This window comes from Plantactinospora sp. B6F1, from assembly GCF_040120695.1.
In the GTDB taxonomy this organism is placed as follows: Bacteria; Actinomycetota; Actinomycetes; order Mycobacteriales; family Micromonosporaceae; genus Plantactinospora.
Map to the genome: position 1 here is coordinate 114,801 of NZ_JBEEAC010000004.1, position 56,327 is coordinate 171,127.

At 71.2% G+C, this 56,327-nt stretch carries 53 protein-coding genes and 2 pseudogenes (2 of these 55 cut by a window edge); 26 read left to right on the plus strand and 29 right to left on the minus strand.

What is annotated here, in order from left to right; genetic code table 11:
- A protein-coding gene (locus ABNF97_RS07960) for a MarR family transcriptional regulator (protein WP_130462208.1) crosses the window boundary here: on the minus strand, nt 1-250 show its 5' portion. 245 nt of this gene lie to the left of the window's left edge; the window shows 250 of its 495 coding nt (coding positions 1-250); its start codon is at nt 248-250; its stop codon lies off the left edge, out of view.
- A 103-nt stretch (nt 251-353) separates the two neighbouring features.
- On the opposite strand from ABNF97_RS07960, the gene ABNF97_RS07965 reads away from it, so the two are divergent.
- The 5 genes from ABNF97_RS07965 to ABNF97_RS07985 all read left to right on the plus strand — a co-directional run bounded on the left by ABNF97_RS07965 (nt 354) and on the right by ABNF97_RS07985 (nt 4,345).
- Nucleotides 354-914, plus strand: a complete 561-nt coding sequence (locus ABNF97_RS07965; protein ID WP_130462209.1) for an NAD(P)H-dependent oxidoreductase — start codon at nt 354-356, stop codon at nt 912-914.
- A 123-nt stretch (nt 915-1,037) separates the two neighbouring features.
- Complete coding sequence (locus tag ABNF97_RS07970) at nt 1,038-1,886, plus strand: 3-hydroxyacyl-CoA dehydrogenase family protein (protein ID WP_349338105.1); 849 nt, start codon at nt 1,038-1,040, stop codon at nt 1,884-1,886.
- A 124-nt stretch (nt 1,887-2,010) separates the two neighbouring features.
- Complete coding sequence (locus ABNF97_RS07975) at nt 2,011-2,775, plus strand: SRPBCC family protein (RefSeq protein WP_349338106.1); 765 nt, start codon at nt 2,011-2,013, stop codon at nt 2,773-2,775.
- Nucleotides 2,775-3,125 (plus strand): YciI family protein, encoded by a 351-nt coding sequence (locus ABNF97_RS07980; protein ID WP_130462211.1) that lies wholly within the window; start codon nt 2,775-2,777, stop codon nt 3,123-3,125. The genes ABNF97_RS07975 and ABNF97_RS07980 overlap by 1 nt, the downstream gene beginning before the upstream one ends.
- 50 nt (nt 3,126-3,175) lie before the next feature.
- Nucleotides 3,176-4,345 carry an RNA polymerase sigma factor gene (locus ABNF97_RS07985; protein ID WP_349338107.1) on the plus strand — a complete coding sequence of 390 codons (1,170 nt, stop codon included), beginning with the start codon at nt 3,176-3,178 and terminating at the stop codon, nt 4,343-4,345.
- A gap of 779 nt (nt 4,346-5,124) precedes the next feature.
- On the opposite strand, the gene ABNF97_RS07990 is transcribed toward ABNF97_RS07985, so the two are convergent.
- Genes ABNF97_RS07990 through ABNF97_RS08005 form a run of 4 tightly spaced genes read right to left on the minus strand, consistent with a single transcriptional unit; the run spans nt 5,125 to nt 8,536 of the window.
- Nucleotides 5,125-5,982 carry an ABC transporter permease gene (locus ABNF97_RS07990; protein ID WP_349338108.1) on the minus strand — a complete coding sequence of 286 codons (858 nt, stop codon included), beginning with the start codon at nt 5,980-5,982 and terminating at the stop codon, nt 5,125-5,127.
- Entirely contained in the window at nt 5,979-6,827 is an 849-nt protein-coding gene (locus ABNF97_RS07995; RefSeq protein WP_130462215.1) for an ATP-binding cassette domain-containing protein, read from the minus strand. Before ABNF97_RS07995 ends, ABNF97_RS07990 begins: the two co-directional genes overlap by 4 nt.
- Nucleotides 6,828-6,877: 50 nt before the next feature.
- Nucleotides 6,878-7,858, minus strand: a complete 981-nt coding sequence (locus ABNF97_RS08000) for a polysaccharide deacetylase family protein (RefSeq protein ID WP_349338109.1) — start codon at nt 7,856-7,858, stop codon at nt 6,878-6,880.
- A gap of 45 nt (nt 7,859-7,903) precedes the next feature.
- Nucleotides 7,904-8,536, minus strand: coding sequence for a DUF4126 family protein (locus tag ABNF97_RS08005; RefSeq protein WP_130462216.1), 633 nt, complete (start codon nt 8,534-8,536; stop codon nt 7,904-7,906).
- 73 nt (nt 8,537-8,609) lie between these two features.
- On the opposite strand from ABNF97_RS08005, the gene nucS reads away from it, so the two are divergent.
- From nucS to ABNF97_RS08025, 4 genes are all read left to right on the plus strand, one after another.
- The gene (gene nucS, locus ABNF97_RS08010; RefSeq protein ID WP_349338110.1) at nt 8,610-9,269 is read left to right on the plus strand and encodes an endonuclease NucS; all 660 of its coding nucleotides are present in this window, start codon (nt 8,610-8,612) and stop codon (nt 9,267-9,269) included.
- Nucleotides 9,270-9,515: 246 nt separating this feature from the next.
- Nucleotides 9,516-9,926: an RlpA-like double-psi beta-barrel domain-containing protein gene (locus tag ABNF97_RS08015; RefSeq protein WP_130462217.1), complete on the plus strand. Its 411-nt coding sequence runs from the start codon at nt 9,516-9,518 to the stop codon at nt 9,924-9,926.
- Between the two features lie 12 nt (nt 9,927-9,938).
- Entirely contained in the window at nt 9,939-10,541 is a 603-nt protein-coding gene (locus ABNF97_RS08020) for a cell wall protein (protein WP_349338111.1), read from the plus strand.
- A 78-nt stretch (nt 10,542-10,619) separates the two neighbouring features.
- Nucleotides 10,620-11,462, plus strand: coding sequence for a MauE/DoxX family redox-associated membrane protein (locus ABNF97_RS08025; RefSeq protein ID WP_349338112.1), 843 nt, complete (start codon nt 10,620-10,622; stop codon nt 11,460-11,462).
- 39 nt (nt 11,463-11,501) lie between these two features.
- On the opposite strand, the gene ABNF97_RS08030 is transcribed toward ABNF97_RS08025, so the two are convergent.
- A complete protein-coding gene (locus tag ABNF97_RS08030) occupies nt 11,502-12,161 on the minus strand; it encodes a methyltransferase domain-containing protein (RefSeq protein WP_130462220.1) in 660 nt (219 codons plus the stop codon).
- A gap of 79 nt (nt 12,162-12,240) precedes the next feature.
- The gene (locus tag ABNF97_RS08035; protein ID WP_349338113.1) at nt 12,241-13,737 is read right to left on the minus strand and encodes an aldehyde dehydrogenase family protein; all 1,497 of its coding nucleotides are present in this window, start codon (nt 13,735-13,737) and stop codon (nt 12,241-12,243) included.
- 212 nt (nt 13,738-13,949) lie between these two features.
- Between ABNF97_RS08035 and ABNF97_RS08040 the strand changes: the two genes are divergently transcribed.
- Nucleotides 13,950-14,465 carry an FHA domain-containing protein gene (locus ABNF97_RS08040; protein ID WP_165436668.1) on the plus strand — a complete coding sequence of 172 codons (516 nt, stop codon included), beginning with the start codon at nt 13,950-13,952 and terminating at the stop codon, nt 14,463-14,465.
- 142 nt (nt 14,466-14,607) lie between these two features.
- Nucleotides 14,608-16,299, plus strand: a complete 1,692-nt coding sequence (locus ABNF97_RS08045) for a 3-hydroxyacyl-CoA dehydrogenase family protein (RefSeq protein ID WP_349338114.1) — start codon at nt 14,608-14,610, stop codon at nt 16,297-16,299.
- 36 nt (nt 16,300-16,335) lie between these two features.
- On the opposite strand, the gene ABNF97_RS08050 is transcribed toward ABNF97_RS08045, so the two are convergent.
- The 4 genes from ABNF97_RS08050 to ABNF97_RS08065 form a co-directional block, all read right to left on the minus strand.
- Nucleotides 16,336-17,430 (minus strand): FG-GAP-like repeat-containing protein, encoded by a 1,095-nt coding sequence (locus tag ABNF97_RS08050; RefSeq protein WP_349338115.1) that lies wholly within the window; start codon nt 17,428-17,430, stop codon nt 16,336-16,338.
- A 217-nt stretch (nt 17,431-17,647) separates the two neighbouring features.
- Nucleotides 17,648-18,763 carry an FG-GAP-like repeat-containing protein gene (locus ABNF97_RS08055; protein ID WP_349338116.1) on the minus strand — a complete coding sequence of 372 codons (1,116 nt, stop codon included), beginning with the start codon at nt 18,761-18,763 and terminating at the stop codon, nt 17,648-17,650.
- Between the two features lie 40 nt (nt 18,764-18,803).
- Nucleotides 18,804-19,910, minus strand: a complete 1,107-nt coding sequence (locus tag ABNF97_RS08060; RefSeq protein ID WP_349338117.1) for an Ig-like domain-containing protein — start codon at nt 19,908-19,910, stop codon at nt 18,804-18,806.
- Between the two features lie 447 nt (nt 19,911-20,357).
- Nucleotides 20,358-21,536 carry an Ig-like domain-containing protein gene (locus tag ABNF97_RS08065; RefSeq protein WP_349338118.1) on the minus strand — a complete coding sequence of 393 codons (1,179 nt, stop codon included), beginning with the start codon at nt 21,534-21,536 and terminating at the stop codon, nt 20,358-20,360.
- A 122-nt stretch (nt 21,537-21,658) separates the two neighbouring features.
- Between ABNF97_RS08065 and ABNF97_RS08070 the strand changes: the two genes are divergently transcribed.
- Both ABNF97_RS08070 and ABNF97_RS08075 read left to right on the plus strand, forming a co-directional pair.
- Nucleotides 21,659-21,985, plus strand: coding sequence for an Rv1322 family protein (locus ABNF97_RS08070; protein WP_130462228.1), 327 nt, complete (start codon nt 21,659-21,661; stop codon nt 21,983-21,985).
- Nucleotides 21,986-22,067: 82 nt separating this feature from the next.
- Complete coding sequence (locus ABNF97_RS08075; protein ID WP_349338119.1) at nt 22,068-22,868, plus strand: alpha/beta hydrolase; 801 nt, start codon at nt 22,068-22,070, stop codon at nt 22,866-22,868.
- Between the two features lie 51 nt (nt 22,869-22,919).
- On the opposite strand, the gene ABNF97_RS08080 is transcribed toward ABNF97_RS08075, so the two are convergent.
- Genes ABNF97_RS08080 through ABNF97_RS08105 form a run of 6 tightly spaced genes read right to left on the minus strand, consistent with a single transcriptional unit; the run spans nt 22,920 to nt 29,345 of the window.
- The gene (locus tag ABNF97_RS08080; RefSeq protein WP_349338120.1) at nt 22,920-23,894 is read right to left on the minus strand and encodes a glycosyltransferase family 2 protein; all 975 of its coding nucleotides are present in this window, start codon (nt 23,892-23,894) and stop codon (nt 22,920-22,922) included.
- An 8-nt stretch (nt 23,895-23,902) separates the two neighbouring features.
- Complete coding sequence (locus ABNF97_RS08085; RefSeq protein WP_349338121.1) at nt 23,903-24,760, minus strand: glycosyltransferase; 858 nt, start codon at nt 24,758-24,760, stop codon at nt 23,903-23,905.
- Nucleotides 24,757-25,608, minus strand: a complete 852-nt coding sequence (locus ABNF97_RS08090) for a glycosyltransferase family 2 protein (protein ID WP_349338122.1) — start codon at nt 25,606-25,608, stop codon at nt 24,757-24,759. The genes ABNF97_RS08085 and ABNF97_RS08090 overlap by 4 nt, the downstream gene beginning before the upstream one ends.
- 58 nt (nt 25,609-25,666) lie before the next feature.
- Entirely contained in the window at nt 25,667-27,073 is a 1,407-nt protein-coding gene (locus ABNF97_RS08095) for an O-antigen ligase family protein (RefSeq protein WP_349338123.1), read from the minus strand.
- Nucleotides 27,074-27,126: 53 nt separating this feature from the next.
- Nucleotides 27,127-28,050 carry a hypothetical protein gene (locus ABNF97_RS08100; RefSeq protein ID WP_349338124.1) on the minus strand — a complete coding sequence of 308 codons (924 nt, stop codon included), beginning with the start codon at nt 28,048-28,050 and terminating at the stop codon, nt 27,127-27,129.
- 41 nt (nt 28,051-28,091) lie between these two features.
- A complete protein-coding gene (locus ABNF97_RS08105) occupies nt 28,092-29,345 on the minus strand; it encodes a glycosyltransferase family 4 protein (protein WP_349338125.1) in 1,254 nt (417 codons plus the stop codon).
- 460 nt (nt 29,346-29,805) lie between these two features.
- Here ABNF97_RS08105 and ABNF97_RS08110 point away from each other — a divergent pair, with 460 nt between their 5' ends.
- Nucleotides 29,806-32,703 carry an NIDO-like domain-containing protein gene (locus tag ABNF97_RS08110; RefSeq protein ID WP_349338126.1) on the plus strand — a complete coding sequence of 966 codons (2,898 nt, stop codon included), beginning with the start codon at nt 29,806-29,808 and terminating at the stop codon, nt 32,701-32,703.
- A 163-nt stretch (nt 32,704-32,866) separates the two neighbouring features.
- Nucleotides 32,867-35,773, plus strand: a complete 2,907-nt coding sequence (locus ABNF97_RS08115) for an NIDO-like domain-containing protein (RefSeq protein ID WP_349338127.1) — start codon at nt 32,867-32,869, stop codon at nt 35,771-35,773.
- An 84-nt stretch (nt 35,774-35,857) separates the two neighbouring features.
- Here ABNF97_RS08115 and ABNF97_RS08120 read toward each other — a convergent pair whose 3' ends face one another.
- Both ABNF97_RS08120 and ABNF97_RS08125 read right to left on the minus strand, forming a co-directional pair.
- Nucleotides 35,858-36,061, minus strand: coding sequence for a DUF397 domain-containing protein (locus ABNF97_RS08120; protein WP_130462238.1), 204 nt, complete (start codon nt 36,059-36,061; stop codon nt 35,858-35,860).
- Nucleotides 36,054-36,935: a helix-turn-helix domain-containing protein gene (locus tag ABNF97_RS08125; RefSeq protein ID WP_349338128.1), complete on the minus strand. Its 882-nt coding sequence runs from the start codon at nt 36,933-36,935 to the stop codon at nt 36,054-36,056. Before ABNF97_RS08125 ends, ABNF97_RS08120 begins: the two co-directional genes overlap by 8 nt.
- Nucleotides 36,936-37,088: 153 nt before the next feature.
- On the opposite strand from ABNF97_RS08125, the gene ABNF97_RS08130 reads away from it, so the two are divergent.
- Nucleotides 37,089-37,676, plus strand: a complete 588-nt coding sequence (locus tag ABNF97_RS08130; protein ID WP_349338129.1) for a hypothetical protein — start codon at nt 37,089-37,091, stop codon at nt 37,674-37,676.
- Here the strand turns inward: ABNF97_RS08130 and ABNF97_RS08135 are convergent.
- Genes ABNF97_RS08135 through ABNF97_RS08150 form a run of 4 tightly spaced genes read right to left on the minus strand, consistent with a single transcriptional unit; the run spans nt 37,596 to nt 42,365 of the window.
- On the minus strand, nt 37,596-39,173 hold the full coding sequence (locus ABNF97_RS08135) for a lipopolysaccharide biosynthesis protein (RefSeq protein WP_349338130.1): 1,578 nt from the start codon (nt 39,171-39,173) through the stop codon (nt 37,596-37,598). The genes ABNF97_RS08130 and ABNF97_RS08135 overlap by 81 nt on opposite strands.
- Nucleotide 39,174: 1 nt before the next feature.
- The gene (locus tag ABNF97_RS08140; protein WP_349338131.1) at nt 39,175-40,107 is read right to left on the minus strand and encodes a glycosyltransferase family 2 protein; all 933 of its coding nucleotides are present in this window, start codon (nt 40,105-40,107) and stop codon (nt 39,175-39,177) included.
- Nucleotides 40,108-40,119: 12 nt separating this feature from the next.
- A complete protein-coding gene (locus tag ABNF97_RS08145) occupies nt 40,120-41,337 on the minus strand; it encodes a methyltransferase domain-containing protein (protein WP_130462240.1) in 1,218 nt (405 codons plus the stop codon).
- Nucleotides 41,334-42,365, minus strand: coding sequence for an NAD-dependent epimerase/dehydratase family protein (locus ABNF97_RS08150; protein WP_349338132.1), 1,032 nt, complete (start codon nt 42,363-42,365; stop codon nt 41,334-41,336). The genes ABNF97_RS08145 and ABNF97_RS08150 overlap by 4 nt, the downstream gene beginning before the upstream one ends.
- 179 nt (nt 42,366-42,544) lie before the next feature.
- Between ABNF97_RS08150 and ABNF97_RS08155 the strand changes: the two genes are divergently transcribed.
- Genes ABNF97_RS08155 through ABNF97_RS08175 form a run of 5 tightly spaced genes read left to right on the plus strand, consistent with a single transcriptional unit; the run spans nt 42,545 to nt 47,873 of the window.
- Nucleotides 42,545-43,774, plus strand: a complete 1,230-nt coding sequence (locus ABNF97_RS08155; RefSeq protein ID WP_349338133.1) for a methyltransferase domain-containing protein — start codon at nt 42,545-42,547, stop codon at nt 43,772-43,774.
- Nucleotides 43,774-44,628, plus strand: coding sequence for a glycosyltransferase family protein (locus ABNF97_RS08160; RefSeq protein ID WP_130462243.1), 855 nt, complete (start codon nt 43,774-43,776; stop codon nt 44,626-44,628). The genes ABNF97_RS08155 and ABNF97_RS08160 overlap by 1 nt, the downstream gene beginning before the upstream one ends.
- A gap of 7 nt (nt 44,629-44,635) precedes the next feature.
- Nucleotides 44,636-45,271 carry a PIG-L deacetylase family protein gene (locus tag ABNF97_RS08165; protein WP_349338134.1) on the plus strand — a complete coding sequence of 212 codons (636 nt, stop codon included), beginning with the start codon at nt 44,636-44,638 and terminating at the stop codon, nt 45,269-45,271.
- Complete coding sequence (locus ABNF97_RS08170; RefSeq protein WP_130462245.1) at nt 45,268-46,602, plus strand: polysaccharide pyruvyl transferase family protein; 1,335 nt, start codon at nt 45,268-45,270, stop codon at nt 46,600-46,602. The genes ABNF97_RS08165 and ABNF97_RS08170 overlap by 4 nt, the downstream gene beginning before the upstream one ends.
- A complete protein-coding gene (locus ABNF97_RS08175) occupies nt 46,602-47,873 on the plus strand; it encodes a Coenzyme F420 hydrogenase/dehydrogenase, beta subunit C-terminal domain (RefSeq protein WP_349338135.1) in 1,272 nt (423 codons plus the stop codon). Before ABNF97_RS08170 ends, ABNF97_RS08175 begins: the two co-directional genes overlap by 1 nt.
- A gap of 53 nt (nt 47,874-47,926) precedes the next feature.
- Here the strand turns inward: ABNF97_RS08175 and ABNF97_RS08180 are convergent, their stop codons facing one another.
- Entirely contained in the window at nt 47,927-49,270 is a 1,344-nt protein-coding gene (locus tag ABNF97_RS08180) for a glycoside hydrolase family protein (protein WP_130462247.1), read from the minus strand.
- A 416-nt stretch (nt 49,271-49,686) separates the two neighbouring features.
- Here ABNF97_RS08180 and ABNF97_RS08185 point away from each other — a divergent pair, with 416 nt between their 5' ends.
- From ABNF97_RS08185 to ABNF97_RS08200, 4 genes are all read left to right on the plus strand, one after another.
- Nucleotides 49,687-49,866, plus strand: a complete 180-nt coding sequence (locus ABNF97_RS08185) for a hypothetical protein (protein WP_130462248.1) — start codon at nt 49,687-49,689, stop codon at nt 49,864-49,866.
- A 256-nt stretch (nt 49,867-50,122) separates the two neighbouring features.
- Nucleotides 50,123-50,920: a transposase family protein gene (locus ABNF97_RS08190; RefSeq protein ID WP_130462249.1), complete on the plus strand. Its 798-nt coding sequence runs from the start codon at nt 50,123-50,125 to the stop codon at nt 50,918-50,920.
- 114 nt (nt 50,921-51,034) lie between these two features.
- The gene (locus ABNF97_RS08195; protein ID WP_349338136.1) at nt 51,035-51,616 is read left to right on the plus strand and encodes a hypothetical protein; all 582 of its coding nucleotides are present in this window, start codon (nt 51,035-51,037) and stop codon (nt 51,614-51,616) included.
- Nucleotides 51,617-51,763: 147 nt separating this feature from the next.
- Nucleotides 51,764-52,345, plus strand: a complete 582-nt coding sequence (locus ABNF97_RS08200) for a hypothetical protein (RefSeq protein WP_207230470.1) — start codon at nt 51,764-51,766, stop codon at nt 52,343-52,345.
- Between the two features lie 9 nt (nt 52,346-52,354).
- Here the strand turns inward: ABNF97_RS08200 and ABNF97_RS08205 are convergent.
- From ABNF97_RS08205 to ABNF97_RS08225, 5 genes and pseudogenes are all read right to left on the minus strand, one after another.
- Nucleotides 52,355-53,138 (minus strand): annotated as a pseudogene (locus ABNF97_RS08205) (transposase family protein).
- Nucleotides 53,139-53,243: 105 nt separating this feature from the next.
- Nucleotides 53,244-53,651 (minus strand): hypothetical protein, encoded by a 408-nt coding sequence (locus ABNF97_RS08210; RefSeq protein WP_130462250.1) that lies wholly within the window; start codon nt 53,649-53,651, stop codon nt 53,244-53,246.
- Between the two features lie 105 nt (nt 53,652-53,756).
- Nucleotides 53,757-54,391, minus strand: a pseudogene (locus ABNF97_RS08215) (hypothetical protein).
- Nucleotides 54,392-54,413: 22 nt separating this feature from the next.
- Entirely contained in the window at nt 54,414-54,674 is a 261-nt protein-coding gene (locus ABNF97_RS08220; protein ID WP_130462251.1) for a hypothetical protein, read from the minus strand.
- Nucleotides 54,675-54,829: 155 nt separating this feature from the next.
- Nucleotides 54,830-55,036 carry a hypothetical protein gene (locus ABNF97_RS08225; RefSeq protein ID WP_207230471.1) on the minus strand — a complete coding sequence of 69 codons (207 nt, stop codon included), beginning with the start codon at nt 55,034-55,036 and terminating at the stop codon, nt 54,830-54,832.
- Between the two features lie 228 nt (nt 55,037-55,264).
- On the opposite strand from ABNF97_RS08225, the gene ABNF97_RS08230 reads away from it, so the two are divergent.
- Nucleotides 55,265-56,327, plus strand: the 5' portion of a protein-coding gene (locus ABNF97_RS08230) for a hypothetical protein (RefSeq protein WP_130462252.1). 200 nt of this gene lie beyond the right edge of the window; the window shows 1,063 of its 1,263 coding nt (coding positions 1-1,063); its start codon is at nt 55,265-55,267; its stop codon lies off the right edge, out of view.

Below are 56,327 nucleotides of genomic sequence, written 5' to 3' on the forward strand. Positions count from 1 at the left end.
GCTCCAGTCGGGTGACGATCCGGGTCATCCCGCTGAGCGAGAGGTCGCAGGCGGTGGCGAGTTCGTTCATCCGCATCCGGCGGTCGGGCGCCTCGGAGAGGTGCATCAGTGCGGCGTACTCGTTGATCGACAGCCGTTGCTCGCGGGTCAGGTCGGCGTCCAGGGCCCGCGGCACGACGATGATCGCCCGGCCCAGCGCCCGGACGACGGCCTCCTCCGCGTTGTTCAACGGGGGCAACCCGGCTGTCATGGAGGAAACACTAGCACTACAGTTGCTTGACAAAGCAACTAGCAGGAGATCTGCCTGACGCGGTAAGCAGGTGCTTGCGCGGTTTCAGAGGGGAACGACAGCAATGACCAGAATCGGCATCATCCTCGGCAGCACCCGGCCCGGCCGCAACGGCGAGGCCGTGGCCCGCTGGGTGTACGACATCGCCAGCCAGCGCGGCGACGCCGAGTACGAGCTGGTGGACCTGCTCGACTACAAGCTGCCGCACCTGGACGAGGCGCTCCCGGCGAGCATGGGCCAGTACGCCAACCCGCACACCCTGGAGTGGGCTGCCAAGATCGCCTCGTTCGACGGTTTCGTCATCGTGACCCCGGAGTACAACCACTCCACCTCCGGGGCGCTGAAGAACGCGATCGACTTCCTCTTCGCCGAGTGGAACAACAAGGCGGTCGGGTTCGTCAGCTACGGCTCCGTCGGCGGCGCCCGCGCCGTCGAGCACCTGCGCCTGGTCGCCGGTGAACTGATGATGGCCGACGTACGGGCCCAGGTGGCGCTCTCGCTGCACACCGACTTCGAGAACTTCAGCGCCTTCAAGCCCGGCCCGCAGCAGGCGAACGCCCTCGGCGTCGTACTGGACCAGACCGTCGCCTGGAGCACCGCGCTCGCGCCGCTGCGCGCCGGCTGACCCGCCGGCTGACCCCCGGCGGAGACGTGCCGCCGGCCGGAATCGGTTACCGGCGGGTAGCGGCGGCCCGGCCGCCCGTTAGGGTGCTCTGCGAGGACACAATCCAGCCGAAGGAGTACGCACATGGCGGGTCGACTCGCGGTCATCGGGGCCGGTCTGATGGGTTCGGGCATCGCCCAGGTCGCGGCGCGTGCGGGGTGGCAGGTGACCCTGCGCGATCTCGACGACGCCGCCACCCGTCGGGGGCTCTCCGGCATCCGTACGTCGCTGGAGAAGTTCGCGGCCAAGGGGACCATCGGGGCCGACGAGGTCGAGGCGACCCTGGACCGGATCACCCCGACCACCGAGCTGGAGGCGGCGGCCGACGCCGACATCGTGGTCGAGGCGGTCTTCGAGCGGCTGGAGGTCAAGCAGGAGGTGTTCCGGGCGCTCGACCGGATCTGCGCGCCCGGCGCGGTCCTCGCCACCAACACCTCGGCGATCCCGGTCACCCAGATCGCCGCGGCCACCGACCGGCCGGAGTCGGTCGTCGGAACCCACTTCTTCTCCCCGGTGCCGATGATGAAGCTCTGCGAGCTGGTTCGGGGCTACAAGACCAGCGACGAGGCGCTGGCCAGCGCCCGGGCGTTCGCCGAGGAGATCGGCAAGACCTGCGTGGTGGTCAACCGGGACATCGCCGGCTTCGTCACCACCCGACTCATCACGGCCCTGGTGATGGAGGCGGTCAAGCTCGTCGAGTCCGGGGTGATCTCGCCGGAGGACCTGGACACCGCCTGCAAGCTCGGCTTCGGGCACGCGATGGGGCCGTTGGCCACCACCGACCTGACCGGCGCCGACGTGCTGCTGCACGCCACGCGGAACATCTACGCCGACACCGCCGACGAGAAGTTCTTCCCGCCGGAGCTGTTGCAGCGGATGGTCACCGCCGGTGACCTGGGACGGAAGACCGGGAAGGGCTTCTACTCCTACTGACCGGGCGGCGGCCCGGAAAAATCCCGGGAGATTTCGGGCCGCTGTCGATTCCGCCGTACCCCGGTTGTCGGTGAGATGGAGGGAGCCGCGAGGCTCGACGTACCGACAGCTACGGAGGGTCGGAATGACCAGGAAGTTCGAGGTCCGCTGGGAGGGCGGGCTCGCCGCGAGCCCGTCGCAGGCGTGGGACGCGATCACCGCGCGCACCGCCGGGTGGCTGTGGAAGATCGAGTACGAGCCACGGCTCGGCGGCACCGAGCGAGGGCTGAGCGATTCCGGCGGCACCGTGACGGCCTGGGAGCCACACCGCCGGTTCGGCACCCGGGCCGGGACCGACGACGAGGTCAACGAACTCGACTACCGGATCGAGCCGGGCCTCGTCGGCTGCCACCTGCGGTTCGTCCACCGTGGGGTCTTCGCCGAGGACTACGCGCGGAACCTCGACGCCTGCCGGCAGCACACCGCGTTCTACTACCACTCGCTCGGCGAGTACCTGCGGCACTTCGCCGGCCGGGACGCGGCGTACGTCTCGGCGGACGGTCCGGAGCCTTCCGGGCGGGACGGCTTCGCCACCGTACGCCGGGCGCTGGGCCTGCCATCGGAGGTCTCGGCCGGCGACCGGGTGACCCTGACCCCGGCCGGACTGCCACCGGTCGAGGGGGTGGTCGACTACGCCACCCCGGTCTTCCTCGGGGTACGCGGCGCCGACGCGCTCTATCGGTTCTACGGCCGGGACGCCTGGGGGTGGCCGGTCGGGGTGGCCCACCACCTGTTCGCCGACGGCGTGGACGAGGCGGCGGAGTCGGCTGCCTGGCAGGGGTGGCTGACCGCCGCCCTGTCCACGCCGGCCCCGTCCAGCCCGGCGGTGCCGACCGGGGCGGTGGCCTGATGCCCCAGTACGCGGTCCTCATCTACGAGCGCGAGACCCCGGGCGGGGTCGCCGACATCCCGCCGGAGGTGATGCGGGCGCACGAGGAGTTGCCCGATCGGATCGCCGAGCTGGGCGGCCGGATCGTCGCCGGGCTGGCGCTGGAGCCCAGCACCACGGCTACCGCGATCCGGGCCGACCTGCTGACCGACGGCCCGTTCATCGAGACCAAGGAGGTGCTGGCCGGGGTGTTCGTGATCGAGGCGCGCGACCTGGACCACGCCCTGGCGATGGCGCGACTGACCCCGGTCGTCGCCGGTGGGGTGGAGGTCCGACCGCTGGTCGGCTTCGACATCCCGGGTGTGACCTGAGCGCGGTAGCGGAAGCCGTCGCCGAGGCGCACCGTCGCGAGTGGGCCTGGGTGCTCGCCGCGACGGTGCGGGTGACCCGGGATCTCGACCTCGCCGAGGAGATGGTGCAGGACGCGTACGTCCAGGCACTGCGGACCTGGCCGCGCGACGGCGTACCCGACCGGCCCGCCGCCTGGTTGACCACGACGGCCCGGCGGGGCGCGCTGAACGCGCTGCGCCGGCGCCGGACGCTCGACGCCAAACTGCCGTTGCTGCTCGAACCGGAGGTGGCCGAGGTGGCAGAGCCGCAGACCATCCCCGACGACCGGCTCCGGCTGATCTTCACCTGCTGTCACCCGGCACTCGCGCTGGAGGCGCGGATCGCGCTCACCCTGCGGCTGGTCTGCGGGCTGCCCACCCCGGACATCGCGCACGCGTTCCTGGTCAGCGAAGCGACCATGGCCGCCCGGCTGACCCGGGCGAAGAAGAAGATCGCGGTCGCCCGCATCCCGTACGCGGTTCCGGCCGCCGCCGAGCTGCCCGGCCGGGTCGACGCGGTGCTCACCGTGCTCCACCTGCTCTTCAGCACCGGGCACACCGCGCGGGCCGGCGCGGAGCTGGTTCGGGACGAACTCACCGGCCGGGCGGTCGACCTGGCCCGGATGCTCCGGCTGCTGCTGCCGGCCGACCGGGAGGTCGCGGGGCTGCTGGCCCTGCTGCTGGTGCACCAGGCCCGCCGGGCCACCCGGACCGACCCGGCCGGCCGGCTGCTGCGGATCGAGGAGCAGGACCGGACCGCCTGGCACCGGGAGCTGATCGCCGAGGCGGATCGCCTGGTGGTGACCGCGCTCCGGGCCGGTCCGCCCGGCCGGTTCACCCTGCAGGCGGCGATCGCCGCGCTGCACGCCCAGGCACCGAGCTATCCGGAGACGGACTGGCCGCAGATCCGCACCCTCTACGACGAGCTGCTGCGGATCTGGCCGTCCCCGGTCGTCGCGTTGAACCGCGCGGTGGCGGTCTCGATGGTGGACGGCCCGGCGGCGGCGCTGGTCGAGGTCGAGGCGATCGAGCGGGACGGGCGGCTGGCCGGGTACCGCTATCTGCCGGCCACCAGGGCGGACCTGCTGCGCCGACTCGACCGGCACGCCGAGGCGGCCGAGGCGTACCGGGCGGCACTGGCGCTGGCCGACAACGCCGCCGAGCGGGAGTTCCTGGCCGATCGGCTGCGTGAGCTGCGGTGATCCGACAGACGCAGGCGGCGAAGGTGACCGCCGTGGCCGGTGAGGCTGTCCGTCCGGTGTGGGCCGAGCCGGGCTGTTACCCGTACCGACAGCGCGGTCCCGTGCCGGCTGCGGATCGGTTGGGACCACGGAGGTGACCTGGACGGCGAGATCCAGTACATCTTCTTCGACCATGCCGAACGCCATGGGCCGGAGCGGATGCTCTTCCCCGACGGCTCGTACCTGGAGCTGGTGGCGGAGGAGCGCCGGACCGCCGTCCGGGCCGTACTGCCGGGGTCGCTCGACGGGACGGACTGGGCCGAGGTCTACGACGGCATGGAGGAGGGCTGGCGGACCTTCCTCGAACAACTCCGCTTCCTGCTGGAGTGCCGGCCGCAGGGCCGTCGCCGGACCATCTACCTGACCGGTACGGCTACCGCTGCCGAAGCGCTGGCGATCGCCGACGCCGCCGGCGGCGCGGGGCGGCCGTGGCACGAGAGCCGTTACCAGCGGATGACCGTGTCGCCGTCCGGGCACCTGCTGGTGGTCGCGGGTCAGGCGCCGCTGGCAAGCACCGAGCCGGCGCCGAGCTCGCTCACCGTCGTCACCTACGGCCTCGACGACGAGGCGTTCGCCGGGCTGCTCGCCGAGTGGACGGCCCGCTGGGACGGCGTGGCCGGGGCCAGGGTGACCACGGTCGCCGGGGAGTCGACGCTTCCCGCGTCGGCCGGAGCCGACCTACACGCCGGCCAGGTACCGGCCTCACGAAGATTGCCGGTGTCGGCCGACCGGCCCCGGGGTCAGCCGTCGCGGCGGGCGGTCCAGCGGAAGGTGGTCAGGCAGAGCACCAGGCCGACCACGCACCAGAGGGCGAGGACCAGGGCGACCCGGCCGAGTTCGAAGGAGCCGGCCGGCTCCTGGGCGCCGAACGACTCGGGCAGGAAGACCGAGCGCAGCCCCTGGCACATCCACTTCAGCGGGAGGATCGCCGCGACCTGCTGCATCCAGCTCGGCAGCTCGGTGAAGACGAAGAAGACCCCGGAGATGAACTGGAGTACCAGGGCCACCGGGGTGACCGTGGCGGAGGCGCCCCGCCCGGTGCGGGGCAGCGAGGAGAAGGCGATGCCGCAGAGGGTGCAGGCGGTGATGCCGAGGACGGAGATCCAGAACAGGTCGAACCAGCTCCCGGCGGTCTGCGGCAGGGTGAGGTCGAAGAGCAGCACGGCGACGGTGAGCAGCAGTACGGTCTCGGCGACGCCGATCACCGCGACCATTATGATCTTGCCGACGAAGTACACCCACTTCGGCATCGGGGTGCCGCGCAGCCGCTTCAGCACGCCCCGGTCCCGCTCGATCGGGATCTGGATGGCCAGGCTCTGGAAGCCGACCGTCATCAGGCCGGTGGCGATCATGCCGGTCACAAAGTACTGCGTGAACCGGACCCCGCCGCCGATCTCGCCGGTGAAGATCGAGGCGAAGATCAGGATCATCACCACCGGGAAGAGCATGGTGAAGACCACGGACTCGCGGCTGCGCAGGAACTGACGTACCTCCAGCCGGCCCTGTCGCAGGCCGAGCGCGACGGGCCCGACCCGCCGGGCCGGTGCGGACGTCGCCGGCCTGCCGGCGGTCTGCGGTGCGGTGGTCGAGGTGCTCATCGGTGCCCGATCATCTCCAGGTAGACGTCCTCCAGGGTGGGCCGGGTCACGGTCAGCCCCGGCACCTCACCACCGAACCGCGCGGCCAGCTCCGTGACCAGCGCCGTCGGCGTCGCGCTCTCGACGCGCTGCAGCACACCCTCGGGGGTACGCCAGGAGACCGTGGCCAGCGCCTCCGCCCGGTTGCCGAGCCGGGCCGGGGCGGCCACCTCGACCAGCCGTCCACCGCTGATCACCGCGACCCGGTCGGCGAGCGCCTCGGCCTCGTCCAGGTAGTGCGTGGTCAGCACGATGGTGGTGCCGGCGGCGGCCAGGTCCCGGATCAGCTCCCAGAACCCGCGGCGGGCCTCCGGGTCGAAACCGGTGGTCGGCTCGTCCAGGAAGAGCAGTTCGGGCCGGCCGATGATGCCGAGCGCCACGTCCAACCGGCGCTTCTGTCCACCGGAGAGAGTGTGGGTGCGGGACCTCGCCTTGCCGGCCAGCCCGACCCGCTCGATCACCTTGTCTGGATCGTCCGGATCCGGATAGAAGCCGGCGAAGTGCCGCACCACTTCGGCCACCGTGAGGTCGTCGAACTCGCCGGTGCCCTGGAGCACGATGCCGACCCGGGACCGCCACCGCCCGTCCGCCGCGTCCGGATCGACGCCGAGCACGCTGACCTCGCCCGCGTCCCGGCGCCGGTAGCCCTCCAGGATCTCCACCGTCGTGGTCTTGCCCGCACCGTTCGGGCCGAGCAGGGCGAAGACCTCGCCCCGGGCCACCGCCAGGTCGACGCCGTCGACGGCGACCGTCCCGCCGTACGCCTTGCGCAACCCCCGTACGGAGATCGCGAGCTGCTCTGCCATGCGTCAACTATGCGTGACGGACCGTTCGTTCCGGCGACCGGGTCGGCGGCTCACCCGTCGGCCAGCACCTCCGACAGTGGCGCCGGGCGCAGCCCCCGGTCCCGCAGGCCGGCCAGGATGTGCGGCAGCGCCTCGTCGGTCATCGCCGCGTTCTCCTCGGTGACGTGCAGCACGACGATCGAGCCGGGCCGGACCTTCGACAGCACCGCGCGCACGATCGGCCGCCAGGCGGTGGCGAACGGATCCCCGCTGACCACGTCCCCGTCGACCACGGTCAGGCCGAGCGGGGCGAGCGCGGCCAGCGCGGCGGGGTCGTGGCAGAGCCCCGGAAACCGGAAGTACCGGGTCTGCCGGCCACCGTACGGCTCGATCAGCCGGAAGGTCCGGTCCACGTCCTCGGTCATCCGGGCGGCCGGCAGCCGGGGCAACCCGTAGCAGTCCCGGGTGAAGGCCAGGTGCCCGTACGTGTGGTTGGCCAGCTCGAACCGCGGGTTGCCGGCGAGCCGCCGGGTCAGCTCCGGATAGCGCTCGACCCACTTGCCGGTCAGGAAGAACGTCGCCGGGACCCGTTCCCGCTCCAGCAGGTCGACGACGCGCAGGTTGGCGTACGACCGGGCCCGGCCGGCGCGCAGGTTGCCGAGCATCGCGTCGGTCATGTCGGCGTCGAAGGTCAACGCCACCAGGTTGCCGGTACGTGGCCCGTGCGCCACCACCGGGGGCCGGGTGCCCGGCCGGGTGGTGCCGGGCCGGTCCGTGCCCATCGGCCGGGAGATGTCGCCGGAACGGGTCGGGGTGCTCGGCACGGTGCCCGGCCGCTGGCCGCCGGGTGTGCCGCCGGTCGCCGCAGTGGTGGCCGGACCCGGATCGGTCCGCGGCCGTGTCGCCGGAGCCGTGCCGTTGCCGACCGCCGCCGTGTCCTCGCGGACCGACGTGGTGCCGTTGCGGACCACGGTCAGCACGAGGACGAGTGCGCCGACCAGCGCGGCGGCGGTGACGGCGACCAGGGACACCCGAAAGATCTTCGCGAGCACCTGGCCGAGGATGCCAGCCGCGACGTGCCCGCGTGGCCCCGGGCGTCAGTACTTTGTCAGGGACCCCTCCCGGGCAGCGGCTCGGGCCGCTCGCCGCTCCGCCCGGCGGCGCCGGCGCCGCCGGACCACCCAGAGCACGACGAGGGGCACGAACAGCAGGAAGAGCAGGACCAGCACCGGCAGTAGGATCGCCGACAGCGAGAAGAACACGCTGGTCGCGTCCTCGGCGGTGCTCGCCACCGGGGCGCCGAAGCCGGCCGTACCGGCGTTGATCACCGGCCGGGCCGCGGCCTTGACCCCGTGTACGCCGAGCGCGATCAGCACCCCGATCACCACCGGCACCCACTGACTGGAGCCGAAGAACTGACCCGGGTCGCTGACCGTGACGGTCTCCGCCCCGGAACCCGCCCCGAAGGCGAGCCCACCGGCGGTCGGCCGGATGACGGTCTGCACCACGTCGTTGACGTGGTCGACCACCGGCACCTTGTCGGCGACCACCTCCACGGTGAGCAACACCACCAGGATGGCCAGTACCCAGCCGTTGGAGATCCATTGCCAGCCGCCGGGCAGGTTCACCACGTCGGTGTACCGGGCGAGCAGCCCCATGGTGAGCAGCGGAATGTACGCGTTGAGACCGGCCGATGCCGCCAGGCCGGTTCCGGTGAGGGCTTCCAGCACGGGTACCAGGATGGCATCGACGCGCCAGGACGGCGCGCCCAGCCGGTACCGACCCCTCGGCTACCCTCGTCGGGTGCGGTTGGTGATTGCGCGGTGCTCCGTGGACTACGTCGGACGACTCTCGGCACACCTGCCGCCGGCGACCCGGCTGCTGATGGTGAAGGCGGACGGGTCGGTCTCGATCCACGCCGACGACCGGGCCTACAAGCCGCTGAACTGGATGAGTCCGCCGTGCCGGCTGGAGGAGGCACCCGGGGTGTGGCGGGTGGTCAACAAGGCCGGCGAGGAGCTGCGGATCACCCTGGAGGAGATCTTCCAGGACACCTCGTACGAGCTGGGTGTCGACCCGGGACTGCGCAAGGACGGCGTGGAGGCGCACCTCCAGGAGCTGCTGGCCGCCAGCCCGACCGAGCTGGGCGAGGGGTTCACGCTCGTCCGCCGGGAGTACATGACCGCGATCGGCCCGGTCGACCTGCTCTGCCGGGACGGGGCCGGGGCGGCCGTCGCGGTCGAGGTGAAGCGGCGCGGCGAGATCGACGGGGTGGAACAGCTCACCCGCTACCTGGAGCTGCTCAACCGCGACCCGCTGCTCGCACCGGTCAGCGGGATGTTCGTCGCCCAGGAGATCAAGCCGCAGGCCCGGGTGCTCGCCACCGACCGGGGGATCCGGTGCGTGGTGGTCAACTACGACCGGCTGCGCGGCATCGAACGGGACGAGCTGACGCTCTTCTGACCAATGAACCTTTTTCAACCTGAACCGCGCGGCGCTCATGCACCGCGTCCGACCTTGCAGTCCGTCGGACCGCAAGGGGAGGTTGAAAAAGGTTCAATCAGGCCGGTGGGGGTCGGCCTGGTGCTCCGGTCACCTCCTGAAGAAAACTTTCAGAACCATCGATTGACTGCGTGGATTTTCGCCGCAATAATTGTCGTCAATATTGATCAATGTCGTTTCCCTTAACCCCCGAAGGGAGGACCGATCATGGCAGCTGTGACCGGAGAGGTGTCCTGGTTCTGTTGCGGCAGCGCCTGGGGCCCGTGCGCGTCGACCGGCCGGGGCGCCTGCGGCACCTGCACCTCCGGCAACTTCCAACACGCCTGGCCGAACGCCTCGGCCGCCTGCCTCGCGATCACCCGACCCGACGTCTGCGGCACCCCCCTCTCGCGTCGGACCTGCGGGTTCGTGCACTACACCACCAACCTCTGCAACGGGGCCCGGGTCGGCACCTCGATCGCCGACTGCGGGCCGCAGACCGACCTGTTCTGCGGCGAGCGCGCCTGCTGCGGCTCGGCCTGCGGAACCAACCGGATCATCGATCTGACCCCGGCGGCGTACAGCGCGATCGCCAGCCTGTCCACCGGGCTCCGGCCCTGCTCTGTCGACACGGTGTAGGGAGGAGCCACGATGACGACCACGATGGACCGTCGGCGACTGCTCAGCACGGCCGTACTCGGCGGCGCCGGCATCGCCGGAGCCACCGCACTCGGCTCGCTCGCCCCGGAGGCCGCCCTCGCCGCCGAACCGGTGAAGGTCTCACCCGGCGCACCCGACCCGAACTTCGCCGAGGGGCGGGTCACCTCGATCACCGGCAGCGTGGTGCTGCTGGCCGGCTCCGACGGTGCGCTGCACCGGATCCAGGTCACCAACGGCACCAGCATCTGGAAGTTCCAGCCGACCACCTTCGACCGGCTGGAGAAGGGCGACGGCATGTACGTCCGAGGCGTGCGGCTGCCCGACGGCACCCTCGCCGCCGACTCGCTCTGGGCCAACATCGTCAACCTGACCGCGCACATCGTCTCGGTCGGCCGCAACGTGCTGCACCTCGACCACCACGGCAGGCGGCTGATCGGGCACGTCGTGCCCGGCACCACCGCCGCGGTCTACAACGGCACCCCGGCCATCTCCGACGTCTCGCTGCTGCGGGTCGGCGGGCACGTCCAGGTGATCGGCGTCTGGCACCCCGACACCAACGAGATCAGCATCGCCACCGTCTACGCCGCCAACTGAGATGGGGGGAAGGGCCCCCGCTACAACAGAAAACGAACGAGCGGGGGCCCTTCCTTACAAGCACGAGAGGAGGGCATCATGCTTCAGTCCATGGCGGCGCTCCAGTCCCTGCTGGTCGGCGTCGTGCTGATCTGGTCGGCCCGGATCAAGCTGGTCGACCGGCGGGCGGCGGAGCAGGCGCGCACCTCGGCGCTCGGCACGCTGCTCGGCGCCGACCGGGCGGTGCCGGCGTACCGGGTGCTCGGCGGGACCGAACTGCTGCTCGGCGTCCTGTTGGTGCTGCCGCCGGCCCCGATCGCCGAGCCGGTGGCGGCCGCCGCGCTGGCCGCCGGCTTCGTCGGCTATCTCGGGTACGCCCGCCGCGTCGCCCCCGGTGCATCGTGCGGCTGCCTGAGCGCCAAGGCCACCCCGGTCACCGGGCGTAGCATCGCCCGGGCCGGCGTGCTGGTGCTGGCCGGCCTCTTCGGCGTGGCGGCCGGCGGCACGTACTGGCTGCCGGCGCTGACCGGGGCCCCGGCCGCGTCGGCCGGGCTGCTGCTGGCCGAGGCGGCGCTGATCGTCGCGCTGTCGCCGGAGTTCGACGCGTACTGGCTGTTGCCGCTGCGCCGGCTCCGGGCCCGGCTCACCCATCCGCTGCGCGGCGGTTCCGGGGTGCCGCTGCTGGCAAGCGTGCAGCAACTCCAGCTCAGTGCCGCGTACCGGCAGGTCGCCGCGCTGCTCACCTCCGACGTACGGGACCACTGGCTGGAGGATTCCTGGCGGATGGTCTGCTACTCGGCCCGCTACCAGGGCCGGTCGGCGACGGCGGTTTTCGCCGTGCCGGCCGTCGAGGTGGCACCGGACCGGGTCCGGGTCGCCCTGGTGGACGACTCGACCGGAGCAACCCTGGTCAGCCTGGCCGACCCGGCGTACGCGAGCTGAGCCGAGCCCGCAAGGCGGCGGCCACGGCCGGCTCGCGGGTCACCCGCCGGTACGGACCGCGATCAACGACTTGATCAGCCCGGCCAGCCGTTCGGCCCGGATCCGGGAGTGCGGGAAGTAGTGCCGCATCTGGGAGCGGTCCACCAGCTCGGTCCAGAGCACCTGCTGGATCGCCGTCTCCCGGCAGTCCGGCCGGGTGTGCGCCAGCGGCCAGCGGCGGGCCAGCGCGATCCGCAGCCGGATCGGGGTGAACTGCATTCCCGGGGCGATCCAGTGCGGCTCGATCGGGAAGTACCGGTAGGGGGTCTGCACCCAGTGCGCGTCGGCGAGCGCGTGCACCGTCTCGGCGAACCGCAGCCGGCGCTCGTGCCCGCCGACGTGCTCCAGCACCGAGTTGGAGAAGACCAGGTCGTAGCGGCGGTTGGCGATGTGCCGGGGCAGTGCGCAGGCGTCGGCCCGGTCCACCTCCGCCCAGTCCGGTACGTCGGCCGGGGACTCCTCAAGGTTGATCACGTGTACGTGTTTCGGGCGGACCCGCGCCTGTGCCCAGGTGCCCACCCGTCCGCCGAGGTCGACGACGGACATCTGGGCCAGGTCCGGGAAGGTCTCCGCGAGCCATCCGGCCCGGCGCGCCCGACGCCGGGCGCCCCAGGAGGTATCGCTGTCGACCAGGCGGAATCGCAACGCGTGCAGCCCCATTGGGCGAACGGTACCGACGCGGGAGACGGCCAGGGATGTCTTAGTCGCCCTTTTGTCCCTACGATCGGTTAGATTGAAGTCACCGTCCGTACATAATTTTCGCGGCCTTGACGATGCGCTGCACCTGGGCGGGAGTCCTCTCGAAGGTCATCGCCGGCAGCAGCGAGGGTCCCCGCCGTTTGGTCACCGCCTTGCTGCGGGCGAACTCGCGCAGCCCGTCGGCGCCGTGGATCCGGCCGAACCCGGAATCGCCGATTCCGCCGAACGGGAGTGTCGGCATCCCGACGAAGGACAAAGTGGAGTTGATCGCCGTCATCCCGGAGTGCATCCGGTCGGCGATCTCGGCGGCACGGCGCCGGCCGAAGACGGCGCCGCCGAGGCCGTACCGGACGGCGTTGGCGCGGCGCAACGCCTCCTCGGCGTCGGTCACCCTGCTGATGGTGAGGGTCGGCCCGAAGGTCTCCTCGCGGACCGCGTCGGCGTCCTCGGGTACGTCGACCAGGATCGTCGGGTGCACGTACGGCGGTTGCACCGCCTCCGGCCCGCCGAGCACGGCCCGGCCGCCCCGGTCGATGGCGTCCTCGATGTGCCGGCGGATCGTGGCGATCTGGCCGGGCATGGTGATCGGGCCGAGGTCGGTGCCGTCGGGACCGACGGTGAGCCGGCCGGCCTTCGCCACCACCCGGTCGACGAAGGCCTCGTAGACGGGTGCGGTCACGTAGGCGCGTTCGATGCCGATGCAGGTCTGGCCGGCGTTGGTGAGGGCGCCCCAGACGCAGGCCTCGGCGGCGGCGTCCAGGTCGGCGTCGTCGTCGACGATCACGGCGTCCTTGCCGCCCGCCTCGACGACCAGCGGGGTGAGCGTCTCGGCGCAGGCCGCCATCACCAGTTTGCCGGTACGGGTGGAGCCGGTGAACGCGATCTTGTCCACGCCGGATCGGCAGAGCGCGGCGCCCACGTCACCGAGGCCGTGTACCGCCTGTAGCACCGGCTGCTCGGGGACGACCTCGGCGAAGGTGTCGACCAGCCACTGCCCGACGGCCGGGGTGTACTCGCTGGGCTTGAGCACCACCGCGTTGCCGGCGGCGAGCGCGTAGCCGAAGGCGCCCAGCGGGGTCAGCACCGGATAGTTCCACGGCGCGATCACCCCGACCACGCCGTACGGTCGGTATTCCAGCCGGGCGGAGAACTCGGCGACCACCAGTCGGGAGCGCATCCGGCGGGGCCCGAGCACCCGCTTGGCGTTCCGGGCCGCCCAGTCGAGGTGGTCGACTGCGCTGACCGCCTCGACCACGGCGTCGGCGACCGGCTTGCCGGTCTCCCGGTGCGACAGTTCGGCGAGTTCGGTGATCCGGTTTGCCAGCAGCGCCCGCCAGTGCAGCAACCGGCCCCGCCGGCCGGCGAAGCCGAGCCCGGCCCACCACTGCCCGGCCTCCCGGGCCCGCGCGACGGCCCGGCCCACGCCCTCGGCGTCGGCGACCGGGAACCGCCCCGCCGGCTCCCCGGTGGCCGGGTTGGTGGAGACCAGTTCGCCGTCTGCGATTCCGGGCACGCCGGGAGCGTTCACGGTCGTCATGGCGGAAGTCTAGACCCGAGGATTACCCACGGGTAGGTATACGGATCGCCGGGGTCCGATCTCCTCTCGGCCGAATCGGCGAGCCCTGATCCGCTCCCTGGCCAGCGCGGTTCGGACCGCCAGGACGTGGAACCGGGCCGGGGTGGGTGGGAAGCTGGTCCGGGGGCCGACGTTGCCGCGTCGGTGGGGGGCGAAGCCGGATGGAGAAATCCATGTCCGACCAACTTGATCTGTTGCCGATACTGACCGTGAGCAGTGGGCCACTGCGGGGCGCCAGCTTCCGGCTGCGTCCCGGAGTGCGCCGGATCGGTCGGGAGGACGGCGCCGACGTGCTGCTGGACGATCCCAAGGTCAGCCGCTGGCACGCCACCGTCGAACTCACCGTCGGCCGGGTGCTGCTGACCGACACCGGTTCCACGAACGGGACCTGGCTCAACGGCGAACGGCTCCGCGGGCACGCCGAGCTGCGGGACGGCGACCGGATCCGGCTCGGCAACCTGGAGCTGCGGTTCTTCGACCCGGGCGCCGCCGCCACGGACCGGTTAGGGACGTACCGCCGGCACCTGGCGCCGCCGCCCGCGGACCCGGCGGCGCCGGCCGGTGTGCTCGCCGCGCCGACCCAGTTGATCGGTACGCCCGCCCGGCGGTCCCGGCGGGCGCTGTTGGTGATCGGTGGCTGTGTCGCCCTCGCCAGCGGAATGGCCTGGGCGTACCTCGCCTTCCACTGACCTCGCCTCCTGCCGGCAGGCGCGACGCCCGAGGTAGCGAGGGCGGCACCGGTCCGAGGCGACCGGGTGGCCCGTGGCAGACTCGCCGGAGATGACCTGGCGGCCGCCGCGCCGGCCGCCCGGGACGGAGCGGAGGCCAGGGGTGGCAGGCGAGACAACGGGTGCCGACAGCACCATTCGTACCGTCGGGGTCGTCGGGCTCGGCACGATGGGCGCCGGAATCGCGGAGGTCTTCGCCCGCGGCGGTCTCCGGGTGATCGCCGTCGAGATCACCGCCGAGGCCCTCGAACGCGGCCGGGACACCCTCGTCCACTCCACCGACCGGGCGGTGCAGCGGGGGCGGCTGAGCGCCGCCGACCGGGACGCGCTGCGCGGCCGGATCACCTTCGCCGTCGGCCTGCCCGCGCTGGCCGAGGTGGACCTGGTGGTCGAGGCGGTGCCCGAGCGGCTCGACCTCAAGCGGCGACTCTTCGCCGACCTGGACCGGATCTGCCGGCCGGCCGCGATCCTGGCCAGCAACACCTCCTCGCTGAGCGTCACCGAGATCGCCGCCGCCTCCGGCCGGCCGGACCGGGTGGTCGGGATGCACTTCTTCAACCCCGCGCCGGTGATGAAGCTGGTCGAGGTGGTCCGGACCGTGACCACCTCGACCGGGGTGGTCGAGGCGGTGCAGGCGCTCTGCGCCCGGCTGGGCAAGGTCGGCGTGACCATCGGCGACCGGGCCGGGTTCATCGCCAACGCCCTGCTCTTCGGCTACCTCAACCAGGCGGTCGCGATGGTCGAGTCGCGGTACGCCGGCCGCGAGGAGATCGACGACGCGATGCGACTCGGCTGCGGGCTGCCGATGGGGCCGCTGGCGCTGCTCGACCTGATCGGGCTGGACACGGCGTACGAGATCCTGGACACCATGTACCGGCGGGGCGGCCGGGACCGCCGGCACGCCCCGGTGCCGCTGCTGCGCCAGATGGTCACGGCGGGACAGCTCGGCCGCAAGTCCGGCCAGGGTTTCTACCGGTACGAGCGGCCCGGTTCGGCCATCGTGGTGCCCGACGGGCAGACCTCGGCGGCAGCGCCGCTGGACGGCGCCCGACCGGTGCGCAGCGTCGGCGTGGTCGGTACGGGTGACGCCGTCACCGGGCTCGGCGATCTCTTCGGCGAGGCCGGCTACGACGTGGTGGTGGTGTCCCGGGACCCCGGGCAGACCGGCGGGCTGGCCGGGCTGGCCGACGTCGACCTGGTGGTGGAGGCGGTGGCCGAGGAGCTGTCGGTCAAGCGGGACCTCTTCGCCGAGCTGGCCGAGGTATGCAAGCCGGAGACCCTGCTCGCCACCACCACCGGAACGCTGCCGGTGATCGACATCGCGATGGCCGCCCGGCGCCCGGCCCAGGTGGTCGGGCTGCACCTGCCCGCCCCGACCCGGGCCGGGGCGGTGGTGGAGATCGTGCGGACCGTCCGCTCCTCGCCGGAGGCGGTCGCCACCGCCCGGGCGGTCTGCGCCGCGCTGGGCCGGACCGGGGTGGTCTGCGGGGACCGGGCCGGCTTCGTGGTGCGGGCGCTGCTCTTCCCGTACCTGAACGACGCGGTGCGGATGCTGGAGGCGTCGTACGCGACGGTGGACGACATCGATCACGCGATGACGCTCGGTTGCGGCTATCCGTCTGGGCCGTTCGAGATGCTCGACACGATCGGCCCGGAGCTGGCCCTGCGGGTCCAGCGGTCGCTGTACCGGGAATCCCGGGAACCGGGGCTCGCCCCGGCGCCCCTGCTGGAGCAGTTGGTCACCGCCGGCCGGCGGTTCCGCGAGGAGGCCGCCGGCCGAGGCGTCACCGGCTGAGCCGCGGGCCGGTCAGCGGATGATCGCGGCGGCTGGTCAGCGGATGAACCGGAGGCTGACCGCGGCGTTGCTGGTCCGGCCGAGGTCCGTGAGCCGGTAGACGAACCGGTCGGAGGTGGCCCGCTGCTGCGGGTACGGCCGGTAGATGACCGTCCGGGCGGTGGTGACCTGCACGGTCCCGTGTGCCGGCGGAGTGACGATGGTGAGCCGGGTGCGGCCGGTGACGAAGTCGTTGGCGAGTACCTCGATCCCGGTCGCCCGTGCCGCGCTGACCCGTGGATTGTCCCGGATCGCCGTCGGGGCCGGGACGAAGGTGCCGGTGCCGGTGCCGATGAAGGCGCTCTGCACCCCGGTCATGTCGCTGGTGGTGACCACGTCGAGGGTGCCGTCGCCGTTCACGTCCGCCACCGCCACCGTCCAGAGGTCGTCACCGTCGGCGTCGCCGTGCAGGTTCACCACCGTGCCGTTGTCGAGCACCACCACGACACCGGTGAAGTAGGCACCGCACCCCTCGGCGTAGGCGATCGTCACGTCCATCGCCCCGTCGGCGTCGAAGTCGGCGAGGTGGAACTGCGGCCGGCCGGAGCAGTACCGGACCGGGCCGGGGACCAGCCTTCCGGTGCCGGTGTTGAGGTAGGTGGTGAAGCCCTCGCCCTGGTCGGTCCATTCGTAGACGTCCTGTCGGCCGTCGCCGTTGAAGTCGGCCGTGCCGATGTAGCTGGGCTGGTCGATGGTGTCGAAACCGGCCGAGACCGCGAAGTTGTCCAGCACCAGCAGGGTGCCGCTGACCGACGGCGGTGGGCCGGCGAACCAGGTGACCGCGAGTTCGTCCGCGGCGTCGCCGTCGAGGTTGAGCCCCACCCCCATGTCCGGGCAGTACTCCGCCGACGGCAGGAACGGATAGGAGTGTGCCGGCCCGTAGCCGCCGGCGGCGAGGCCGAGTTCGACCCGGACCGCGCAACTCGACGTGCCGGTCACCACGCCGAGGATGTTGCGGTCCGGGCGGCCGTCGCCGTTCACGTCCGCGATGACCGGTTCGTCCTGCCAGCCGGCCCGGGCCGGTCCAACGGCCAGGCCGATGACGGTGGTGGCCGCCACGACGGCGACGATGGCGGTGCGCCGACCCCACATGAGCGCCTCCTCGGCGGCTGGCCAGCCGCCGAGGAGGCGGACTGGTTCCCATGTGGAGACTAGTTGCACTCATCGTTATCATTCATGTGCTGACAGCAACCCGACATTCCGTTTGAAAGGGTCGATTCGAGGTAGCCAGGGCTCCACTTCGGGCGTGGCGTGGCGATCCACCTCGCGGTTTGATTCGGCGCCCCGCTTCGGAGGGTGTTCCGGCGGCTCAGTCGATGATCTTGAGGCTGACCGTGGCGTTGCTGGTCCTGCCGTCCTCGCTGAGCCGGTAGACGAACCTGTCACTCCGGCCGTGTACCGGGTTCGGGGTGTAGATGACGGTCCCGTCGGTGGTGACCTTCACCGTGCCGTACCGGGGCGGCGTCCAGATACTGACCTTGGCCCGGTTGCTGGCGTAGTCGTTGGCGACCACCCGGATGCCGGTCGCCTTGTGTCCGGGAACCGTCGGGTAGTCCCGGATCGCGACGGGCGATCTGACGAAGTCGCCGTTGCCGAGACCGATGAAGGTGGTCGTCTCGTCGGTCAGCTCGTTGTGTGTGATCACGTCGACCAGGCCGTCGCTGTTGGCGTCGCCGGTCTCCACCGTCCAGCTCGCGAAGCCCTCCACGTCGGTGTGCAGGTGGAGTTGGCTGCCGTCGTCCCGGACCACCACCACGCCGCTGAAATAGTCGGCGCAACCCTCGATGTACGCGATCACCACGTCCATCGCGTCGTCGTGGTCGAAGTCGGCGAGCCGGTGGGTGAGCGGACCGGAACAGTGCCGGACCGGTCCCGGCACCAGGGTCCCGAGACCGGTGGCGAGGTAGGTGGCGAAGCCCTCGCCCTGGTCGGTCCACTCGTAGATGTCCTGCCGCCCGTCCCCGTCGAAGTCGGCGGTGCCGATGAAGCTGGGCTGGAAGATGGTGTCGAACCCGTGGCTTATCCGGTAGTTGTCGAGCGCCAGCAGCGTGCTGTCGACCGTCGTCGGCGGGCCGGCGGACCAGGTCAGCGCGAGCTCGGCCGCCGGGTCGGCGTCGAGGTCGAGCCCTACCTCCATGTCCGGACAGTTCGGCTCGTCCGCCGGCAGGGTCAGGAACACGTACGTCTGCGGCGTGCCGAAGTCACCTCCGGGCAGCCCCAGGCTGACCGCCAGGTGGCAGCGGGTCCCGGTGGGCCCGACGGCGAGACCGAGCACCACCCGGTCCGGCCGGCCGTCCCCGTTCACGTCGGCGACGATGGCCTCTCCCGGGCCGCCCGCAGTGGCGTCCGGTGATCCCGCACCCGCCCAGACGGCTGTCGCGGCGGTTACCAGCGTGGTGGCAGTGGCGATCCGCCTGCTCCTCATGGCGGCCCTCCTCAGGTTCGCGGACCCGTCGGGAGCCGAGCTATCCGGTGAACCGCAGGTACACCACCGCGCTGCTCCGTCGGTCGTCCTCGGTGAGCTGGTACGTGAACCGGTCGGTCACGCCGTGGTTCGCCCGAGGTGTGTAGATGATCCGGCCACCGCTGATCACCCGGGCGGTGCCGTACCGGGGCGGATTCGTGATGGTGACCCGCACCTGGCTGGTCGCCTGGTCGTTGTCGAGCACGTAGATCGTCACGGCCTTCGTGCCGGTGAGCGTGACGGAGTCGGTGTTCGCCTTCGGCGCCCGGACGAACCGGCCGCCCGCGATACCGATGAAGTGTTCGACCGCACCGGTGAGCCGGGACTCGGTGCGGATGTCCGGTATCTGGTCGCCGTTGGCGTCGACCACCCGGGTGATCCAGGTCTCCACGCCGATCGGGTCGCGCTGGAGCTCCTGGGGCGTGCCGTCGTCGAGCACCACCGCGACCCCGCTGATCGGCGTCGGCGACATGCAGCGCTCGGTGTAGCTGTTGACCATGTCGGTCGCACCGTCGAGGTCGAAGTCCGTCAGCTCGTAATCGAACGGACGCGCGCACCAGCCCGCCGGTCCCTGGGTCAGTGTTCCGTTGCCCAGGTTCAGGTACGTCTCGATGCCCTGGCCCTGGTCGGTGACCGAGTACACGTCCTCCCGCCCGTCCCCATTGAAGTCGGCGGTGCCGAGGTAGTACGGCGCGAAGATCGCCGAGACGAGCCCGAACGACGGCTGGAACGAGGTGTCCAGCACCATCAGGTTGTACGGCACGGTCGGTGGCGGGCCCGGATACCAGGCCACCACCAGTTCCTCGGTCCGGTCCGCGTCCAGGTCGACGGCGACGCCCAGCTCGGGACAGCGGGTGCCCATGCCGGTGCCGCCGGGCCGGAGGTAGACGAAGGCCACCGGCAGCCGGTACTCGCCGGAGGCGGTGCCGTACTCCACGATCACCGAGCAGAGGTCGGGCCGCACCAGGCCCAGGGTGACCCGGTCGGTGAAGCCGTCCCCGTTGACGTCGCCGAGAACCTGGTCGCCGCGGCCGGCGGCCCAGACCGGCGCCGGGGCCGATCCGGCGACGCCGCCGATCGCGATCATGATCCCGATTACCAACGACATGGCGGTACGTCTGCGCCACATGGCGCCTCCCAGCTACCTCGAAGTATGCGCGCCGGCGCGGTTTGGGATGCGGCAGTGGACGCTGGCCGGGGCGTGTCCGTCCGGCTCGCCCGCCCGGTGGCGGCGACCGGGGTTCACCACGGCGGCTGGGCGGTCGGGAGTGGCCTCCGCAACGCCCGGGTCGCCGACCGCGAGCACGGCGATCACCGCACCTGGGCGTCTGCTCCACATAGTGCTCCCCCTATGTAGTGCTTTAGCGGGTCCTTCGGACCAACCCACATTTGGGACGCTAGACCGATTCTGGTGGTATTGACCGATGCTGACCGTGATCTGACAGCGGGCTTGCGGCATGTCGTCGCGGACGGGCCGGGCGCTGACGTCCGGGCCACGCAGCGCACCGGGCTGACCCGACCGGTCCGGTCGGGCGGGGTCGACGGTGAAAGCGGCTCAGCGGGGCTCGTCCGGCGGGAAGATGACGGTGACCACCGCGGTGCTGCTCCGGTCATGCCGCTGGAGCTGATAGGTGAACCGGTCGGTACGCCCGTGCTGCGGGTGCGGCCGGTAGAGGACCCGCCGGTCGGTCAGCACCTGCGTGGTGCCGTACCTCGGCGGGACCGTGACCACGACCCGGGTCTGCAGGGCCGCGTAGTCGTTGGCCAGTACGTCGATCGCCAGCGGCTTCACGCTGGTCAACCCGACGCGGTCGGTGTTCGCGTCGGGGCCCCTGACCAGGGTGCCGGTTTCGCTGCCGAAGTAGTACTCGACCGTCCCGGTGCTCAGGTTCTGGGTTCTGATGTCGGCGAGGCGGTCTCCGCTCATCTCGCTGACCTGCGTCCGCCAGCTCTGTGCACCGGTGGGGTCGAGCTGGAGTTGTTGGACCTCGCCGGTGGCCAGCAGTACCACCACGCCGCTGCTGCCGTCCGCGCAGGCGTCGGTGTACGCCACGATGCTGTCCATCCGCTGGTCCAGGTTCAGGTCGGCGTGCTGGGCCGTCGGCGTGTCCGTCGAGCACCAGTTCGCGAGGCCGGGGCTGACGACGCCGTCGATCACCTGGCTGGTGTAGTAGCCGCCCGGGCCGATGCTCCAGGGCGAGGCGACGCCGTCGCCGCCGAAGTCGGCGGTGCCGAGATGGCGCGGGGTGGCCTGCGGCGAGGTGTACGTGGTGATCGACCGGAAGTTGTGGTCGATGACGAGCCGGTTGTAGCTGAGACCGGGCGGCACGGCGACGCTCCAGGCGAGCCAGAGCTCCTTGAACTGGTCGTCGTCGGCGTCGAAGGCGGTGCCGATGTCCGGGCAGTCGGTGCCGATGGGGCCGCCGGGCCGTTCGTAGGTGTGCGCGATCGGCGGCAGGTAGACCCCGGGTGCGGAGCCGTGCTGGATGACCAGCGAGCAGAGGTTGGGATGGATGGCTCCCAGGACCGCCCGGTCCTGGACGCCGTCGTTGTTGAAGTCCGCCAGGATCGGCTCACCTGGCGCGGCCGCCCGGGCGGCCGGTGCGGTGCCGCCGGCCACGGCCACCGTTGCCAACACGATCGACGTGCCGATGCGCCTGCCCCACATGACGCCCTCCTCGTGCCGAAGTTCCGGATTGACCGCCGAGAGGATGTTCAGGAAGGTTAACCCCATTTTGCGAAGCCATTACGATTGCCGACCGTGATCTGACAGTTACTTCCTGTCAGATGGGTGCGATCGGCCGCGCCCTCGGTCGCCTTGATCGGTTCGACGGCAGGCTGCGTACCCTGGAAGACGTGAGCCCGCGTCGGAACCGCCCACGGCCAGCGGAGACCCCGCCGCTGGACCGCACCCGGCTGGAGCGCGGGGTCGGCTCGGTGCAGACCTGGCGGGACGGCGAGTGGCAGGTACGCAACATCCCTGGCAGCGCGGCGACCAAGACGTACCGCTGTCCCGGCTGCGTCCAGGAGATCCGACCCGGGGTGGCCCACCTGGTGGCCTGGCCGGCCGACGGGCAGGGCGACCTCACCGACCGGCGGCACTGGCACACCGGCTGCTGGCGCGCCCGGGACCGGCGCGGCCCGGGTGTGGAACGCTCGCGCAGCGCCCCCCGGTACGGGTGACCGGCGCCCGATCCGAGGGATCTTCGTCACGCTGTCCCGGGTTCGGTGCCCGGTACCGCCGGAGCGGGTAAGACTGATCCCTGTGAGTACAGCCATCCGCGCCGCAAGCATCCTGCCCGCCCGCCGGGAGGAGATCGAGCTGCACACCGCCGACGGCCTGCGGCTGGTCGGCGAGCTGGCCCTCCCCGCCGACCGCGAGCCGGTCGCCACCCTGGTCTGCCTGCACCCGCTCCCCACGCACGGCGGGATGATGGACAGTCACGTGTTCCGTAAGGCCGCCTGGCGGCTGCCGGCCCTGGCCGACCTCGCGGTACTGCGTTTCAACACCCGGGGCACCAGCAGCGTACGCGGCACCAGTGAGGGGACCTTCGACGGCGGTGACGCCGAGCGGTACGACGTCGCGGCCGCGATCGAGTACGCCGAGTTCGCCGACCTGCCGGAGATCTGGTTGCTGGGCTGGTCGTTCGGGACCGACCTGACCCTGCGGCACGGCTGCGACCCGGTGATCGCCGGTGCGATCCTGCTTTCTCCGCCGCTGCGCAGCAGCACCGACGCCGACCTGGCGCAGTGGGCGAGGGCCGGCAAGCCGCTGACCGCGCTGGTCCCGGAGTTCGACGACTACCTGCGCCCGGAGGAGGCCCGTCGACGCTTCGCGGTCGTGCCCCAGGCCGAGGTGATCGGCGTGCCGGGAGCCAAGCACCTCTGGGTCGGCGACGCCGAGACCGTCCTCGACGAGGTGGTCCGGCGGGTGAACCCGGCGGTGCCGGTACCGCTGCCGTCGCGGTGGGACGGGCCGATGGAGACCGGTGACGCCAGCGCGTACGCCGACCGGACGGTGGCGGCCTTCGCCGACCTGCCGACGCCGGACGCGCAGTGGGGCTGAGCGGGCTCTCCGCGTTGCTGCCTGGGCGGATCGAGCCGTGTCCGAGCGGGCTCAGCCGTCGGTGTCGGGAGTGCCGCGCGGCGCGGGTGGTACCGGTTCGGTGACCTCGACCGGGGGCAGGCCGGCCGCCGATGGCCAACCGGTCAGCCAGGTCCGGCGCTGCCGCCACACCTCGCGCCAGTAGCCGGCCCGACCGGTCAGCCGGGCCGCGGTCGCCCGGGCGGCGATGCCGATCCGCAGCAGCGTCCGGCCCAGCGCCGCCCGGGTGGGCGACCAGCGCAGCCGCTGGAAGGTGACCTGGCCGCGCAGCAGCATCACCCGCTTGCCCGCGCTGGTCGAGGCGGCCCCGCCGACGTGCAGCACCCGGGCCGCCGGTACCAGCACCGGGCGGGCGCCGATCTCGGCCGCCCGCAGGCATAGGTCGAGATCCTCGCAGTACATGAAGTAGTCCGGGGTGAAGCCGCCCAACTGGTCGAAGAGGGACCGCCGGACCAGCAGCAGGCAGCCGGAGGCGGCCGGCACCCGGACCGGCGCGGAGCGGTCCAGCCAGGGCAGCGCCTCCCGGTTGAAGAGCCGGGACCGGGGGAGCAGCTTCGACAGTCCGGTGGCGAAGCAGGTCAGCGTCCAGAGCGAGGGCGGGCCGAAGACCGAGTGGCCGTCGTCGCTGCCGTCCGCCCCGAGGGTGCGGCCTACGTAGATGCCGTGTCCGGGCCGGGCCCGGGTGAACGCCAGCAGCTCCCCGATGAGGTTGCCGACCGGTTCGGTGTCCGGGTTCAGCAGCAGCAGCCAGTCGCCCCGGGCCCGGGACGCGCCGACGTTGACCGCCCGGCCGAAGCCGACGTTGCGGGCCAGCCGGACCACCCGGGCCTCCGGGAAGGCCGCCGCGACCGCCGCCGCCGACCCGTCCGTCGAGGCGTTGTCGACCACGAGCACCTCGTACGGCTCATCCGGGCAGGCGGTGCGCAGCGTGGCGAGCGCGGTCAGGATCAACTCGCGGGTCTGGTAGGAGACCACGACGACGCTCACCGCCGGCGTCACGGTGCCGCTCCGGTGACGCCGCCGGCCGCCGAAGGGCTCCGGCTGGACTCGTCGCGCCCCCACCCGTTCCGGACCGCCGGGCGCCGGGCCGCCACCGCGGCCAGCACGGTCAACCCGACGTAGCAGAGACCGGCCGGCAGCAGCCACGGCCGGGGCAGCACCACGTCGACCAGCCAGGAGGTACGGCGGGCCCGGCGTACCCGGCCGTCGGCGGCGCGCAGGCTGGCGTTGCCGGCCCGGACCCGGCCGAGCCGGCGCAGCAGGTCGGCGGTGCGCCGCGGGGTGGCCACCACGGTCGCCACCCCGGCGACCTCCCGCTTCTCCGCCTCGGTGAACTGTCCGTCCAGGAAGAGGTCGTCCGCGACCACGTCGGGAAAGCGGTCGAACCGGGCCCGGCCGGCCGCCGACAGCGCGATCGCACCCCGGCCGAAGAGCGCGTTCCGGTACGCCGGATGCCGTCCGTTGATCGCGTAGTAGGTGCGTACCAGCAGGGGCCGCCCGACGGTGTCCAGCCGGCGGCGCGGCGCGGCGGCCAGGGTCCCCGGTACGGCGACCGCCGCGGCCAACGCGCGGGCCCCGGCGGTGTCGAGTGCGATGTCGGCGTCGAGGTAGATCCGGGGGAAGCCGTGCACCGCCTCGTCCCCGGCGTTCAGCGCGGCCGGCTTGCCCGGCTCGGGCAGCTCCCGCACCACGACCCCGGGCACCGAGCGGGCCACCGCCGCCGTGGCGTCGGTGCAGCCGTTCGCCACCACGACCACCTCGAACTCGCCCGGCTCGGCGTCGGCGAGCAGGGTCCGTAGGTTCCGGCCGAGCACCGCCGCCTCGTCGTGTGCGGCCACGACCACCGTGGTCACCACGGCGCCCGCCCGGTCAGCGCGAGGCGGATCCTCCGGGTGGCGTTGCGTCGGCGCAGCCGCCAGCCCTGGTATTCCCGCAGGTCGAGCGGGGCGGCCTGGACCACCCGGGCCGAGTGGCGCATCTGCTGCGTCCACTCGGCCACCGTCGTCACCCCGGTACGCCGGGCCGACAGCGGCCGGCGGGCCAGAAAGTCGGCGTCGGTGCGGTAGATGGTGTGTGGGCTGCGCGGATCGTCCATGTGGTCCTCGGGCAGGAACGGGTGGTACCAGCCGTTCAGCCAGCCGAGCCGGGCGGCCCGCAGGCACCAGGCGGTGAAGGTCTCGCCGCCGGCCAGCGGGCCGACCTGGTCGAGCGTCTCGCGCTTCATCAGATAGCCGCTGCCCTGCACCCAGTGGTTGCGGAACAGTCGGTGCCCGTTCGGATAATCGGCCAGCTTCGCCGCCACCAGCGTCTCGTCGACGTCCTCCGGTGGGAAGCGCCAGGTGCCGATCACGCCGAACCCCGGCACGTCCCGGTGCGCTTTGCGCAGGATGGTCAGCCAGTCGGGATCGGGCAGGCAGTCGTCGTCCACCTTGCTCAGGTACGAGCCGGTCGCCCCGGCCCAGAGCCAGTTGGTGGGCTCGGTCAGCCCGGCGTTGACCGGGCTGCACCGGAAGCGGTGCACCCGGGGGTGGTGCCGGAGTTCCTCGACCGCCTCCAGGGTCGGCCGGTCGGTGCCGTTATGCCAGAGCCACACCCGGGCGTCCGCCGGGCAGGTGTCGAGCAGGTGCGGCAGCGACAGCCGGACGTACTCCGGCCGGTCGTACGTGATCATGAGGATGTCGATCCCACCGTCGCCGGTCATCCGATCGCCTGCCTCCGCTCGGGTTCCCGGAGCTGGCCGCGGCTCACGCCCCGCTCCGTCATGCCTGCGTCGTCGCCGGCACCGGTCCGGCCCCGTCGGGCTGCCGGCCCGGACGGCCCGACTCGATCCGGTTGGTGCGTTCCGCCCTGGTCAGCCGCCACATCGCCCCGGTCAGGCCGAGCAGTACGTGCACCGTGATGAAGAACGTCGTGAAGTACATCGAGTCAAAGGTGAACCCGGACACGCCGGCCACCCCGATCGCCACCGCCAGCACCGCGGCCAGGTCGCGGTCCCGTTCGGTACGGGCGAACCGGCGTACCCGGCCGGCGACCACCACTCCGGAGAGGAAGAAGACGGCGAGCCCGACCACCCCGATGATGCCGCCCTGCACCAGGGTGGTCAGCCACTGGTTGTCCAGCAGTTGGTAGAGCTCCGGCAGGAAGGTGCCGACCCCCCGTCCCAGCCAGGGCCGTTCCTGGATGAACGGGGTCACGTAGTCGTAGTCCTCCACCCGGGCCTGCACGCTGGGATCGCTCTCCCCGGCGAGCAGCAGGGACTTGATCGCGGCCAGCAGGCCGGGCCGGGCGACCTGGATCAGGGCGGTCAGGAAGGCGCCGACCACCAGCACGTTGAAGGTGGTACGCAGCGGCCAGACCAGGACGAAGAGCAGGATCGCGGCGCCGAGGGCGAGTACGCCGGTGCGGGAGAGCGAGATCGGGATGACGGCGGCCTGGAGCATCGCCAGCGCGCCGTAGATCTGCCGGTCCCGCCGGGTCGACGAGAACCGGGCGAAGTGGATCGCCACCACCAGGCCGATCACCATCAGCACGCTGAACTCGATGTAGTGCCCGGCGGTGCCGGCGACCCGGACCAGCCCGTCGCCGCCCCGATCGCGGAACCCGACCACCTCCTTGTGGAAGGTGAGCAGCGGCGGCAGCTTCAGGTACGTGGTCAGGTCGATCCGGGTCACGAACTGCACCAGCGCGACGAGCGCCATGAAGGTGGCGCCCCAGCAGAACCAGCGCAGCACCTTGTCGACGCGATCCCGGGTCAGCACCCCGTCGGCGACTGCGAGCAGGATCCCGGCCCCGGCGAGCGCCATCAGCAGGGTCCGCTCGGCGCCGTTCGCCTCCAGCACCGGCATCCCGCGGCCCTGCCCGGCGACGTAGGAGAGGAAGAGGGTGACCAGGTAGATCGCGATCGCCCAGCGCATCGGCTGCCGGCCCCGGGTGACCAGGCTGGGGTGCAGCCGGCTCAGCGCCCACCAGACCAGCAGGCCGAACCCGACCATCAGTCCCGGCTTGCCCAGGTCGCTCAGCGGCGGGAAGACCAGCCGGAAGGGAAGCAGGTAGGCGAGCATGACCGACGCGATCACCGCTGTGGTGGCGTCCGGGAAGTGGTGTACGGCGGGGGTGATGCCGTCGTACACGGTGTCGGACCGCCGCGCGGATAGGTAGGTCGGCACGTCGCTCGTCTCGTCCGTGCGCCGTCAGCCGGCGCTCGTGGGCTTCCCGCGGATCATCGGTTCGGATCGTTCACGACGTGCCGGGCAGGGGCGGTGAGCAGGACCGTCTCCTCGCCGCCGGGCGCGGCCGGTGAGCTGGGGCGGCGGTCGTCGACCGGATGCGCCGGGGTCCGGTCGTCGGGGTCGGGCGCGGCGCGCCGGGAGAGGGACTGGGTCGGCTCGCGGCCGGGACCGGGGGCGAGCGGCGCGGCCCGGGTCACCGGAGCCGGCGAGACCGGCGCCGGTCGCGGCGGGCTGACGACCGCCTGGCCGGCGTTCCCGGCCACCGGGGTACGCGCATCCCGGCGCTGGCCGAGCCGGGCGCTCGCCCGGCGCCGGGCCACCGCGTCGCAGACCACGGCACCGACGGCGGCCAGCAGGAGGCCGATCGCGGTGATCACGACCTGTGCCCGCAGCACGTTGGAGCGGGACTGCACGATGTTCAGCCCGGGATCCAGCACCTCGGTGGTGATCTGCTCGCCCGGGTTGGGCTGGTACGGCGCCTGCTGCCCGGCGACCTCGTCGTGGATCAGCCGGGTCACCGCCTCGACGGTCTTCCGTGCGCTGTCGTGGCTCGCCGCCGTCACCGCCACGGTCAGGATCGAGCTGCGGTTCACCAGTCCGACCTCGTAGTCGGGGTCGCCACCGGCGGCCGCGATCCTGGTCCGGGCGTCGTGCGCCGAGGTGGAGATCTGCACGGCCTGGGCCATCGCGTTCTCACCGATGCGCAGCCACGGGTTGCCCGGCCGGGGTGTCGCGTCCGGGGCCGGTGCCGCCGTCGCGGTGGTCGGTGGCACGAGCAGGATCGCGACCTCGGTCTTGTACTCGGGCTGGATCGCCAGTCCGAACGCGAGTGCCGCGCCGAGCGTCACGACGACGATCGGAGCCGAGACGTACCACCGCCGAAACATGAGCTTCAGCAGGTCGAGAAGGTCCATCGGGCGGCCCTTTCGAAAGGCGCGGAAGTGCGTGCGGGTGGTCAGATCGGCAGACGCGCGGCATCGGCCCCGTTACCGTGTGAAACCTCGTTGTAGTCGCTGGGTGACCCGCGGAGCAATCGATCCCACAGTCGGATGTACGACTTCACCTGGTGGTCCCAGGCGAGTTCATCGACGAACCGCTGTCTTCCGGTGGCACTCATCGCGGCTCGGGCGCGTTCGTCGCTGAGCAGCTGGTCGATGGCCTTGGCGAATTCGTCCGGGCTGCCGGTCTCCACGTAGCTCGCGGCCGCCTCGGCGGTACGTCGGGTCTCCAACATGTCGACCGCGACCACCGGTACGCCCCGGGCGACGTACTCCACCGTCTTGGCCATCGTGTACATCTGCGCCATCCGGCTCGGCCGGTCCGGCTGGATGGCGACCGAGGCGGAGCAGAGCAGCGCGTCGACCTCGTCGGCCTCCAGCCAGCCGGTGAACCGCACGATGTCGTCCACTCCGCGCTCGGTGGCCAGCCGGCGCAGCTCCGGCATGCTCTCGCCGTCCCCGGCGACCACCAGTTCCCAGTCGTCGGTGCCGCGCAGCCCGGCCAGCCGCTCGGCGGCCAGCACGGTGGCCTCGACGTTGTCCTGCGGGTTGATCACGCCGACGTAGACGACCTTCTGCCGGTGATCGTCGGTCGTCGGGCCGTCGCCGTGTCGCACCTCCGCCAGCGCCGGCCCGTTGCGCACCACCACCACCTTCTCCGGCGGGCAGCCGCCCCGGCGCAGCGCCAGTTCCCGGAACGACTCGTTGGTGGCGACCACGGCGGTGGCGGTACGCCAGGAGAGCCGTTCGAAGAGTCGGAGCATCCACAGCACGCTCGGCCGGGGTTGGCCCGCCTTGCACTCGTAGAGTTCCGGGCTCAGGTCGTGGTGGTCGAAGACGAAGGGGCGCCCGAGGGCCCGCATCAGCAGCCCGACCAGCCAGAAGACGTCCGGCGGGTTGCACGCCTGGACGGCGTCGACCCGGGTCCGCAGCATCAGTCCGAGCAGCCGGGTGGCGACGGCGATCAGCGCCCAGGCGAACTCGGCGGCGAAGGAGAGCACTCCCTTGCCCGCCAGTGGTTGGGGGAACGAGTGGATCCTGGTGGCGGTGGTGCCGGGTAGCACCGTGAGCCGTCGCGGTCCCCGTGGGCAGATCACCGACGCCCGGTAGCCGGCCGCCTCCAGCGCCTGGCACTCCCGGATCACCCGACGGTCCCGCTCGGCTGGCAGATTTACCACCACGATGACCACGTGGGGGCGTTGATCAGCCATCTCTAACTCCCATCCGCGCAGCTCGGACGACGTTTTCGATGGAAGGTCGCGGTGTATGCGAATTCACCGCGACCCGAAATGAGCCTGCTCCCGGACTGTCCCGCCACCCGCCCGGTGCCTACCAAGACATTGCTCTACCGGCCCGGTCCGGGCAAGGACCGTGGATTGGCGGATGTGTCGAGTTACTTACAAGGTCACGACCGATCGTACGATTGTTCCTTCACTCGCTCATCCGCGTACCGGGGATGTAACACCAGTTCAGGAGCTGGTCAGCAGCGGTTCGGCGGCATCGGACGCGAATCGTCGGGGAAGCGGGGTTTCAATGATCTTCGTCCTGATTCGCGATTAGACGCAGCCGGGTGGCGGGTGTGGCGCCGGAAACTACTCTGTGCCGGCAAAGGTGAGCGCGGTTCAGAGTCGGTCGGAACTGTCGCTCGCCGGGTGGGGAGGACGTTGCGTCATGCGGTTGCGGCAGGGCTTGCGCCTGGGACTGGTATTGGCACTGCTGGCGAGCGTCCTGACGCCGCTGCGCGGAACCGCGGCGGCGGCGGTGACGCTGCCGACCGGGTTCCAGGAGCAGGTGGTGTTCAGCGGGCTGCTCCAGCCGACGAACATCGAGTTCGCCCCGGACGGGCGGATCTTCGTCGCCGAGAAGGGCGGCCGGATCAAGGTCTACGCGGACCTCGCCGACACCACCCCGACCGTCTTCGCCGACCTCTCCACCAACGTGCACAACCAGTGGGACCGCGGCCTGCTCGGACTGGCCATGCCGGCCGACTTCCCGGCGAACCCGTGGGTCTACGTGCTCTACACCTACGACGCGCCCCCCGGACAGACCGCTCCGGTGTGGAACGACACCTGCGGCGATGCCAACGACGGCCGCTGCGTGGTCACCGGTCGGCTCTCCCGGCTGCGGGCCAGCGGCGACGTGATGACCGGTGCCGAGCAGGTGCTGATTTCCGACTGGTGCCAGCAGTACCCCAGCCACTCCGTCGGGGACCTGCGGTTCGGTGCCGACGGCATGCTCTATGCCACGGCCGGCGACGGGGCCAGTTTCAGCGCCACCGACTACGGCCAGTTGGGCAACCCGGCCAACCCGTGCGGCGATCCGCCCGGCGGCACCATGCGGCCGCCGACCGCCGAGGGCGGGGCGCTGCGTGCCCAGGACGTCCGCAGCGGCGCCGACCCGACCGGCCTGGACGGCGCGGTGCTGCGGCTCGACCCGGCGACCGGTGCGGCGGCGCCGGGCAACCCGGCGATCGGCGCCGCCGACCCGAACACCCGGCGGATCGTCGGGCACGGCACCCGTAACCCGTTCCGGTTCACCATCCGCCCGGGTACCAACGAGATCTGGCTCGGCGACGTCGGCTGGCGTACCTGGGAGGAGATCGACCGGATCGTCGACCCGACGGCGCGGGTCACCAACTTCGGGTGGCCCTGCTACGAGGGCGCCGCCCGGATGGCCAGCTACGACAATGCCAACCTGAACCTCTGCGAGACGCTGTACAGCGGGGCCGGGCAGACCGCGCCGTACTACACCTACAACCACGCCTCGGCAGTGGTGCCGGGGGAGAACTGCGGTTCCGGCGGGGACGCCGTCTCCGGGCTCGCGTTCTATCCGGGCAGCGGCGGCAGCTACCCGGCGGCGTACGCGGGGGCGCTCTTCTTCGCCGACTACTCGCGCGGCTGCATCTGGGCGATGCGCCCGAGCACTCCCGGCGGGCTGCCCGACCCGACCAACATCCAGGCGTTCGGCCAGGCCGCCGCCGGCCCGGCCGACCTGGCGATCGGCCCGGGCGGTGAGCTCTACTACGCCGACCTGACCGGCGGCACCGTACGCCGGATCCGGTACTTCCCGGGCAACCAGCCGCCGACCGCGGTGATCCACGCGACCCCGACCAGCGGCCCCACCCCGCTCGACGTGACCTTCGACGGCACCGCCTCGACCGACCCGGACCCGGCCGACGCCGGCCGGCTCAGCTACCGGTGGGACTTCACCAGCGACGGTACGGTCGACGCCACCACACCGACCGCCACCTTCCGCTATCCGACCGCCGGCAGCCACACCGCGACGCTGACCGTCACCGACACCCTCGGCGCCTCGGCGAGCAGCACCGTGGAGATCCAGCCCGGCAACGCCGCCCCGACCGCCCTGCTGGACAGCCCGACGGTCGGCACCACCTGGCAGGTCGGCGACACACTGAGCTTCGCCGGTCGGGGCACCGACCCGCAGCAGGGCACCCTGCCGGCCTCCGCGCTGCACTGGCGGCTGCGGATGGAGCACTGCGAGTCGGTCGGCAACTGCCACACCCACCACCTCCAGGAGTGGGCCGGGGTGGCGTCCGGCTCCTTCGTCGCGCCGGATCACGAGTACCCGTCCTACCTGGAGCTGGAGTTGACCGCCACCGACGGGCAGGGCCTGTCGAACACGGTGGTACGCCGGCTCGATCCCCGGACCGTCGACCTCACCGTCGCCAGCAACCCGCCCGGGCTCCAGCTGACGGTCGGCGCGATCACCGGGATGGCCCCGTTCACCCGTACCGTGATCGTCGGCTCGACCAACACGATCAGCGCGCCGAGCCCGCAGACGGCCGGTGGCACGGCGTACTCCTTCACCGGCTGGTCCGACGACGGGGCGGCGACCCACGTCGTGACCGCGCCGGCGACGGCGGCCACCTACACGGCGACGTACGCCGGTGCGGTCGGCTGCGGCGCCGTACCCGGTTACACCTGCCGCACCGAGACCGGCCGGCCCTGGCGCGCGGCGGAGACCACCGTGTTGTCGCTGGCCGGCGACGACACGGTGACCCAGGTGGCGCTGCCGTTCCCGGTGCCGTTCTTCGGGCAGCGGCACAGCACCGCATGGGTCTCCGGAAACGGGTTCGTCTCCTTCACCGACCCGGGCGGGTCGCAGCCGACCAACACGGCGCTGCCGGCGGCCGCGGCGCCGAACGCGGCGCTCTACCCGTTCTGGGACGACCTGTGGGTCCGGGCGGACTCCAGCGTCCGGACCGCGGTGACGGGTACCGCGCCGGACCGCCGGTTCGTGGTGGAGTGGCGCAACAGCGGCATGTACGGCTCCACCTCGGCCCGGATCAGCTTCGAGGTGGTGATCGCGGAGGACGGTGAGATCGTCTTCAACTACCGGGACCTGAACACCAGCGGGCGGGAGCGGGGCGACTCGGCGACGGTCGGCATCGAGAACGGGACCGGTACGGTCGCGCTGTCGTACTCGGTTAACCAGCCGGTCCTGACGAACGACACCTCCGTGGTCTTCCGCCCGGACGGAACGCAACCGCCGGCAGCCGTCAGGGGCGAGCGCCGCCGCTCGCCGATTCCGGGCCGCTATTACGGGTAGCCGCCGTGCAAACGGCTGACCAGGGAAGCCGATCGACCGTTAAGGAACGTTCAGTCGGCTAGCCGCCCTGGTCAAGCTCGCGACAGTCGATCCCGCTACGGAGGGTGATCCTGGAGCGCGCGGTCGTCGATCCCTTCGGCGGCGCCGTGGAGGGAGGGCCGCCATGTCCCGTGCGGTACGGCGATTCTGGGCACTGAGCCTGGCACTCGGGCTGGGTGTACCGGTCGTGGTCGGGCTGCCTCCGTCCGGACCCGCACCCGCGGCGGCGCTCCCGGCCGGCTTCACCCAGCAGGTGGTCTACACCGGCCTGACCCGCCCCACCAAGCTGGTCTTCGCGCCGGACGGCCGGGTCTTCGTCGCGGAGAAGAGCGGCATCGTCAAGGTCTTCGACAGCCTGGCGGACAACACCGCCACCGTCTTCGCCGATCTGCGCCCAAAGGTCTACGACTACGAGGACCTCGGCCTGATCGGCCTGGCCCTGGCTCCCAACTTCCCCACCGACCCGTACGTCTACCTCAGCTACACCTACGACGGCGTGGCCGGCGGCAGCGCACCGACCTACCACGACACCTGCCGGGTGATCGGGACCTGCCGGGCAAGCGCCCGGGTCTCCCGGCTCCGGGCCAGCGGTGACGTGTCGACCGGCGCCGAGCAGGTGCTGCTGCACGACTGGTGCCACCAGATCGAGAGCCACTCGATCGGCGACCTCGCGTTCGGCCCGGACGGCGCGCTCTACGTGGCCGGCGGCGACGGGGCGTCGGCGACCTTCACCGACTACGGGCAGGCGGGTACCCCGTCGAACCCGTGCGGCGACCCGCCCGGCCCGGCCGGTGCCGCGATGACGCCCCCGGGCGCCGAGGGCGGTGCCCTGCGCTCCCAGGACATCCGTACCCCGGCCGACCCGACGGGGCTCTCCGGCACGCTGATCCGGATCTCGCCCTCCACCGGGGCGGCGCTGCCGGACAACCCACTGGCGGCGAGCAGCGACCCGAACAACCGGCGCATCGTCGCGTACGGGCTGCGCAACCCGTACCGCTGGACGTTCCGGCCGGGCAGCAACGAGATCTGGCTCGGCGACGTCGGCTGGCGTACCTGGGAGGAGCTCAACCGGGTGGTCGACCCGGCGGTCGGGCCGGTCCGCAACTACGGCTGGCCGTGCTACGAGGGAAACGCCCCGCAGGGTGGCTACAACGCGGCGAACCTGTCGCTCTGCGAGACCCTCTACACCCAGCCCGCCGGCATGGTCATCCCGCCCTACTACACCTACCAGCACAGCCAGCAGGTCGCGGTCGGCGACGGCTGCCGGACCGGCGGCTCCTCCCCGGCCGGAGTGGCCTTCTACCCGACCAGCGGCGGCGGCTACCCGGCGGCGTACGCCGGGGCGCTCTTCTTCGCCGACTACTCCCGGGGCTGCGTCTGGGCGATGCGGAGCGGCGCCGACGGGCTGCCCGACCCGGGCCGGATCGTGCCGTTCGCGATCGCGCCCGGCGTGGTGGACCTGCGGATCGGCCCGGAGAACGACCTCTACTACGTCGACCTGCTCGGCGGCACCGTGCGCCGGTTCCACCACAGCACCGGCAACCGGCCGCCGCACGCCGTCGCCGAGGCGACCCCGACCAGCGGACGGGCCCCGCTGACGGTTTCCTTCGACGCCGTCGGTTCGACCGACCCGGACCCGGGCGACATCCTGGAATACCAGTGGGACTTCACCGGCGACGGCACCGTGGACGCGACCGGGCTGAACGTGACCCACCGGTACCCCTCGGTCGGCACCTACACCGCCCGGCTGCGGGTGGTCGACTTCGCCGGGCTCAGCGACACCGCGACGGTACAGGTCAGGGTCGGCACCAGCGCCCCGGTGCCGGTGATCGACCAACCGACCGCGGCGCTGCGCTGGGCGACCGGCCAGACGGTCACGTTCAGCGGCGGGGCCACCGATCCGCAGCAGGGCCGGCTGCCGGCCTCGGCGCTGCGTTGGACGCTTGTCAACATGCACTGCAGCACGCCGGAGAACTGCCACAGCCATCCGGTCCGCGAGGTGACCGGGGTGGCCACCGGCACGTTCCTCGCCCCGGACCACGAGTACCCGTCCTATTTGGAGCTGACGCTGACCGCCACCGACAGCGGTGGGCTGACCGGCAGCACCACGCTGCGGCTGGACCCGAGGACCGTGCAGCTCAAGCTCGCCACCCGCCCCGCCGGGCTGCGGGTCAACCTCAACGGGCGGAGCCTCACCACCCCGAACGCCGTACAGGTGATCGTCGGCTCGACCAACACGGTCAGCGCGCCCGGACCGCAGCGGCTCGGGCCGGCGACGTACACCTTCCAGAGCTGGGCGGACGGGGGCGCCGCGACCCACGTGATCACGGCGCCGGCCGCCACCACGGCGAGCTACACCGCCAGCTACGACGGCGCACCGGGTAGCTGCGCGGACGGCTTCGGCTACACGTGTACGACGCAGCCCGGCCGGGCGTACCTGCCGGCCGGCCCCGGCGAGCTGCCGTTGGCCGGGGACAACGACACCGCGTCCGTGGCGCTGCCGTTCCCGTTCCCGTACTACGGGCAGCACCACTCCAGGGCGTGGGTGGACGTCAACGGCATACTGTCCTTCGTGGATCCACGCGGCTCCTGGCCGGCGAACCGGGCGCTGCCGCACGCCACGACACCGAACGCCGCGCTCTACCCGTTCTGGGACGACCTGGTGATGCACCCGGAGTCCCGGGTCCGGACCGCCGTGTCGGGCGCCGCGCCGGACCGGCAGTTCGTGGTCGAGTGGAAGGACGTGGGACTCTCCGGCGCGCCTTCCGCCCGGATCAGCTTCCAGGTGGTGCTCTCCGAATGGGGCCAGATCGTCTTCAACTACACCGCGTTGAACGCCGGACGGGAGCTGGGCAACTCGGCAACCATCGGCATCGAGAACCCCACCGGCACCGACGCGGCCCAGTACTCGGTGAACCAACTGGTGCTGGCGAACGGCAGGGCGATCATCTTCACCCCACCGGCCTCGGTCCCGGGGACGGCCCGAGTTCCCTGCTCGGAGCTCCGTCGGGTGTCGTGTAACGCGGTGTAGGCGCCGTAGTCGACTCCGACGGTGACGTCAGTCCTGCCACGACGTCGGGGGTGGGCGAAGGGTGCCACCGGCTGGAGGGGTCGGTCAGCGGGCGATGCTGGCGGTCTTGACTCCGGCGACGAAGGCGGACCAGGCGTACGGCGCGAAGGCGAGGACTGGCCCGGTCCGGTCCTTGGTATCGCGTACGGCGACGACGTCGGCCAGGTTGTCGGCGACCTCGACGCATTCGCCACCGTTGTCCCCACTGCGAGTGCTCTTGCGCCACTGGGCGCCGGTCACGTCAACCATGATGGACCTCCCCAACGATTTTCTCGATCATGTGCCTCGATTGTCCCTCATCCAAGGCGAGTGCGGTCAGCCCGGCCCAGACGGATTCGTAGGCTGCCAGTTCGCTTGGCCGGTCGAGATAGAGCGCCCCGGTCAGCGACTCGCAATAGACGATGGGCGGCTCCGGAGTGTTCCGGTTGCCGGGTGGGAAGTTGAGCATGACGAACGTGCCGGCGACGGCGCCGTAGTGCAGCCCGGCTGCCAGCGGTAGCACCCGGATCGAGACGTTGGGTCGAGCACCTACGTCCAGCAGATGGCGAAGCTGGCCAGCCATCGTCTCGCGGCTGCCCACGATCCGCAGCAAAGCCGCCTCGTGAATGATCAGTTCGAGCCCGGGCGCAGACGGCAACCGTCGGGTCAGTAGCGACTGTCGTTGCAGCCGAACCTCGACCAGCCTGTCTCGCTCCTCATCGCTCATTGTTGACCGGTGCTGGTAGACCGCCAGTGCGTAGTCCCTGGTCTGGAGCATGCCCGGCACCATCGCGTCATAGAAGAACCGGAGTCGGGAGGCGACCGCTTCGAGGCCGACGTACAGCTCGAACCACTCGGGGATGGCGTCGCCGTACGCGTGCCACCAGCCCTTGGCCTTGGTCTGGCTGGCCAGCCCGACCAGCGCGGTGACCAGGTCCGGCCGCACGTCGTAGAGCGCGCACATCGCCTGGACGTCGAGCGAGCGGACCACGCCGAGCCCACTCTCGATCCGCCAGACCTTCTGCCGGCTGCACTCCAGCGCCTCGGCCGCCGCGTCAAGGGTCACCCCGGCCTCGGTGCGGAGCTGCTTGAGCGTTCGGCCGAGCTGGCGGCGTGGCACGGTCGAACCCATGTCCTCGGTCATTTGATCACTCCCGCGTTCGATTCTGCAACATCCTGCCGCCTCCGATGAAACGTCTATCTGTTGACCATAGGTAAGTCAATAGACGATGGGCGGCTTCTCCCGAGAGTTCGCTTGCCATCCACGCGTCACACGCTACAAGATGGCCTTCGAGAGGTGACCGTCCAAACAGTTCCCGGCTGGGTCGCCGCGCTGATCAATAATCCTCGGCGAAAGGATGATGCTGCCGTGCGCGCAAATGCCTGTCGTATTCTTTCGCCCTACGCCACCGGCCTGATCGCGATCGGCGAACCGACGGCTCGTGGCAGACCGGGCGGGGACCGGTTGACCCGTGATCAACTCAAGGCGCTGTGGCTGCACCGCGCGGTCGCGGGACGTCTGGTCAGCGACCCCGACGGAGTGTTGGCGAAGGCGGCGGCGAACCTCGAACGGCTACGTTCGGTACACCCGGACGGGATGGCGGCGAAGTGGCTCGAACGCTGGAGCGCAGTCCTCGACGCCGGGGTGGAGTCAGTCTTGACGGTCTTGACCTCGACTCGCCCTGACGATGTCGAGTTGCGGCAGAACTCACCGTTCGCCGGAGTCCTGCCCGAGTCCGAGCGTCGAGCCGTGCTGGCGGCGTTCGCGCAGAGCTGGCGCGAGCAGCCTGCTGTCCGACGGTGCTCAGGATCCGGCGCCGGTGCCGGTGGCGCCGCTTCCGGCGGCCCGGCGGCGGGGGAGTCGGGCCAGCACGAGTCGGCGTAGCCGGGCGTCGGTGGCCCAGAGCAGTACCCCGGAGACCAGCCCGGCCGCCCCGCCCAGCACCAGCAGCTCGACGACCGGCCCGGCGTCCAGACCGGTCCGGGCCGCCGCCAGCGGCACCAGCGCGGCGGCCACCGCGGCCAGGATCGCCGGCACCGTCGGCGCGAGGAAGGCCACGATCGACGCCCCGGCGGCCCGGCGCACGGTGACCCAGACCGCCAGGGCGGTCACCAGGACCTGCATGCCGACCCCGGCCAGCGCCACCGCCGTCGCCTCGGCCACGTCGTCGTACCCGGTGAAGAGGGTGCCGACGGCGGCCAGCGTCGCCACCCCGAGCACGCCCCGGGTCCAGAGGATCGCGGCGAGCTTGCCCGGCTGGCCGATCGCCTGGAGTGCCGGGCCGAGCAGTACCCCGTACACGTTGACGGCGCCGAAGAGGCAGAGTAGCCGCAGCGGCACCTCGGTGCCGGCCCACTGCGGACCCAGGAGCGTGACCAGCGGATGCGCCGCCGCCGCGAGTATGCCGAGCACCGGCAGCCCGGCCAGCGCACCGAGGTGCTGGAGCTGGTTGAGCTGCGCGGCCAGCGCCGCCCGGTCCCGCTGTAGCCGGGACAGTGACGGCAGCGCCACCTGCTGGAGCGACCGGACCGTGACGTCGACTAGCATGTCCGGCAGCCGGGCCGCCAACCGGTAGATCCCGGTCGCCACCGGCCCGAAGAACAGCCCGGTGAAGAGGACGTCGGCCTTGGAGCTGAGCATCAGGCCCAGCCCGGCGTTGGCCGAGTGGGCGGAGAAGACCAGCAGGTCCCGGATGCCGGCCAGCCGGGGCCGGCGGCTCGGCCGCCACGGGCAGACCCACCAGAGGACCACCAGGCCGACCGCCGCGTTCACCAACTGCTGCGCCACCAGGGCCCAGATGCCCGCGCCGGCCAGCGCCAGCACCACCCCGGCGGCGCCGCTGAGCAGCGAGGCGAGCAGGGTACGGATGGCGACCGCCCGGAACCGCAGTTCCCGGCGCAACACCGCCTCGGGCACGATCGACAGCCCCTGCAACAGCACCAGCGGGGAGAGTGCGACGCAGATCGCGGTCAGCTCCGGAGCCCGGTTGGCCAGCGCCCACAGTGGACTGACGACGGCGGCGAGCCCACCGATCACCACCCCGGCCAGTATCAGCACCACGAACGCGCCGTCCAGGTGCTCCGGCGTGAGTCTGTCCCGCTGCACGATCGCGGAGACCAGCCCCTGCTGGATCAGCGTCTGCGCCACCGTGATGTAGACGGTGGCCATCGCCACCAGGCCGAACTCGCTCGGGCCGAGCAGCCGGGCCAGCAGGAAGGTGACCAGGATCGACGAGCCGATCCGGCCGGCGGTGAGCACGTACGACCAGCCGATCGCCGAGCGCAGCCGGCCACCGCCGCCCGTCGACGGCGGACCCGAGTCGGTTGCCGGGATGCGTGCTGGCTGCTCCGGAGCCGTCCGGGCGGGCTGGACCGCGGGCACCCTAGGCGCTTCCCTTCGCCGTGCTGGCACGCCGCCGGATCAGCCGACCCAGCCAGACCGTGATCCGGCGGCGCAGCAGGCCGAGTCGGACCCGGACCCGGCGGGCCCACCAGGTGGCCAGGAACGCCACCGCCGAACTGAGCCGGGTGCCGAGCGGCTCGGAACCGGTGGAGAGGGTCCGCAGCGTCTCGGCGAGCATCCGCAGCCTCGGCGCCCGGACCCGCCTGCCGCTCTGGGCATACCAGGCCAGTGCCGAGTCCGGGGTGGCGTCCTTGGCCTGCCGGGTGGAGGCGCCGTGCATCCGGCGCAGGAAGAGCGGCTCGGCCACCTCGTGGATCTCGCCGAGCCGGGCCACCTCGGCGATCAGCGTGTAGTCGGAGGAGAGGAACGGGCGGATCATGCCGGTCCGGCGCAGCGCCGACATCCGGAACACCCCGAAGTGCGCGTGACAGAGGTTGATGTTCTTCGCCACCCGGGCCACCCGGCGCCACGCCCGCCGGTCGCGCAGGTCCAGCCGGTCGGCGTACGGGCCGATGACCTCGCCGGCCTCGTCGATCAGTACGGTGCGCGGATAGGCGAGTACGGCGTGCGGCCCGGCCGCGTCCAGCGCCGCCACGCAGGTGCGCAGGTACGCCGGCAGGCAGACGTCGTCGTACGCCACCCACTTGAACAGCTCACCCCGGGCCAACTCGACCACCCGGGCGTAGTTGACGTGCCCGCCGAAGTTGCGCGGGTTGCGGTAGAGCCGGATCCGGGGGTCCCGCGCGGCGTAACGCTGGCAGATCTCCCAGGTCCGGTCGGTGGAGGCGTTGTCGCTGATGATGATCTCGAAGTCGGGGTAGTCCTGGGCGAGCAGGGCGTCGAGGCAGCCTTCGAGGTAGCGCTCCGCGTTGTAGAGGGGTACGCCCAGACTCACCCGCGGTGCTGGCTCCATCGTCTCCTCCGCTCAGGCGACCAGCAGCTCGGCGTGCACGCCGAGCCGGCGTAGCGCGGCGTCGATCTCGTCCCGGTAGGCCGGGTTGGTGATGATCACCGAGCGGGTGCCGGAGCCGGCGAGGGTGGCCGGATCCCGCACCTGGTGCCCGGTCACCGGCAGGTAGCGGCCCCACTTCCGCGGGTTGACGTCCACCACGGCGGCGAGCCGGCGATCCGGGTCGGCCAGGTGGAGGAACTGCACCCCGCGCGAGCCGGCTCCCCAGAGCACCGGTCGGTCACCGGCAGAGGCCAGCCGGTCGATGGTGCCCCGCCAGTGCTCCCGAACGGCTGCGTGTCGGTCGGCGAAACCGGCGATCGAGGCGAGCTGCCGGTCCCGGTCGGCCACTCCCGGCGACTCGGTTCCGGGCAGCGCCGTACCGGTCACCGGCGCTGTGGCGTTCACCGAGATCTCGACGTACCGGAACATGCCGGAGAAGAGCCGCCCGGTGGCGACCACCCGCCAGCCGGCCCGCTCGACGATCCGGCAGAGTGAGTACCCGTCGAAGTAGGAGACGTGTGGGTAGATCACCTCCCAGCCGGCGGTGCCCAGGTCGTAGCCGGCGTCCGGCACCTCCAGGTAGCCGTGGACCGGCCGGTCACCGGCCAGCTCGCGGAGCCGGACCAGGAAGGCGTACGGGTCGTCCAGGTGCTCGAACCAGTGCCGGGAGGTGACCAGGTCGAACGCGGGGGTGTCGCCGTCGAGTGGGGCGTGACCCCGCACGAGGGTCGCGCCGGACGGGTCCGGGCCGGGCGGGCCGGCGTACATCGCGTCGTAGCCGATGCCCCGGCAACCGGCCACCTGGCACAGCTCGCGCAGGAACTCGCCCTGCCCGCAGCCGACGTCCAGCACCGTGCCGCCGCGCAGCGGGAACCGCCCGGCGAGGTGCGTGACCAGTTCCGCCGAGAAGACGCCGAAGGCGGGCGAGTGGTGCAGGTTGGTGTCCATGGTGGTGTCATAGACCAGAACGGCCGGGTCGAAGGCGAGGTTGCGGACGTACCCGCAGTCCGGGCAGTAGCCCAGCCACATCCGGCCGAGCGGGCTGGCCAGCGCCTCCGCCCGGCTGGCCCAGTGCACCCCGCAGTAGACCGGGATCTCGCCCAGGTCGGCGAAGGGCACCAGGTCGTGCCGGCCGCAGGCCGTGCACCGGTGCACCAACTGCCTGCCGCCGGAGCCGCCGGCAGCGGTCACGGCGTTCTCCAGCGCAGCTCGGCGTCGAGCCGGCCGGCCCCGGTGAGCGCCCGGATCCGGTGCAGCCGCTGGTGCCGCTCGCCCCGGAACGCCCCGATGGTTAGCCCGTACCGCTGGTACGCCTCGACCAGCTCCTCGATCCCCTTGCGCACCGTCCAGCGGGGGCGGAACCCGGGCACCTCGGCCGCGACCAGGTCACAGCTGACCCGGTAGTTGCGGGTGTCCGCCGAGGCGCCCCCGGCGAAGGTCACCCGCGATCCCGGCACCACCTCGGCGACGAGTTCGGCGACGTCCCGGATCAGGTAGTTCTCGGCGCTGACCCCGATGTTGTAGGCCCGGCCGTGCACCACCGCCCGGTCCGCCTCCAGCAGGGCCAGGAAGGCCGCGCAGATGTCCTCGGCGTGCACCAGCGGCCGCCAGGCCGAGCCGTCGGAGAGCAGCCGTACCTCGCCGGTGAGCAGGGCGTGCGCGGTGAGGTCGTTGACCACCAGGTCGCCGCGGAGCCGGGGGGCGAAGCCGTACGCGGTGGCGTTGCGCAGGAACACCGGGGAGAAGTCGTCGTCGGCGAGGGCCGCGAGGTCCCGCTCGGCCCGGACCTTCGACGCGCCGTACGGGGTGACCGGGGCGAAGGCCGCGGTCTCGTCCAGCGGCCGGTCGTCGGTGCCCGCACCGTAGAGGCTGCACGAGGAGGAGAAGAGGAAGCGGGTCACCCCGGCCGCCCTGGCCGCCCCGGCCAGCCGCACCGTGGCCCGATGGTTGATCTCGTAGGTCAGTTCGGGGTCGAGGTTGCCGATCGGGTCGTTGCAGAGCGCGGCGAGGTGGCAGACCGCGTCGAAACCGGCGAGATGCTCCGGCCGGACGTCCCGCAGGTCCATCGCGAGGGAGGGTACGGCCGCCGGTGCCGGGCCGAGCAGGCAGTCGGAGTAGTAGTCGGTGTCCAGGCCGGTCACGTCGTGCCCGGCGGCGCTCAGCATCGGGGTGAGTACGCCGCCGAGGTAACCATGGTGGCCGGTCACGAGAACACGCACGGCAAAGCTCCCGTCGTCGCCCGGATGAGAAGGCGAGTTTATGGGTGCCCCCCTGGCCGACCCGGCTATTGTCGGACTTTTTACTCAACCGCTCCCGCCGCGCCGGAGTGCTGGTTAGCGTGGCGCGCAGGCGGGCGGGCGCCGCGCCGGTATTTGCGATCATATCGGGGTGGGTGGGCATGACCGATGCCAAATGTCGGCTGTGTGCGGCGGTATTGACCGAAACGTTTGTCGACCTGGGCATGTCGCCGCTCTGCGAGAGTTATCTCAGCGCGGATAGGCTCGATTCGGCCGAGATCTTCTACCCACTCCACGTCCGAATCTGTTCGAAGTGTCTGCTCGTGCAACTTCCGGCGTACGTATCCGGAGAGGAAATCTTCTCCGACTATGCCTATTTCTCGTCGTACTCCGACTCCTGGGTGGCACACGCCAAGCGGTACGCCGACACGATGACCGAGACGCTCGGGCTCGGGCCGGAGAGCCTGGTGACCGAGGTGGCGAGCAACGACGGATATCTGCTCCAGCACTTCGTCGCCCGGGGCGTACCGGTGCTCGGGGTGGAACCGGCCGGCAACGTCGCCGAGGTGGCCCGGCAGCGGGGAGTCCGGACCGAGGTGCGGTTCCTGGGTGCCGAAACCGGCGTCGAGCTGGCGGAGCGCTACGGCCGGGCCGACCTGGTCGCCGCCAACAACGTCTACGCGCACGTGCCCGACCTGATCGGCTTCACCGCCGGGCTGGCCGCGCTGGTCAAGCCGACCGGGCTGGTCACCTGCGAGGTCCCGCACCTGCTGCGGCTGATCGAGCGCCGGCAGTACGACACCATCTACCACGAGCACTATCAGTACCTCACGCTGCGTACCGCGATGCGCGCGCTGGCCACCGCCGGCCTGATCGTGATCGACGTGGACGAGTTGTCGTCGCACGGCGGCTCGCTGCGGGTGCACGCCCGACCGGCCGCGGCGGCGGGGGAGCCGTCCGGCAACGTCAAGTCGGTGCTGGACGCCGAGACCGAGGCCGGCCTGCACACCGTCGCCGGGCACCTCGGCTTCGCCGACGCCGTCTTCGACATCAAGCGGGAACTGCTCGACTTCCTGCTCACCGTCCGGGCACAGGGGCTGCGGGTGGTCGGCTACGGGGCACCGGGCAAGGGCAACACCCTGCTCAACCACTGCGGCATCCGCGCCGACCTGCTGGAGTACACCGTGGACCGCAGCCCGCACAAGCAGGGGAAGTTCCTGCCCGGCACGCACATCCCGATCCACCCGCCGGAGCGGATCGCCGAGGACCGTCCCGACTACGTACTCGTGCTGCCCTGGAATCTGCGCACCGAGATCTCCGCGCAGCTCGCCTACGTACGCCACTGGGGTGGCCGGCTCGTCTTCCCGATTCCCGCCCTGGAGGTGCTGTGATGCGGGTCGTCCTCTTCTGCGGCGGCCTGGGGATGCGGATGCGCGAGGACGCCGCCTCGGCACCGAAGCCGATGGCGATGATCGGGGACCGCCCGCTGCTCTGGCACGTGATGCGCTACTACGCCCACTTCGGGCACACCGACTTCATCCTCTGCCTCGGCTACGGCGCCGCCGCCGTCAAGGAGTACTTCCTGCGGTACGACGAGACGCTCTCCAACGACTTCAGCCTCTCCATGGACGGCCGGGACGTACGGCTGCACTCGGCCGACATCACCGACTGGAACATCACCTTCATCGACACCGGCCTCGGGACCTGCATCGGCGAGCGGCTGATGCGGGTCCGCAGGTACGTCGAGGACGAGCCGATGTTCCTGGCCAACTACGCGGACACCCTGACCGACGCGCCGCTGCCGGAGATGGTCGACCGGTTCCGGCACTCCGACGCGGTGGCCAGCCTGCTCGCCGTACCGGTGCAGTCGACCCACCACGTCATCGACATCGCCCCCGGCGACCAGGTCACCCGGGTACGCCCGATCCGCGAGCTGATGCAGTGGGAGAACGGCGGCTACTTCATCCTGCGCCGGGAGATCTTCGACGTGCTCCGCGAGGGGGAGGACCTGGTGCCGCACGGCTTCGACCGGCTGCTGCCGGAGCGGCGGCTGATCGCCCAGCGCTACACCGGGTTCTGGCGGGCCGCCGACACCTTCAAGGACCGGGCCGAGCTGGAGCAGCTCTACCAGTCGGCCCGCTGCCCCTGGATGCTCTGGGACGCCAACCGCAACCAGGGCCGCCGGCCGGCGACCCTGGAGCCGGTGCTCGCCGGTGTCGCCGGCAGCGCCCGGGTCTGGGACTGACCGGTTGATGATGCCGTTGCGCCTCTCCGCGGCCCGCTCGGTGGTGCTGCTCGGGGCACACCCGGACGACATCGAGATCGGCGCCGGCGGGCTGCTGCTCGCCCTCGGCGACGTACCCGGGCTCCGGGTGCACTACGTGCTGCTCACCGGCACCCCCGCCCGGCAGGCGGAGGCGCGGGCGGCGGCCGCCGCCTTCCTGCCCGGCGCCCGGCTCAGTTTCGCCCTGCACGACCTGCCGGACGGCCGGGTGCCGGCCCGGTGGGGCGAGGCGAAGGAGATCGTGAACGCCGCCGCCGCGACCCTGGACGCCGACCTGGTGCTGGCGCCCGGCCCGGACGACGCGCACCAGGATCACCACACACTCGCCGCCCTGGTGCCCACGTCGTTTCGGGACGCCACGGTGTTGTACTACGAGATCCCCAAGTGGGACGGCGACCTGGGCCGGCGCAACGTCTACCTGCCACTGACGCAGGAGCGGGTGCGCCGCAAGGTGGAGCTCCTGCACGCGAGCTATCCGTCGCAGAAGGGCCGGGACTGGTGGGACGACGAGGTGTTCCTCGGACTGGCCCGGCTGCGGGGGATGGAGTGCCGGTCCCGGTACGCCGAGGCGTACCGGTGCGAGAAGGCGGTGATCGAGCAGTGACCGAGCTGACCGAGACGACCGGGGCGGGTGCCCGGACCAGAGCCGTGTCGGCCTGCCTGTTCGGGGTGCCCGGCGCACACCTGAACCTGGGGGTCGGGGCGCTGCGGGCGGCCACCCTGAGCGGGCTGCTGGCCCGGGAGCCGGGCGCCGACGTCACCGTCTTCGACGACGGGTGGGGGCAGCGCGCCGGGCACACCTTCGTGGCCGGCCGGTCGGTGCCGATCTCACTGGCCGGTGCCCGGCACTCGCGCCGCTACCACCGGCCGGAGTCCTACCTCAACATGCGGATCAGCGCGGCGTTGGGCGGGCTCGGCAACGCCGGGCTGGCCCGGATCGACGCCGCCGACGTGGTGCTCGACGTCAGCGGCGGGGACAGCTTCAGCGACATCTACGGCGAGCACCGGTTCCGCACCGTGGCCTGGCCGAAGCGGTTGGCCCTGCTGCGGCGCCGCCCGCTGGTGCTGCTGCCGCAGACGTACGGGCCGTTCCGGTCGGCGCGGCTGCGGGCCGAGGCGGCGGCACTGGTCCGGGGCGCGCGGACGGCCTGGGCCCGGGATCCGGAGAGCTTCGCCGCCCTGGCCGACCTGCTCGGCCCGGACCTGGACCCGCGGCGGCACCGGGAGGGCGTGGACGTGGCCTTCGGGCTGGAGCCGAGGGTGCCGGACGAACCGGCGTACCAGCGGTTGGCCGGATGGTTCGAGGCGGACCCGGGGCCGGTGGCCGGGATCAACGTGAGCGGGCTGATGTCCCGGCCGGAGGGCCGGGTCCGGTTCGGGCTCGCCGGGGACACCTCACGGGTTGCCAACCGGCTCTGCGAGCGGCTGCTGGACCAGTCGGACACCCGGGTGATCATCGTCCCGCACGTGCTGACCCCGAACGGGTCCGACGACGACCGGGTGGCCAGCGAGCGGCTCTACGCCGCGCTCGCCCCCCGGTACGGCGACCGGGTGGCGCTCGCCCCGTCCGGCCTGGACCCGCACCAGAGCAAGTGGGTGATCGCGCACACCAGTTGGTTCTGCGGGATGCGGATGCACTCGACGATCGCGGCACTCTCCTCGGGGGTGCCGGCGGCGGTGCTGGCGTACAGCGACAAGGCGGGGGGTGTCTTCGCCAGCGTCGGGCAGCGCCAGCACGTCGCCGACGCCCGGCGGCTGCCCGACGACGCACTGCTCGACGCGCTCTGGGCCTCCTGGACCACCCGGGCCGAGACCGCCGCCGAGCTGGCGGTACGCACCCCGGCGGCGGTCGCCCGGGCGTCCGCCCAGATGGACGAGTTCGTCGCGCTGGCCCGGGCCGAGCGGGATCGTCGAGCCCCGGCGGGGGTGCGCTGATGCCCCGGCCCCGCACGGTGCACGACGTCGCGTCCGGCAGGCTCTGCACCGGGTGCGGGGTCTGCGCCTACCTGGCTCCGGACGAGGTGCGGATGGTCGACGTGCTCGACCACGGCCGGCGCCCGTTACCGATCACGCCGGTCGGGGCAGCGGCCAGCGGCGCGGCGGCGGCGCTGGACTGCTGCCCGGGGGTGCGGTTGGCGCACGACAGCAGCCGGTCGGTGCCGGGCGAGATCCCCGAGCTGCGTCCGGCCTGGGGGCCGGTCCGGGCGATCTGGGAAGGGTACGCCGCCGATCCGGCGATCCGGTACGCCGGCTCCAGCGGCGGGGTGGCGACCGCGCTGGCCGGACACTGCCTGACCGGCGAGGGGATGGCCGGGGTGCTGCACATCGGCGCCCGGGCCGACGTGCCCTATCTGAACGAGACCAGGCTGTCCCGTACCCCCGCCGAACTGCTCGCCAACGCCGGCTCCCGGTACGCCCCGGCCAGCCCCTGCGACCGGCTGGACCTGGTCGAGTCGGCCGAGGCGCCGTGCGTCTTCGTCGGCAAGCCCTGCGACGTGGCTGCGGTCCGGATGGCCCGGCAGGTCCGGCCCGAGTTGGACCGCAGGCTCGGGCTGACCATCGCGATCTTCTGCGCCGGCACCCCGACCACCAGGGGCACGCTGGAGATGCTGGACCGGCTCGGGGTGACCGACCCGACCCGGCTGGCGTCGGTGCACTACCGGGGGGCGGGGTGGCCCGGTTCGGCCCGGGCCCGGCTCACCGACGACCCGCCGGACGAGCGGCGCGAGCTGAGCTACGCCGAGTCCTGGGGCGACATCCTGCAGAAGCACCGGCAGTGGCGCTGCTACCTCTGCGCCGACCACACCGGCGAGTTCGCCGACGTGGCGGTCGGCGACCCGTGGTACAGGCCGACCGGCGACGACCCGGGCCAGTCCCTGGTGCTGGCCCGCACCGAGCGCGGCGTACGACTGGTCGAGGCCGCCATCGCCGCCGGGGCGCTGGTGCTGACCCCGGTGACCGTCGACATCCTGCCCGCCTCGCAGCCGAACCTGCTCCGGGCCCGGGGCGCGGTCTGGGGGCGGATCGGCACGCTCCGGGCCGCCGGCCTGATGACGCCCCGGCTGCGCAACCTGCCGATGGCCGGGATCTGGTGGCGGCACCTGTCGACTGTCGAGAAGCTCCGCTCCACCCTCGGCACACTGCGCCGGATCGGTCGTAAGCGACTCCGTGAGCCGGCCGTGCTCACCCCGTACCAACCCAGGTGAGGAAGGGCCCCTTCCTATCGTTTTCGGTAGATGCGAGGGCCCTTGCTAACGGGTCAGACCACCGGCTGACCGTTGTCGAAGTAGACGTTGGTGGGGCGTTCCCAGGTGACTCCGGGGCGGTTCCAGCCGGAGACCACCCCGTAGCGGTAGTCGCGGCCGTACTTGTTGTTCCGGAACAGGATGTTGGAGCCGACCAGCCGGGGACTGATCCCGATCGAGTAGTTGCCGCCGTTGCAGTAGTTGTCCTCGAAGGTCAGGTTCGTCAGCGACGGGGCGGTCTCCGAGCCGATGGTGAGGCAGGAGTTGAACGGGTCCCGGGTCACCGGGTTGTACGACAGCAGCGTGTTGTGCCGGACGATGATGTTGTTGCCGCCGGTGCTCTGCAGGATGTCGTTGTGCGAGCCGGCGACCCGGGCCAGGCTGTGCAGGTACGAGTCGAAGATCCGGGTGTTGCTGGCCAGCCGGGGTCCGTCGATCATGTTGTAGACGTTCCCCCGGCGTAGCGTGTAGTCGGCGCAACAGATCGAGGCCGAGTTCGTCGCCATGCCGTTGATCTCGACGTCCTCGATCAGCAGGTTCGTCGTCCCGGCCAGGGTCCGGATCGAGTACGTGGGGCTGTTGCAGGTGATCCTGGACTTCAGAATCTTGACGTTGGCGGCGGCGACGGTGACGCAGCCGACGATGTTCAGGCCGGTCACCACCTGACCAGCCTTGCGCAGGCTGAGCGCGCCGGAGCTGCGCAGTGCCGTCCCGGCGGGCACCCCGGTGTTGCCCGGCCCGGGCCAGTACGTGATCGGGGTGGGCGGCGCGCTGGCCGGCGCGTACGGCGGCCGCTCCGCCATCGCCCGGGAGTCCGGGTCCGGTGGCGGGATCGGCGCGGTCGGGCTGCTCGGCACCGGGGCGCGGTAGGGCTTGCCGTCCTGCGACGACTCGACGATGGTGGCCGGGTTGTCGTCGGTATGCCGGAACGCCTCGCGGCAGCCCTTGACCCGGACGCGTAGCGCCGAGTATCCGCCCGGCACCACACCGTCGGTCCTGGCAGAGGCGCACCGGATCTCGGTGTCCTCGATCAGGGTGCCGAGCACCCCGGACCGGATCACGATGGCGGCGGCGCCGCCGGTGCGCACCTTCACCCGCCGGATCGTGATGTTGTCGGCCGCCACCTCGATCGGGCGGTTGACCGTCTGTCCGTAGAGGACGCTCGCGGGCTGGTCGAGCACCATCGGCGTGGCCCGGACCGGCTGCCCCGCAACGTTGAGCAGGAGATAGCCGCTGGCGGCGAGGAGTGCGGCCGTGACACCGAAGGTTCCGACGATGGTGGCGCGGCGCCGCCTGCGGTGCGGATCGCGGACGAGACTCGCTGGCTCGATCGGAGGTCCGGCGTTACTGTCGGTCACGGTTACCCCCCACGGGCGCGTTGCACACGGGCGGGGGCCATCGCTCGTGCGCGACGAGGCGCCCACCGCCATTCGGCCGGTCCGCGCCGACTCCCCCCGGGTCGACGCAATCGCGCGATCGGACACCTTCCCAGCTCAGAGGGGGTGTAGTTCCGATCTCTTCGATCCACTGGCCATGAATGAATACTACAAGCTGTGGCGAAGAGGTTACTATTCTCGATTCAGACGGATTACGGACAGAAGGTCGCGGATGATCGCTCCGCGTGTCTGGCCGCCCTGCCGGTTACGGGTAGAGTCTCGGTACCTCCGGAATGTGATCTCCCGACGGGCCGGGCGACCGCCCCCCGTATCCCGGTGGCTCAGCATCCCGCGAGGTCAGACCACCGTCGACGGCTGCACAGGAGATGACAGTAAGCATGGCTCGACCGCAAGGGCAGGGTGCTGTTCGTCAACGGCGAGACGCAGGCTGGCAGGACACCCGTGAGGGCGACCGCCTGGTCCAGCAGCAACTCCACAGGACGCTCTGGACCAAGTTCAAAATCCGCGACAACGACGTGTACGAGCGCGCGCTCGGGTACATCCGCGAGTACTACTGATTACTCAGCCTCATCCTCCGGCCGTCGCCACCGCCACCAGGTGCTTGCCCACAAGCTCTTGCGCCTGCTCAATCTCGCCCACACCCTCTTCAAAACGCGCGGGCGCCTGCCGATACGCCTTGACGGCGCCATTGAGCCTTTTCCAACCTGATCTTGCAGGTCGGCGCGGTCGGGAGGGGCGTTGATCGATGAGGGCGAGGCTCCAGGTAGGACAGCAAATCGACCACAACCCGATGCCCCGACCAGGAGCCTCGCCATGCTGTCCCACCCTGCCACGATTCCGTTGTCCAACCGGACCCTGAACCACCTCGCCGAACGAATCTGCGGCCACCGCCAGCAGCGCAACTCCCGGTGGAGGCGACTGACCCCGGGCCGCCAGGCACTGCTCGCCCTGACCCACGTGCGCAACGGCGACGCCTACACCCGCCTCGCCGCCGGCTTCCAGATCGGGATCGCGACCGCGTGGGCTCTTCAAGAAGCGATCGCCCTGCTGAGCGCTACCGCCGACGACCTGCACACTGCAATGCAGCGCATCCGGCACCTGGCCTATGCGATCCTGGACGGCACGCTGATCCCGATCGACCGGGTCGCCGACCAGAGGCCGTACTACTCCGGCAAGCAAGAACGCCACGGCGTGAACGTGCAGGTCGTCGCGGACGCGGTTGGGCGTGTCGTCTGGGCCTCGGCCGCGCTGCCCGGTTCGACACGTGGCCTGACCGCCGCCCGCACCCGAGGCATCATCGACGCCTTGACCAGCGCCGACGTGATGACCTTCGCGGACAAGGGCTACCAGGGCGCCCGCGGCAGCGTGCGCACCCCGTTCAAGCGACGACGCTGCCGACCGAGGCTGTCACGCCGGCAGAAGGCGATCCACCAGGTCCACGCGAAGATCCGCGCCCGCGGCGAAAGAGCCATCGCCACGCTCAAGACCTGGAAAATCCTGACCAAGCTGCGCTGCTGCCCACGCCGCGCCACCGCGATCGTGCAAGCCATCCTCGTCCTGCACCACGTCGAAGCCGACCGCAGAAGGAAAAGGCTGATCAAGACAACTTGAGCGAGTTGAGCGATACATTCGGCAATCTCTATCTTTAGATACATCGACCGATTGACTCAAAGTGCTTCTCACGTTACGTTCGGTGCTCGTCACGTCATTGTCACCACGGGAGGAATGACCTTGATCAGGAGTATGCGTGCATCGAGCTTGGCTATCGCCCTGGCCGTCGCCTTGCTGTCGACCGGAGCGAGCGCCGTAGCCTCTCCACCGGCATCGGACCCGTCGCGGGCCGCGGCTCGGCCAGGGCTGGCGCCCGCCGGTGCGGGGGGCACGTACCTCGACGAGGAGGGCAACGTCCTGTCGATGCGGGGGCAGGACGTCGACCTGGTAGCAGGCAGTGCCCTGCTCCTTGGCTGCACACCGGGCAACGGAGCTGACAATCCGCACTACACGGCGCCTGACGTCTCGGGTCATGGAACCTACGTCAAGGGAACGTGCACCAACAACACGGCTAACGTCTACAACTGCTTGTACGAGTGGTACACCGACGGCACCTGGCGGCGGAAGTCGTGTTCGAGCACGGTGACGGTGACGGCCGGCGGCGGGGCTGGGAACAGGTCCAACGCTCGGCATGTCTGTCACTCGACCAGCCAATTCATCTCGTGGCGCAATCACGAGGACGTCGACGTCATCGGCGAGATCGACGACAGCAACCAACCCTACAGGCAGGCCGAGGTCTACTGCGTAGTGAACTAGCCGTAGCGTTTACGGTGGGCCATAGAGGCCTCCGGTAGGTATGGGCGTCAGCACCTCACACCTCGCCGGGGGTCTCTCCATGGATCAAGCCGACACGCCGTCAAAGACGCTCATGGCCACTACAACTAGCGGTCTATTATTCCGACGATGACACTGCAGCCCACTGACGAGCTCTCTGCTGCGGCGTGGCTGTATGCGACCGATGTCGGCCCGACGCGGTTGATCACGTTCGGGCCGGCCTCGTTCCCCGCGTACGCACGCCTTCGCTACCTGCCCGATCCGGTCCTTCCGGATATGCGCGAGTCGGACGTGCGGCTGCCATCTCGCCGATCCACTGAGATCGACATGGCCCGAACAGCGTTGGAGGCCCTCGCCGACTACAGCTCCTCCACGCGCGACTGCTATGTCTGCGTGTGGGAGGGTGGCGCGACGTTCCGGAATCCTGCACTGACTGGCGGACCCATGCTGGACCTTCCGCACCGGCGATACGTCCTGTTCACCGGTACCCTGGACGACTTGATGGGGTGGAGCGACTTGTTCGACTCCGAAGTTTACTCAGCGCCGGCATTCGTCTGGCCGGCGGATCATGCGTGGTGTTTCGCCAGCGACGTCGACCCTCATTGGGCCGGCATCGGAGCCGACCGTGGGGTTATCGACCGCCTCGTCGCGGACAGGAACCTCGACGTGGTGCATGCGGACCCGGAAGAGCGGCAGCCGACGTACTACTGACAGCCACTTTCATCGTGCGTAGCGGTTGGCTTCGACGTGGTACAGGACGAGGATGGCTTGGACGATCGCGGTGGCTCGGTGTGGGCAGCAGCGCAGCTTGATCAGGATCTTCCAGGTCTTGAGGGGTGGCGATCGCGCGTTCGCCGCGGGCGCGGATCCTCGCGTGAGCCCGGTTCACGGCCTTCTGCCTGCGTGACAGATTTGGCCGGAAGCGGCGCCGCTTGAACGGGGTGCGCACGCTGCCGTGGGCGCCCTGGTAGCCCTTGTCGGCGAAGGTCATCGCGTTCGCGTTGCTCAGCGCGTCGATGATGCCGTGGGTTCGGGCTGCGGTCAGGTCATGGACTGAGCCGGGTAGCGCCGGCGAAGCCCAGATGAGGCGGCCGGCGGCATCGGCGATGACCTGCACGTTCATGCCGTGGTGCTTGTGTTTCCCGGAGTAGTACGGCTTCTGGTCGGCGACCCGGTCAATCGGGATCAGGGTGCCGTCCAGGATCGCGTACGCCAGTCGGCGGATCCGGTCCATGGCGGTGGCCAGGTCATCTGCGGCCGCCGCGAGAAGGGCTATCGCTTCCTGCACGTATCGCCATGCGGTGCTCACGCCCACGGCGAACCCGGCAGCGAGGCGGGTGTAGGTATCACCGTTACGCAGGTGAGCCAGGGCGAGCAGTGCCTGCCGTCCCGCGTCGAGGCGCCGCCACCTGGATCGGCGCTGGTTGCGGTGGCTACGGATGCGGTCGGCCAGGTGGTTCAAGGTCCGGCTGGACAACGAGATCGTGGACGGGTAAGACAGCACAGGCGAGGCTCCCGGTCGGGGCATCGGGTCACAGATTTGCTGTCTTACCTGGAGCCTCGCCCTCATCGATCACCGGGCTACGCACACCGCCCCTGTGCTGCCAGATCAGGTTGGAAAAGGCTCATTGAGCAGGTTGTTGCCCTGACCTCGGCTGACCTTCTGGACGTGAGTCTGGGCTTGGTTCACGAAATCGATGACCGCTGCGATGCCCCGGTCCACCTGTTCGAGCGTCTGTAGCGCCGTGGCTAGTTCCGCCAGCGCTGTACCGATCGGGCTGGTACCGTGCCCGGCGGTGAACCGGTCGAGTCCGGTGTTCATGGCGCGGCCGACGAGTCCGCCGAGCTTCATACCGGCGTAGGCGGCGCCGACCGCGATCAGAGGAGCGGGGCGGTGGCCGACGGCGTCGGCGGCAGCAGTGGCCGCGACGGCTATCCCGGCCCCGGCCAGCTTGCCGACTCTCTCACTCAGGTTCTTGATCCCGTCCCGCGCACTCTCCAGGGCAGTATCCCGCAACGCACCCGCTGCTGCGGTGAGCGCTCCGGCCGCCTTCTCCCGAGCGCCAGGGACCCGTGCGTCCTTCGTTCGTCCTCGGCCTTGTTTGCTTAGTCCGAACATTGATTATCGTGCCGGTTGGAGGAACGCGCAGCCGGAGGCAACGAGCATGGGAATGACCTTGGCCGTGTCAAGCGCCAGTTCACCACTGGTCATCGGATCGATGTCCTCTCCGCTGGCGCGCTGCTCGTCCGCGAACTGCGTGGCGATGACGCAGGCTTCCCAGAGTGATCCGACGGTCGATGAATATGCCCACAAGTTGTAGACCGTGTAGTTGACCTTGACGAGAGCCTGTCCGTTGTGGCCGATGAGTCGGCGGTCGGGTTCGTCGGGGGTGTTGCCCATGCCTTCAGCGAGGGGGTGGAGCGTGATTCGCCGGAAGGGCTTCTCAAGATCTCTCTCCGGGTCGTACTCGATGAGGAGACCTCGGTCGATGAGCCATCGACGACGGGACCAGGGTTGACAGGGCCGTTGCCGGCGAGCAGTACATCCAGTTGCAGGCTGTCGCGGTTGACTTCCAGCCGGGCGTGGCGTTCGGGGTCCAGGAAGGCTCGTCCCCATACCTGGAACTCCTCGTCAGTCAGTTCTTCAGAGTCGTTGCCGAGACGGACTTCCCAGAACTCCGGTTTCGGGTCTGGTGGAGTGACGTATCGGAAGGACGGGCCGAGGTTGAGGCCGACGGGCACGATGACGGTGGGCATGGGGCCTTCCAGGGCTTCGAGGTTAGATGGCGGCGCTGTACTTCTCGGTCTGATCGATGGCGGCTCGGATGAGACCGGCGCCCTCGCCGAACTTCTGCTTGGCTGCACCGAGCTTGCTGATGGCGCCCAAGACGGCGGGCTGCTGCGTGCCGGCGGCGAGAGCCTGGAGCGCGGTGATGGTCTTGTCGATCTCGGCGTTGACGCTATTGAGCTGCGCGAGCGCCTTCTCGGCCTCGCCTCTGCTCCGAGCGAGGCCGGCTTTGATCTCACCGATGCTCGACACTGGATCATCCTCCCCAGGAACCAGGTGCGCCGGACGCGCCACGGGCGGGCGTCAACGGCTCAGGGTGATCAGCTATCGGTGGACATCGACCACGTCGAGGCGCTTAGTGATCAGTTGGCTACGAACTGGCGCTGGCGAGGTGCCGCCTGACGTGACTACGTCTCGTCGGCGTCGTCGCGTTGGTGTGGCCGGTACTCCCTGATCCACGCGGCGACCTCTGTGCGGCTCCAGACCCGTACACGACCGGATGCGACGACGGCGACTGGCGCCGGGAAGGTCTTGTAGTTCGTGACCTCGGTGGCCCGGGTGCGGGAGACGCCGCCCAGCATCTCCTGGATCTCCGCCAGCGCCACCAGGTCCATGTGTACAGGCTATGAACGTGAACCGGGCGCATGTGCACCTACTGCAAGGTACACCCGGTTAAGGTTGACCCGGTGCACCTGCACGGGGATACTGGCCGTGCCGCTATCGGGGACACGGTGGTGGGCTCGCCAGAGGTGGAAGGGCTCAAAGACGCCTGGCGACTGATATCGCCCAGCCGCAGCTGCACAACGACTGGCAGAAAGGGACAACTGCATGAGGTGGGCCGGATGACGTCGATCGGGGACGTGCACGAGGACGAGGCGGAGCAGCGGGCGCGGGCGGTACGCGAGGCGGCCCGGTCGGTCGAGTACGGCATCGAGGAGCTGCGGCAGGCGTACTCCCGGCTGGTTCTGAACCTCAGCCGGGCGCGGGCGGTGACGGCCGGATCGACCCATCCGCTGCCGGCGCGGGCGCTGCGGCACTGGACCGCCGCCCTGGAGTTGACCGACCGGGCCCAGCAGTGGCTGGCCTGCGGGGCGACTGAGCTGCGCCAGATGCCCCGGGCGGTGCCGACCGGCCTCGCCAAAGAAGTGGTCACCGCCCTCGGCGCGGCTGCCGACGGGGTACGCGTCAGCACCGCCGGCCTGATAGAGCTGCGGCAACGGATCGACACCTGCACCGCCGAACCGACGCGCGGAGCCCTGTCGGCCGCCGCGCTGACGGACCTCCGGCGGGGAGCCGGGGTCCTCGATGAGCTGACCGCGCGGATGCAGCAGGGCAGCGTAGCCCTCTCCGGGTACGCGATCAGGGTTTCCGGGCTGGACCCGAAGCCCGACCGGACCGCGCGGGCCGTCGCCCTCGCGCAGGCGACCTGGTATCCACCCGACAGCGTCGGCCTCGGCGCCCGGCTGGCGGGTCGGCTGGTGGGCGCGGCCGGTCACCGGCCGCATGACCCGCCGGTCCCGGCGCACCTGCGGGTGCCGTTGCGGCGCCGGATCGCCTGGCACGCGGGGCGCGGCTACTGGGCCTCCGGCGGGCTGCGGCTGTTCCGCCCGCACACCGACGCCGCCTTCTTCGACGACTGCCTGCGGAGCATGCTCCTGCTCACCCAGGGCAATCCCATCTGGTACGCCGACCGCCTCGACCTGTACCGCCGGGCGCAGGTCCTCGACGGCTACGCCGACGCGCTGGCCGCAGCCGTGGTCGTCGCCGTCGATCGGCGGCTGACCCCCGGCCGGGACCGCCGGACGGTACGGCGGCTCGCCGCCCGGATGCACAGCCGCTACAGCGGCGGGACTGGGGAAGTGCCGCCCGAGGTCGTTGCCGAGCTGATCCGAGCCGCGCTCGGCG

Bases quoted from the DNA above. Each gene is read 5' to 3' on its own strand.
- ABNF97_RS08055 (WP_349338116.1), bottom strand. From the start codon at position 18,763: ATGAGGAGCAGGCGGATCGCCACTGCCACCACGCTGGTAACCGCCGCG.
- ABNF97_RS07975 (WP_349338106.1), top strand. From the start codon at position 2,011: ATGACCAGGAAGTTCGAGGTCCGCTGGGAGGGCGGGCTCGCCGCGAGC.
- ABNF97_RS07980 (WP_130462211.1), top strand. From the start codon at position 2,775: ATGCCCCAGTACGCGGTCCTCATCTACGAGCGCGAGACCCCGGGCGGG.
- ABNF97_RS08030 (WP_130462220.1), bottom strand. From the start codon at position 12,161: ATGGGGCTGCACGCGTTGCGATTCCGCCTGGTCGACAGCGATACCTCC.
- ABNF97_RS08040 (WP_165436668.1), top strand. From the start codon at position 13,950: ATGTCCGACCAACTTGATCTGTTGCCGATACTGACCGTGAGCAGTGGG.
- ABNF97_RS08140 (WP_349338131.1), bottom strand. From the start codon at position 40,107: ATGGAGCCAGCACCGCGGGTGAGTCTGGGCGTACCCCTCTACAACGCG.
- ABNF97_RS08065 (WP_349338118.1), bottom strand. From the start codon at position 21,536: ATGGGGTTAACCTTCCTGAACATCCTCTCGGCGGTCAATCCGGAACTT.
- ABNF97_RS08035 (WP_349338113.1), bottom strand. From the start codon at position 13,737: ATGACGACCGTGAACGCTCCCGGCGTGCCCGGAATCGCAGACGGCGAA.
- ABNF97_RS08110 (WP_349338126.1), top strand. From the start codon at position 29,806: ATGCGGTTGCGGCAGGGCTTGCGCCTGGGACTGGTATTGGCACTGCTG.
- ABNF97_RS08160 (WP_130462243.1), top strand. From the start codon at position 43,774: ATGCGGGTCGTCCTCTTCTGCGGCGGCCTGGGGATGCGGATGCGCGAG.
- ABNF97_RS08050 (WP_349338115.1), bottom strand. From the start codon at position 17,430: ATGTGGGGTCGGCGCACCGCCATCGTCGCCGTCGTGGCGGCCACCACC.
- ABNF97_RS08015 (WP_130462217.1), top strand. From the start codon at position 9,516: ATGGCAGCTGTGACCGGAGAGGTGTCCTGGTTCTGTTGCGGCAGCGCC.
- ABNF97_RS08100 (WP_349338124.1), bottom strand. From the start codon at position 28,050: ATGGACCTTCTCGACCTGCTGAAGCTCATGTTTCGGCGGTGGTACGTC.
- ABNF97_RS08125 (WP_349338128.1), bottom strand. From the start codon at position 36,935: ATGACCGAGGACATGGGTTCGACCGTGCCACGCCGCCAGCTCGGCCGA.
- ABNF97_RS07970 (WP_349338105.1), top strand. From the start codon at position 1,038: ATGGCGGGTCGACTCGCGGTCATCGGGGCCGGTCTGATGGGTTCGGGC.
- ABNF97_RS08185 (WP_130462248.1), top strand. From the start codon at position 49,687: ATGGCTCGACCGCAAGGGCAGGGTGCTGTTCGTCAACGGCGAGACGCA.
- ABNF97_RS08165 (WP_349338134.1), top strand. From the start codon at position 44,636: ATGATGCCGTTGCGCCTCTCCGCGGCCCGCTCGGTGGTGCTGCTCGGG.
- ABNF97_RS08195 (WP_349338136.1), top strand. From the start codon at position 51,035: ATGACCTTGATCAGGAGTATGCGTGCATCGAGCTTGGCTATCGCCCTG.
- ABNF97_RS08105 (WP_349338125.1), bottom strand. From the start codon at position 29,345: ATGGCTGATCAACGCCCCCACGTGGTCATCGTGGTGGTAAATCTGCCA.
- ABNF97_RS07990 (WP_349338108.1), bottom strand. From the start codon at position 5,982: ATGAGCACCTCGACCACCGCACCGCAGACCGCCGGCAGGCCGGCGACG.
- ABNF97_RS08190 (WP_130462249.1), top strand. From the start codon at position 50,123: ATGCTGTCCCACCCTGCCACGATTCCGTTGTCCAACCGGACCCTGAAC.
- ABNF97_RS08200 (WP_207230470.1), top strand. From the start codon at position 51,764: ATGACACTGCAGCCCACTGACGAGCTCTCTGCTGCGGCGTGGCTGTAT.
- ABNF97_RS08225 (WP_207230471.1), bottom strand. From the start codon at position 55,036: ATGGACCTGGTGGCGCTGGCGGAGATCCAGGAGATGCTGGGCGGCGTC.
- ABNF97_RS07995 (WP_130462215.1), bottom strand. From the start codon at position 6,827: ATGGCAGAGCAGCTCGCGATCTCCGTACGGGGGTTGCGCAAGGCGTAC.
- ABNF97_RS08115 (WP_349338127.1), top strand. From the start codon at position 32,867: ATGTCCCGTGCGGTACGGCGATTCTGGGCACTGAGCCTGGCACTCGGG.
- ABNF97_RS08120 (WP_130462238.1), bottom strand. From the start codon at position 36,061: ATGGTTGACGTGACCGGCGCCCAGTGGCGCAAGAGCACTCGCAGTGGG.
- ABNF97_RS08020 (WP_349338111.1), top strand. From the start codon at position 9,939: ATGACGACCACGATGGACCGTCGGCGACTGCTCAGCACGGCCGTACTC.
- ABNF97_RS08090 (WP_349338122.1), bottom strand. From the start codon at position 25,608: ATGACCGGCGACGGTGGGATCGACATCCTCATGATCACGTACGACCGG.
- ABNF97_RS08025 (WP_349338112.1), top strand. From the start codon at position 10,620: ATGCTTCAGTCCATGGCGGCGCTCCAGTCCCTGCTGGTCGGCGTCGTG.
- ABNF97_RS08060 (WP_349338117.1), bottom strand. From the start codon at position 19,910: ATGTCGTTGGTAATCGGGATCATGATCGCGATCGGCGGCGTCGCCGGA.
- ABNF97_RS07965 (WP_130462209.1), top strand. From the start codon at position 354: ATGACCAGAATCGGCATCATCCTCGGCAGCACCCGGCCCGGCCGCAAC.
- ABNF97_RS08175 (WP_349338135.1), top strand. From the start codon at position 46,602: ATGCCCCGGCCCCGCACGGTGCACGACGTCGCGTCCGGCAGGCTCTGC.
- ABNF97_RS08155 (WP_349338133.1), top strand. From the start codon at position 42,545: ATGACCGATGCCAAATGTCGGCTGTGTGCGGCGGTATTGACCGAAACG.